Here is a 57671-nt window from a genome sequence, read left to right as displayed (position 1 = left end):
GACGCGTGTATTCCGATACCTCGCCCTTTATCCAGCAATACCTGTTGGAGCACTATGCGCCGGTGTACGGCCGCTTCTTCGATGCCTTCGCGCGCGCCATTCCGGCGCTGCCGCGGCATGAGCTGGGCTGGCGCCTGCAGTTCGCGCTCAAGGCGCTGGCCGGCGTGCTCGCCGGCGAGGAACTGGCCAGCCTGCTGCCCGCGTTCACGCAGGGCCGCCAGATGAGCGATGCGCACGTGCTGGCGCAGCTCACCGCGATGGTCGAGGCCGTGCTGAACGTGGCTCAGCCCGGCGCGGACCAACTCTCGGCGCTGCAGTCGGTGTTCGAGCTGGGCGAAGAGCAGCAGCACGCGGGGCAGCACAGCGAGCAGCGCGCCAGCGGCCCCGCCAATGATCCGGATGCCAGTGTGGCCGCGATCGCGGCCACCATGGACGAGGCGGCCAGCCATGCCGCCGCCGCCCTCGGCAAGGCCCGCACCAGCGCACGCATCGTGCGCAATGCGGGCACCAAGCGTGCCGCCGTGACCAGCGTGCCGGTGCGCGCGCGCGAGCACACCGCGAGCTTTCCCAGCAACCCGCTGGATGACTGGATGCGAATGCGCACCAGGACTTAGCGGCACGCGCCGCCGCCGGTTACCGCCGGCACGGCGCCGCCGCGCTCGCACAACCTGAACCGACGATCCACCCAGCGGGGCCGCGCCGCGGCCCCGTGGACCCGTGCGCCCGCCAGCGCTGCGGTGACCCTGTTCGCTTTGCCCGTCTTGAGGAGGAAGCTGCCGTGTCCATCCATCCGCCGACCCAACCATCCAATCGATCATCGATCAAACTGCGCCGCCTTGCCGCCATCACCGGCGCCGTCATCGGCCTGCTGGCTGCGCCGCTGGCGTATCCGCCCGTGGCCATGGCCCAGCCTGCCAGCGCTGCCGCCGCTGCCGCCATAACCGGCACGGCCTATGACGGCCTGCCCTCGGCCCAGCAGGCCGCGCTATTTTCGCGCCAGGTCGCCAGCGGCGAGCTCGCGCGTCTGTCCGATGCGCAGGTGCTGGCCGTGTTCCAGGCACTGCAGCCCGATGCGCTGCTGAAATGGGCACGCGCCGAGATGAACCGCTATCCCGAATACGAATACTGGATGTCGCGCCAGGAGCGGCTCAACGGCCAGTGGCAGGAGCAGCCGGCGAAGATGCAGATCCGCTACCGCCATGCGCCGCGCCAGCTCTATGCGAAGTGGCTGCCGGGCGGCGCGCAGGCGGGCCAGGAGATCCTCTACGACGAGACCCGCCGCAAGGACGAGATGTACGGCCACCTGGGGGGCGTGCTGGGCTTTACCTCGATGTGGATCGCGCTGGACGGCTCGCTGGCGCGCTCCCAATCGAACCATACCGTGCGCGACCTGGGCTTCCAGTACGTGCTGTCGATGCTGGAGCGCGACGCGAAATCGCTGCGCGCCGCCGGCCTGTCCGAGAAATACGGCAAGGCCGAGATCGTGCAGGAGCAGGGCGTACGCATGGTGGCGCTGACATGGGACCTGCCGGCCGGCGCGCCGCAGTACTACGCCAAGCGGGTGCAGCTGATGCTGGACCTGAAGCATCCGTATATCCGCGTGGAAACCGCGTGGGATGCCGACGGCAACATGGTCGAGAAGATCGTGTTCGACAAGCTGGTGCGCAAGACCTTCGAGGCCTCGGCGTTCGACCCGGCCAATCCCGAGTATCGCTTCTGAGGCGGCACACGTCGCGCGCGGCCGCGCCCGTTTGGAACGGCCGCTCTATTGACGCTGAAACCCGCGCGCGGCGACAGTCGCCGCACACGACAGGATCCGGACGCAGAGCCGGACGACCGATCCGGCAACAGGGGTCGCCAACAAAACAGGAGACAGGCAATGACCATGTCGAGGCTTTGGCGCAGGACTTTGGTAGTGACAGGGGTGAGTGTTGCCGCGGCGCTGGCCGGCTGCGGTGGCGGCGGCGGCGATGAGGACGCGCCGCGCGCCGGCACGCAGGCGCCGCCGCAATGCGCGGACACCGGCACGTGCCCGGCGCAAGGGCCGGTCACCATCGGCGGCCCGCCCGGATCGCTGTGCCCGGCGGCGCTGGACTACGGCACCACCTTCACCGGCGGCTCCGGCGCGGGCGAGCTGGTGAAGCTGCGTTTCGATACCGCGGCGCGCACCTACCAGCTGGAGATCATCGAGTCGCCGGTGCCGAAGCAGCCCGGCAGCGTCAGCCCGACGCGCGCGGGCGTGACCTTCACCGGCACCTTCGCCAACCTGACCTCGCTGCCCACCGCCGAGCAGAACCGCTGCGCGGTGGCGCTGCAGACAGCCACGGCATCGGACGGCGTCTCGCAGGCGAAGATCGACAGCGCCAAACCACCTGTGATCTTTCTCGGCAACGGCGTCGCCGGCGGCGGCATCCCCGGCGCCACCATCTCCTATCCGGGCGTGCTCGGGCTGGGCGCGATCCCGGCCACCACGTTCCCGTTCTACCCGGTGCTGGCGTTCGCGCAGACCGAGACCGACTTCACCAAAGTGGCCGGCAGCTACAACCTGCTGGGCTACCACCAGGTGCCGTCCGGCGGCACGCTGACCGCCTCGAGCCACTTCACGCCCGCCACCGCGCAGACCACCGAAACGCTCCACGCCGACGGCAGCTGCACCACGGCGAGCGGCAGCTGCCTCAGCACCGGCAACAACTGGAAGCTGCGCAGCGCCGACGGCGCGTTCGAAAGCGGCAATGCCGACGGCAGCCGCCGCTATCCGTCGTTCCACAGCCAGGCCATCACCGCTAACAACGCCAGCCGCGCCAAGGGCCTGATGGTGGTGGGCAAGCTCAACGGCGCGCTGGTGCCGCTGCTGGTGCGCACCGGCTATGCGCAGATCTCGCTGCTGCCGCTGACGGTCAATGTCGACGATGAATCCGGGCTGGCACTGATGGCGCCGGCCACGACCGTTGCCAGCGGCCAGCTCGACGGCGGCTATATCGGCTCGGGCAGCGACTTCGTCTACACCGCGTCGCTGGTCAAGGGCGCGCGCGTCGACCTGCTCGACCCGATGACGATGAACCAGACCGGCGGCTTCCAGCTCGACTTCACCCAGGCCGCGGCGGGATTGGTGACCACTACCGACAACAGCGGCACCACCGGTGCGCTGATTGCGAGTGGCCGTGTGTTCAGCCACTTGTCAGGCACCAGCGGCAGCAGCCCGACCTTCCGTGTCGGCGTGCTCGCGGCACCCTGATCGCAGCCCAGACAAAAGCAACGAGGAGACAACCATGCAGCCCCAACGAAACAACCTGCCGCGGGCGCCGCGCCCAGCGACCGTGCCGGCGCGCGCATTGGCCGCGGCCGCCACCGCCATGCTTGCCGCCTGCGGCGGTGGCGGCGGCGGCGACGACGCCCCCGCCACGCCGACGGCCGCGCAGACGCGCCTGTGCCCCGCATCGCTGGACTACAACACCACCTTCACCGGCGGCACCGGCTCCGGCGAACTGGTCAAGGTGCAGATCGACACCACCCGCATGACCTGGCAGGTGACTTTCCTCGATTCGTCGGTGCCGCGCCAGACCGGCACCGTGCAGCCCACGCGCAGCGATCCCACCAATGGCCTGAACGTGATGCGCGGCACGCTGAAGGCCGAGACCGGGCTGCCCACCGAAAAGCTGAACCAGTGCGCGTTCGAGCTGAGCGGCGCCAGCCTCGATCCGAACCGGCCGGCCAAGCTCTTCGTCGGCGAAGGCGTGGCGGGCGGCACCATCCCCGGCGCGCGGATCCAGTTCAACGGTGTGCTCGGGGCCGGGGCGGTGCCCGATACCACCTTCCCGTATTTCCAGTTCATCGGCTTCGCGCAGACCGAGACCGACCTGTCGAAGATCGCCGGGCAATACAACGGCACGGGCTTCCACGAGGTGCCGTCCAAGCAATTCCAGACGATCGCGCAGGACTACCGCATGGCGCTCGCCGCCGACGGCTCGTTCACGGTCTGCGACAACGCCACCAACACCTGCGAGCGCAAGGGCAACAACTTCGTGCCGCAGCCCAGCGGCGCGCTGCTGTCGACCAACTACAAGGCCGAGAGCCAGCCGCCCACGCTGGGCAGCACGCTGGGCAAGGCCTACCTGATCGTCGGCAAGCTGCGCGGCCAGCTGGTGCCGATCATGATCCGCGTGGGCTATGCCAACGACTCGCTCGCCAACGGGCCGCTGGGCGCCGACGACGAGATCGGCATCGGCATGATGGCGCCCGCGGTGGCGGTCACCGAGGGCACGGTCAATGGCGAGTACGTCGGCGTCGACAGCAACTTCAACTACCGCGTGACAGCACTGGTGGGCGCCGCCGCGACCATGATGGATCCGTTCCGGCCGTCCGATGCGTCGCTGGCGATCCCGTACCGGCTGGACTTCGCGCAGCAGGTGCCGGGCGTGGTCCGCACCTCGCGCCGCGAGGCGCCGGCGGGCTCGGCGCCGACCGGCAAGCTGATGTTCACCGGCGGCGTGTTCGGCTTCCTGGAGCAGCGCGACAACGGCCCGTACTTCACCGTCGGCGCGTTCGTGCAGTAAGCCGGCCCAGGCCCGGGGCCATCGCAGCCCCGGCGCTTTTACCCATGCATCTACCAGTGACTTCACTGACCGGGGACACAACATGAAGACCTTGCACCTGACGCTTGCGCTGGTGCTGGCCGCGCTGGCCAGCACCGCCGTGCCTGCCCACGCCCAGAAGAAGGGCGACAACGTGGTCTCGGCCGGCTGGTTCCATATCCGGACCCACGGCCAGAGCGATCCGCTCACCACCTCGCTGCTGGACGTGCCGATCAACTACCCACTCGGGCTGCCGTCGAGCTTCACCGCTCCCGGCAGCAGCATCTCGTCGTCAAACGCCAATACGCTGGGGCTGACCTTCAGCCACTTCGTCACAGACCATATCGCCATCACCGCGGTGGGCGGCATCCCGCCCGAGTTCAAGCTCTATGGCCACGGCGAGCTGATCCCGCCCGGCCCGGCCGGCGCGCTCGGCCGCCAGAGCCTGGGCGACCCGTCGCTGAACCCGATCATCACCAAGGCGCGCCAGTGGAGCCCCGCGGCGATGGTGCAGTACCACTTCCTCGAGCCGGGCACGCGCTTCCGGCCGTTCCTGGGGCTCGGGGTCTCGTACAACTTCTTTACCAACATCGAAGTCAATCCGGCCTTCGCCAACTCGGTCAACAACAACCTCGGCGCCATCCTCGCCGCGGGCGCGGGCATTCCGGGGCCGACCTCGGTCAGCGCCGATGCCTCGTCGTCGTGGGCGCCGGTGTTCAACATCGGCGGCACCTACAACTTCGACGAGCATTGGGGGCTGACCGCGGCGGTGACCTACATCCCGCTGAAGACCACCTCGACGATGACGATCAAGGCAGCCAACGGCACGGTGCTGTCGACCTCGAAGACCAAGCTGGAGCCGAATCCGCTGGTGTTTTTTGTGGCGGCTTCGTATAAGTTCTGAGGACTTCAAATCCCGACGGTGTACTCCCTCTCCCGCTTGCGGGAGAGGGTTGGGGAGAGGGCGGGAGCCTCTACGAAGTCCAGGCGGTCGCAATTGCCAGCGCCGGCCCTCTCCCCCGGCCCCTCTCCCGCAAGCGGGAGAGGGGAGCAAACCCGCAAATAAAAACGACGCGCCAGGGCGCGTCGTTTTTCGTTACGGCAGCAGTGGCGCCACCTTACTGCGTCACCGTCCCCTGCTGCGCCGGCGCCTGCTGCGCCACCGCACTGCTCTCCTGCAACCCACCCCCCAGCGACCGGTACAAATCGATCGCATTGTTCAGCCGCAGCTGCCGCGCCTGCACCAGTGCCTGCTCGGCCGTGAACAACTGGCGCTGCGCATCGAGCTCGTCCAGGTAGCTGGCCACGCCGCTGCGGAAGCGCAGCCGCGACAGCTCGTAGCGCGCGGCTTCGGCGTTGCGCACCGCTTCCTGGCCGGAAACCTGGTCTTCCAGCGTGCCGCGTGCCACCAGCGCGTCCGCCACTTCCGCGAAGGCCGTCTGGATGGTCTTCTCGTAGTTGGCGACCTGGATGTTCTTGCGCACGTTGGCCAGGTCCAGGTTGGAGATATTGCGGCCGAAGTCGAAGATCGGCAGCACCAGCTGCGGCGCGAACGTCCACGCGTGCGTGCCGGCATCGAACAGACCCGAGAAGCTGGGGCTGATGGTGCCGGCGCTGCTGGTCAGCGTGATGCGCGGAAAGAACGCCGCGCGCGCCGCGCCGATATTGGCGTTGGCCGAGCGCAGCTGCTGCTCGGCCTGGCGGATATCAGGACGCTGCTCGAGCAGGTCCGACGGCAGCCCGGGCGGGATATCGCTGATGATGCGCTCGTCCGACAGGCGCATCGGCTCGGGCAGGTTCTCGATGCTGCCGATGGGCTTGCCCACCAGCACTTCGAGCGCGTTGTGCGCCTGCGCGCGCTGGCGCGCCAGTTGAGCCGCGGCGACGCGGGCCTGCGCCACCAGCGACTCGTTGTCGCGCAGGTCCAGCGCCGATGTGGCGCCCGCCTCGAAACGCTGCCTGGCCAGGCCATAGGTGCTTTCGCGCGCCTTCAGCGTGTCGCGGGCGATCTCGTACTGCTCGGCGTAGGAACGTTCGGCCAGGTAGGCCTTGGCCACTTCCGACACCAGCGAAATCTGCGCCGAGCGGCGGGCCTCTTCGGTGGCGAAGTACTGCGCCAGCGCGGCATTGGAGAGGCTGCGCACGCGGCCGAAGAAATCGAGCTCGTAGGCGCTGATGCCGACGCCGGCCTGGTAGCTGCTGCCGGTGAAGTCCGTGCCGGTGATCGATTGCGATGCCGGCGTACGGCCGCGCGTGAACGCGGCGGTGCCGTTCACCGTAGGCAGCAGGTCGGCGCGCTGCACCTGGTACAGCGCCCGTGCTTCCTCGATGCGCAGCGCCGCGGTGCGCAGGTCGCGGTTGTTTTCGAGCGAGGTCGCGATCAGCGCCTGCAGGCGCGGGTCGCGGAAGAACTCGCGCCAGCCGATGTCGGCGGCGCGGCGGGTTTCGCCGCTCTTCACCTCGGCCGTGGCATAGCCTTCGGGCGCGGTCGGGAAGCTGTCTGCCACCGGCGGGGCAGGGCGGTCATAGTGGGGTGCCAGCGTGCACCCCGTCAGAACGCCGGCCACCAGCAGCAGTGTGGTCAGAGTCTTGGTCATGTTCAGATTTCCTCTTGGGGGTCGTGCCACTTCTGGTCCAGCATGCGCTGGCGGGCACTGCCCTTGAAGCGCTTGCGCACCACCACGAAGAACACCGGCACCAGGAAGATCGCCAGCACCGTGGCCGTGATCATCCCGCCCATCACGCCGGTACCGATGGCGCGCTGGCTGCCCGAGCCAGCGCCGGTGGCGATCGCCAGCGGCAGCACGCCCAGGATGAACGCCATCGACGTCATCAGGATCGGGCGGAAACGCAGGTGCACCGCTTCCAGCGTGGCTTCGATCAGGCCCTTGCCCTGCGCCTGCAGGTCCTTGGCGAATTCCACGATCAGGATGGCGTTCTTCGCCGACAGGCCGATGGTGGCGATCAGGCCCACCTTGAAGTACACGTCGTTGGGCATGCCGCGCAGCGTCACGCCCAGCAGCGCGCCGAGCACGCCCAGCGGCACCACCAGCAGCACCGAGAACGGGATCGACCAGCTTTCATACAGCGCGGCCAGGCACAGGAACACGATGATCAGCGACAGCGTGTACAGGATCGGTTCCTGCGAGCCGGCCAGGCGTTCTTCGTACGACTGGCCGGACCACTCGAAGCCGAAGCCCGGCGGCAGCTTGGCGAAGTTCTCCTCCATCACGCGCATGGCTTCGCCGGTACTGCGGCCCGGCGCGGCCTGCCCCGCCAGCTTCACCGCCGGCATGCCGTTGTAGCGCTCCAGGCGCGGCGAGCCCATCACCCACTTGGAGGTCGCGAACGCCGCGAACGCCACCATGTCGCCATTGCTGTTGCGCACGCGCAGCTTGGTCAGGTCGTCCGGCAGCCGGCGGTCGGCGCCCTCGGCCTGCACGATCACCTTGCGCACCCGGCCTTCGTAGATGAAGTCGTTGACGTAGTTGGAGCCGAAGGCGATCGACAGCGTCGAGTTGATGCTCGCCACCGTGACGCCGAGCGCCTTGGCCTTCTCGCGGTCGATGTCGATCTGCAGCTGCGGCGCGTCTTCCTGGCCTTCCGGGCGCACGCCCATCAGCACCGGGCTCTGCGCGGCCATGCCGAGCATCATGTTGCGCGCTTCCATCAGCTTGGCGTGGCCCTGGCCGGTGCGGTCCTGCAGGCGGAAGTCAAAGCCCGAGGAGTTGCCCAGCTCGGAAATCGCCGGCGGATTGAGCGGGAAGATGATCGCGTCCTTGATGAACGAGAGCGCGCCGAAGGCACGGCCGACCAGGTCCTGCGCGGTCTCGCCGTCGCCGGTGCGCTCCTTCCAGTCCTTCAGGCGCACGAACGCGATACCGCCGTTCTGGCCGCGGCCGAAGAACGAGAAGCCCGCCACCGTGATCATCTGGTCCACCACCTTGCTTTCCTTCTGCAGATAGTAGTCCTCGATCTGCTTGAGCACGCCGATGGTACGGTCCTGGGTGGCGCCGTTGGGCAGCTGCACCACGGTGATCATGTAGCCCTGGTCTTCGTCGGGCAGGAACGACGACGGCAGGCGCTGGAACAGCACCACCACGCCGGCGATGATGACCGCGTAGATGATCAGGTAGCGGCCGGTGCGCTTGAGGATGCGCGCCACCACGCTCTGGTAGCCGGTCGAGGCCGTGGCAAAGGTGCGGTTGAACCAGCCGAAGAAGCCCTTCTTCTCATGGTGATGGCCCGCTTCCACCGGCTTGAGCATGGTCGCGCACAGCGCCGGGGTCAGCGTCAGCGCCAGCAGCGCCGAGAACGCCATCGAGGCGATCAGCGACAGCGAGAACTGGCGGTAGATGTTGCCCACCGAGCCCGAGAAGAACGCCATCGGGATAAACACCGCGGTCAGCACCAGCGTGATGCCGACGATGGCGCCGGTGATCTGGCCCATGGCCTTGCGCGTCGCTTCGCGCGGCGACAGGCCTTCCTCGCTCATGATCCGCTCGACGTTCTCGACCACCACGATGGCATCGTCCACCAGGATACCGATGGCCAGCACCATGCCGAACATGGTCAGCACGTTGATCGAGAAGCCAAATGCCAGCAGCGCGCCGAAGGTGCCCAGCAGCGCGATCGGCACCACCAGCGTCGGGATGATGGTGGCGCGGAAGTTCTGCAGGAACAGGAACATCACCAGGAACACCAGCACCACGGCTTCGAGCAGGGTCTTGATCACTTCTTCGATCGAGATCTTGACGAAGGCCGAGGTGTCGTACGGCACCGAGTACTCGTAGTCCGCCGGGAAGTTCTTCGACAGCTCTTCCATCTTGGCGCGCACCGCGGTGGCGGTGGCGAGCGCGTTGCCGGTCGGGGCCAGCTTGATAGCGATGGCCGCCGACGGCTTGCCGTTGGTGCGGGCCTGGGTCGAGTAGTCGGCGCCGCCCAGTTCCACGCGGCCGACGTCCTTGATGCGCACCGACGACCCGTCCGGGTTGGTGCGCAGCAGGATGTTGCCGAACTGTTCCGGCGTGGTCAGCCGGCTTTCGGTGGTGACGGTGGCGTTGAGCTCGGTGCCCTTGGGCGAGGGCGTGCCGCCCAGCTCGCCCACGGCGACCTGGATGTTCTGCTCGCCCACCGCGGCGGTGACGTCGGTCGGGGTCAGGTTGAAGCCGGTCAGCTTGGCCGGGTCCAGCCAGATCCGCATGGCGTACTCGGTGCCGAACAGGTCGGCCTGGCCCACGCCGGGCACGCGGCGGATCGAGTCGATCACCTGCGCCGAGACGTAGTTGCCGAGCTGGATCGCGCTGGCCGTGCCGGACTTGGACGACACGGTCAGGAACATCATGTAGTTGTTCCCGGCCTTGTCGACGCGCACGCCCTGCTGGCGCACTTCGGCCGGCAGGCGCGCTTCCACGCGCTTGAGTCGGTTCTGCACCTCGACCGAGTTCAGGTCGACGTTCGAACCCGGGGCAAAGGCGATGGTGATGCTGGCCAGGCCGGACGACTCGCTGGTGGAGCTGTAGTAGAGCAGGTTGGGGGCGCCGTTAAGCTCCTGCTCGATCACCGAAGTGACGGAATCCTCCAGCGTCTTGGCCGACGCACCCGGATAGGTGGCGGTGACCGAGATCGTCGGCGGGGCGATGTTCGGATATTGCGCGATCGGCAGCTGCAGGATCGACAATATGCCGCCCAGCACGATGATCAGCGCGAGCACCCACGCGAACACCGGCCGGTCGATAAAAAACTTGGCCATAAGACTGGCTCCCTCTTTGTCTAGCCCTGTGGGCCGCGGCGGCTGGCGTCAGCTGCCGTGGCCCGGCGGTGTTCAGCCTTGCTTGCCCTCGGCCTTCGCTTCCTGCTTCGCTTCGGCCTTGGGCGCCGAGGCGGGAGCGGCGGAAGCCGCGGTCGGGGTCGCGGCCGGTGCCGAGGCGCCGGCCTGAACGAACGGCACGGCCTTGGCGGGCGCGCCCACCTTGACCTTCTGCAGGCCCTCGACGATCACCTTCTCGCCGCCCTTGAGGCCTTCGGTCACGATCCAGCGGTCACCGATCGCCTGCGGCGCCTTGACCGGCACCGCCGCGACGTTGCCGTCGGCCCCCACCACCATCACGCTGGCGCCCTGGGCGCCGCGGATCAGCGCGCGCTGCGGCACGGTCAGCGCGTTCTCATCCACGCCCTGCTCGATCTTCACGCGCACGAAGGTGCCCGACAGCAGTTCGCGGTTCGGGTTGGGGAACTGCGCGCGCAGCGTGATCGCGCCGGTGGTCGGGTCGACCGTCATATCGGAGAACAGCAGCTTGCCGGTCTGGGCATACTCGCGCCCGTCCTCGACGAACAGGTGCACGCGGGCGCCGCCGTTCATGCCCTTGACCGCGCCGGACTCGATCGCGCGGCGCAGCCGCGTGACTTCCGAGGCCGGCTGGGTGAAGGTGACCCACATCGGGTCGACCTGCTCCACCAGCGCCAGCTTGGTTGCCTCGCCCTTGCCGACCAGCGCGCCTTCGGTCACCAGCGCGCGGCCGGCGCGGCCGCTGATCGGCGCGGTCACGGTGGTGTAGCCCAGGTTGATCTGGGCGGTGCGCACCGCCGCCTTGGCCGAGGCCACGTCGGCATTGGCCTGGCCGGCGGCGGCGACGGCGTCGTCGTACTCCTGCTTGCTGACCGCGTTGACCGCCACCAGCGGCTTGTAGCGGTCGGCCTTCAGGCGCGCCGACACGGCGTTGGCTTCGGCCCGCTGCAGCGCGGCCTGGGCCGAGGCCAGTTCGGCCTGGTAGGGCGCGGGGTCGATGCGGAACATGACCTGGCCGGCCTTCACTTCGCCGCCTTCGGTGTAGTTGCGCGAGAGCACGATGCCTTCGACGCGCGCGCGCACTTCGGCCGTGCGCACGCCTTCCAGGCGGCCCGGCAGTTCATTGACGACGGCGACCGGCGACGGCGTCACGGTGACCACGCCCACTTCAGGCGGCGGCGGGGCGCCGCCCTCGGCCTTCTTGTCGCCGCAGGCGGACAGCGCCACGGCCGACAGGGCCGCTAGTGCACAGGCTGCAACGCGACTGATACGTTGGGACTTCCTCATCGATAACCCCATGATGGCAATTTGAGATCCGCCGTGGCGCCCCGGCCTGTCATCGGACAAGCGGGAACGACATGGCGCGCCGCAAGGCTTTGCGGCGGGCAAAAGCGTGATGCTAGCCACAAATCGCGGCGTCGCGGTGACGATTGCGACGAACGGTGGCTTTTATGTAACGACTGGATAAATTGACCGGCTGGACTGCGGCAGGAGTGCCCGCCGTGCTGGGTAGGTCACAGAGGGCGGCTGGCCGAATGCCGGGCAAGGGCGTATTATATATACATTCAAGCATGTATGTTAAGTTGATGTTGCGGAAGGGCCTTTCGGCGCACAACCTGCGCGAAAAGGCACGGCAAGACGCAAGACCATGCCGCTCCATTGATCGGATCGGTACGAAATGCGTCCAATCCGCCCCGGATCACGGCGCAAACCGCCGGCTCGGGTTAGGATGCGCGCCGTCGTGTCGGCTCGCAAGCTTGGCAACGCCCATCATGTGATGACAACGACCCGCCGGAGCCCACGCTACCGGCATGTGCGGCTGCCATGGCAGCCGCATCAGGGAGAGAACCAACCAGGCCCGGCCATGCGCGCCAGATCGCCACCGATCGCGCCATGCCGCCGGCACCAGAGACAATCATGGTCAGACGCACCAAGGAAGAGGCGCTCGAGACGCGCCACCGGATACTCGACGCGGCCGAAGCCGTGTTCCACGCCCGCGGCGTGGCACGCCCCTCGCTGGCCGACATTGCCGAGGCCGCGGGGGTGACCCGCGGCGCGATCTACTGGCATTTCAAGAACAAGAGCGATGTATTCGCCGCCATGTGTGACCGCGTCCATTTGCCGGTGGAAGCGCTGATCGAGCCGGAGCGGCTCGCGCGCCAGGAAGACCCGCTCGGCGGCATCCGCGACATCTGCGCCTATGTGATGCGCCAGACCGTGATCAACCCACGCTGGCGCCGGGTCTTCGAGATCATCTTCCACAAGTGCGAGATGGTGCAGGACAACGGCGCCATCTTCGAGCGCCAGCGCCAGTCGCACCAGGAGGGTCTGGTCAAGATGCGCGAACACCTGCGCCTGGCGCTGGAGCGCGGCCAGTTGCCCGCCGACCTGGACCTGGACCTGGCCGTCAACGCCTTCCATGCCGCGGTGGGAGGGGTGCTGGCGCACTGGCTGTTCTCGCCGCAGGACTTCGACCTCGACCTCAATGCCGAGCGCCTGTCCGACGCCTTCATCGATACCCTGAAGTTTTCCCCGGCGCTGCGCCACGGCTACGTGCCGCGCCCGATGGCCGAGCTGGACCAGGAACTGTCCACGCTGTGCCGGCAGGCCTGTGGCAGCGCGCAGGACGGCGGCCTCGATGCCCCCGACCTGGTGCCCTGAGCCCCCGCCGCGGAGGTTCGCGGCGGCAGCGCTAGCCGCGCATCGCCTCGCGCCAGCGCGCCAGGAACGCGCGCTTGCGCATGGTGTCCTGCGCCGCCAGCAGGCCCGGGCCGACGCTGATCGGCTTGAGCGCGTAGCCTAGCCGCTCGGACAACGCCGCGGCCGTGTGCACGCTGTCGGTATCAGTGCGGATCGTATAGAGCTGCGAGGTCGACTTGGCCAGCACCGCCTGGCCCTCGCGCGACAGCAGGTAGTCCAGCCACAGCCGCGCCGCATTCGGCCGCGGCGCACGCCGCGCGATAAAGGCCACACGCGACATCACCAGCGTGTAGTCGCTCGGCGCGATCACGTCGATCGCCGCGCCGCGCTGCATCAGCGACAGCGCATAGGAACCCAGCAGGTTGTAGCCCATCACCAGCTCGCCGCTTGCGATGCGCTCGATCATCTCCGCGGTCGACGCCGACAGCTGCACCCCAGCCCGCCCGAGCGCCTGCGCCAGGTACCAGAACTCGCTGCCCATGCGCGCGTCCTGCTGCGCCAGCAGGTAGCCCACCCCCGAGCGCTCCACGTCATAAGTCACCACCTTGCCGTGCCAGCGCGGCGCGTGCTCCTGCAGCAGCCGCGCCAGCCCGCTGCGGCTGCGCGGCGGACGCATGCCGGCCAGGTGATGGCGGTTGTAGACGATCACCGCGGGCTCGAAGGTGGTGCCCCAGGCCTCGTCGCGCCACACCGCCCAGCCCGGCAGGCCGGCGCGCTCGGGCGAGGCGTAGCGCTGCGCATGGCCATCGTTGACCAGCTTGATCTGCAGGTCCATGGCGGTGCTCCACAGCACATCAGCAAAGATGGCGCGCGGCTCCGGCGGCCGGCCGGACAGCGCCGCGGTCTCGGCCAGGAAGCGCTGGTTGAGCTCGACCGTGTTGAGATCCTGGTAATGCACGCGGATGCCGGGGTAGCGCGACTCGAACGCGGTGATCAGCGGCTGCGCCACCTTCAGGTCGGTCGACGCGTACACCGTGACCATGCCTTCGCGGAGCGCGCCGGCAATGGTGGCGTCGTACCCCGACGGATAACCCGGCGGCGCTGCCGGCGGCCGGGACTGGGCATGAAGGGGCCAGGCGGCGCCACCCAGCAGCGCGGCGCCCAGCAGGCGGCGGCGCTGCCCCGAAGCGGGCGAAGCGCAGTCGGTCAGGCACGGCTGGGAAAGTTGGGACGGCTGGGACGAACGCGGCGACACGGTGCTCGGGACGGAGGGACTGCCGATGCCGCCGGTGACGCGGCAAGCGCGCCGGGAGCGGCGGGGCGAGGGTATTATAGGCGCCCGCGGCGAGCGCGCTCCATCGGTGCTGCTCCCGGTTTTGCGGACGCTTTCCAGGCCTTGTTCACGCGTGTGCGCGCCGCAACTAACATAGAACCAACCGGCACAGGAGGAGACCGGCATGCGCATCCTGCTGGTGGAGGATGAAGTCGAACTGGCACGCTGGGTCGCCCGCGCGCTGGAGCAGGGCGGCTTTGTGATCGAGCACGTCGCCGACGGCCTGCAGGCCGAGGCGCGCCTGCAGGCCGAGGAATACGACGCCGTGCTGCTCGACCTGCGTCTGCCCGGCAAGGATGGGCTGGCCGTGCTCAAGTCCATGCGCGGGCGCGACGACCGCACCCCGGTACTGATCCTGACCGCGCAGGACACCCTGGACGAGCGCGTGCGCGGCCTGAACCTGGGCGCCGACGACTACCTGCCCAAGCCCTTCGCCATTGCCGAGCTGGAAGCGCGGCTGCTGGCGCTGATCCGCCGCAGCCGCGGGCGCGCCCATCCGCGCCTGCAGTGCGGCACGCTGGTGTTCGACGGCGAGACCCGCAGCTTCACGCTGGGCGGCGCGCCGCTGGCGCTGACGCCGCGCGAATCGACCCTGCTGGGCGCGCTGCTGGCGCGCAGCGGCCAGCCGCTGACCAAGGCGCAGCTGCTCGACAAGGTGTTCTCGCTCGACGCCGACGTCTCCCCCGATGCGATCGAGGTGCTGGTCTACCGGCTGCGCAAGAAGCTGGCCGGACACGGGGTCACCATCGTCACGCTGCGCGGCTTCGGCTACCTGCTGGAGCCGGAGGCGAAGGGCTGAGATGCGGCACCCGGTGCTGCTGTGGCGCCGCGGCAGCCTGCGCCGGCAACTGCTGTTGCTGCTGCTGCCGGCGCTGGCGGCGATGATGGCGCTCGACACCTGGCTCACCTACGGCACCCTGCGCGACGCCGCCAACACTGCCTACGACCGCTCGCTCTACGGCTCGATCCGCGCCATCGACAATGCCATCGGCATGGCCGGCGACAACGTCCAGCTGACGCTGCCCGACGCCGCCATGGAGATCTTCGAGACCGCGGCGCAGACCCATGTGTTCTACCGCGTCTCGACCGAGCGCGCCGGCCAGGTCGAGACCGTGACCGGCTACAGCGACCTGCCGCTGCCGCGCGGCCCGCTGATCAACAACCAGCCGCGCTTCTACGACGCCGAATACCTGGGCGAGGCCGTGCGCATTGCCGCGATGGCGCGCCCGGTGTACCGGCCCGACGCGCGCATGCGGGTGATCATCCAGGTGGCCGAGACCGCCGAGCCGCGCAGCGCGCTGATCGGCGCGGTGTGGCGCAGCGCGCTGGCGCGCGACCTGCTGCTGATCCTGCTCAGCGCCGCGATCCTGGTGGGCGGCGTCACCTACGTGCTGCGCCCGCTGGCGCGCGTGCGCGACGACGTCGAGGCGCGCTCGCCCGAGGACCTGACCCCGCTCGCGTTCGAGCGCGTGCCCGCCGAGGTGCGGCCGCTGGTCGATGCGGTCAACCTGCACGTGTCGCGCTCGGCCGCGATGGCGCAGTCGCAGGCGCAGTTCATCGCCGATGCCGCGCACCAGTTGCGCACCCCGCTGGCCATCCTCAAGACCCAGGCCGAGTACGCCCAGCGCCAGCTCAACGCGCCCGACCCCGAGGCCGCGCGCGCCGCCGCCGGCGAAGCGGTGGGCGGCATCGTCACGCAACTTGAACAGGCCGCGCGGCTGACCAACCAGCTGCTGGCGCTGGCGCGGGTACGCCAGCATCGCGCCGACGCCGCGCAAGCTGGCCAGGGCAGCGAGGGCGGCGAAGGCATCGACATCATCGATGCCGTCACCGTGGCCGAGCAGGTCGCGCTGGACTACCTGCCGCTGGCGCGCGGCAAGCAGCAGGACTTCGGCTGGGAGCCGGTGCCGGGACTGGCACTGCCGGTGCGCGCCGACCCCGCGCTGCTCCGCGAGGCGCTGGCCAACCTGGTCCACAACGCCATCCAGTACTCGCCGCGCGGCAGCCGCATTACGCTGTCGGCGACGCGTGTGGGCGATCACGCCTGCCTGGTGGTAGAGGACGATGGGCCCGGCATCCCGGCCGAGGAACGCGAGAAGGTGTTCGCGCGGTTCTATCGGCGGGTGGGGAATGCGGAGCCGGGCTCGGGGCTTGGGCTGGCGATCTCGCGCGAGATGGCGGCGCGGTTTGGCGGGACGGTGGAACTGGGCGAAGGCGGGCAGGGTACCGGGGTGCGGGCGGTGTTGAGGTTGCCGGTGGAGGCTGGCTAGGTTTACGACGGGTCCGGACGTGCGCGGATTTGGGCATCCGACTTCGTCGATGCGCCGGCCCTCTCCCCCGCCCCTCTCCCGCGAGCGGGAGAGGGGAGAAAACAAGCGGGTGTGGATACGCGCCGTTAGCCGAACAATTCCTCCGCCACCGTAGGATGCACCTGCACCGTACTCTGCAGATGCGACTCCCTCACCCCAAGCCTTAACGCCACTGCCAGCGCCTGCACGATCTCCGGCGCCGCGTTGTCCATCAGATGCACGCCCAGCACGCGCCCGCTACGCGCGTTGAGCACCAGCTTGAACACCGACTGATGCGGCGTCCCGGCAAAGCGATGCTCCAGCGAGACAAAGCGCTTGACCACGGTACGGATGCGCTCGGGCTTGCCGGCGGCCTCGATGGCCTGTGCTTCGGTCAGGCCCACCGCGCCGATGGCGGGCTCGCAGAACACCGCGGTCGGCACGATATCGAAATCCGCCCGTTCGCCGCGCCGTCCGAACAGCCGGTCGGCCAGCCAGCGCCCTTGCGCGGTGGCCACCGGCGTCAGGTGCAGGCCGTCGATGGCATCGCCCAGCGCATAGACGCTGCGCACGCTGCTGCGGAACTGGCGGTCGACGCGGATGCCGCCGCGCTCGCCGAAGGCCACGCCCAGCGCTTCCAGCCCCAGGCCCTGCACATTGGAAACGCGCCCGATCGCCGCCAGCGCGGCCTGCGCCCGCACGGCTTCGGTCTGGCCCGCGCGGCTCGGATCGTTGGTAGGCTGGTAGCAGACTTCAACCGCGCCGTTGGCCTGGCTCAGCAGGTGCACGCGCGCATTCAGGTGCAGCCGCACGCCGCGCGCGGTCAGCGCGTCGGCCAGCGCCGCGCCGATGTCGTGGTCGAAATGCGGCAGCAGCCGGTCGCCGGCGACGACCAGGTCGACCTTGACGCCGTAGCGCGACAGGATCGAGGCCTGTTCCACGCCGATATAGCCGCCGCCGACGACGGCGACCGAGGCGGGCAGGCTTTGCCAGGTGAAGACATCGTCGGAGCTCGCGGCCAGGTCGCCGCCCGGCACGTCGAGCGTGCGCGGGCGCGCGCCGGTGGCGATCAGGATGCGGCGCGCATGGATGGTCTCGTCGCCGACGCAGACTTCCTCCGGGCCGGTGACGCGCGCCTCGCCGCGCAGCACTTCCACGCCGGACTCGGTCAGGCGCTGGGTGTAGCCCACGTTCAGGCGCGCGACCTCGGCGTTGACGCGCACGATGGCATCGCGCCAGTCTTCGTGCCCGCCGGTGTGCGACAGGCAGCCCGACAGGATCGCCGACCACGAGGCGCCGTAGGACAGCATCTTCTTCGGCACGCAGCCGCGGTTGACGCAAGTGCCGCCGATGGCATCGCGCTCGACCAGGATCACGCGCGCGCCGTGCGCCGCCGCGCGCCGCGCGCAGGCCACGCCGGCCGAGCCGCCGCCGATCACCACCAGGTCGGCCGCGCGCGCCTTGTCGTTGCGCCGCGAGCGGCCGCTGCGCGCGCGCGGCACCTGCTGCACCGGTGGCGCCGCGCTGACCTCGCGGGCGCGCCGCGGCGCGCTGGTGGACTGCACGATGGAAAGCGGTGTCTGGCGTTTGGTCATCCAAGCCTCCTGTCGCGGCACGCGGGCCGCATCGACAATCATCAGGCCAGCGCCGGCAACACGGAAACTAGGCAGCGGGCCGCAGTTCGGTATTCAGGATCGACGGCCACTCGCGCAGGAAAGTTTCCCCGTCGCGGCGGCCCAGTTCATAGGCGTGCGTCATGGCATCGGGCCGGGTGTAGTCCCAGCTCGAGATCGGCACGCGCTGCGAAGGCTGCAGGTACAGGCGGCGCTGGCCGCCTTGCTCCAGCACGAAACGGCGTGGGCGCGGGTACAGCCGCGTCACCAGCACCAGCACATTGCCGGGCGCGGCATCGAGCGCGTCGACCGGCACGTTGTCGACCAGCCCGCCGTCCAGCACCGGGCGCCCGTCGCGGCGCAGCACCGGCGTGAACGGCGGCGTCGACGCCGACTGCAGCAGCAGGTCGGCCAGTTGCTCGGGCGACGCGCAGTCCTGCGCGCGCACGAATTCGGGACGGAAGCCGAGCTTGCGCCCCAGCCGCGGGTGCAGCGTCTTGAGCACGTGCTTGTCGATGTTGTAGGCCAGCAGCCCGGCGGCCACCGCCAGGCGCGGACCGCTCCAGCGCGGGATATGTGCCACGCCGATGCGGATCTCCGGCGCCTGCTGCAAATGCGCCAGGCGCCCGTCGGCAAAAATGGTCAGCAGCGCGGTGCGGTAGATGCCGTAATGCGGGAACACGCGTTCGTTGCGCAGCAGGTTGCCCCAGTAGGCGTTGCGCCGGTTGCTGGCCAGCACCGCGCGGTAGTAGTCCATGGTCTGGTGCGAGTCGTGCGCATAGACCATGCAGGCGGTGGCCGCACCGGCCGAGATCGCGGCGATCACGCGCGGGCGCAGCTGCAGCTCCGGCGCGACCGTGTCCCACCAGCCCGCCTGCCACCAGCAGCGGTTGCCGCCGCCGGCAAAGACGACCTGGTCAAAGGGATTGGCGTCGCCGCTAATCATGGGAGATCCGGAGCGCCTCAGAGCAAGGCGTAGGTGGTGGTGGCCTGCACCGCCAGCTTGCCGTCGGTGCCAGTCAACTCGATCTCGCCGAACACCACGGTCTTGCCGAGGCGCAGCACGTTGGCGCGCACCAGCACGTCGCCATCGATCACCGGGCGCATGAAGTTGGTGGTCAGCGACACCGTGGTCATCGGCCGGAACGCGCCCAGCGCGCTGGCCACGGCGACGATCATGGCGGTATCGGCCGCAGACATCAGCACCTGGCCGCAGACCACGCCGCCCGCATGGCGGAACGATTCGCTGAACGGCAGGCGCAGCGTCACGCCCTGGGCGTCGACGGCTTCGGCGCGCAGGCCGAGCTGGCGTACCCACGGCGCCAGCACGCGTTCGAGCGTGGCGTCGATATCGGCAAGGGTCAGGGCTTCGGGCATGGTGCTCCTTGTTCTGGCTGGCCGCACCATGGCGGTCCTGCGGACCGCTATTCCGTCTCCTCGGGCGCGACGCGATGTTTGAGGCAATGATACAGGGGCCCCGTGGCCAGCACCACGAACGCCATCCGGATCACGTGGAAGGCCGTTACCAGCGGCACCCCGACCTCCAGCACCTTGGCGGTGATGCACATCTCGGCGATGCCGCCCGGGGTGGTGCCCAGGATCACCGTGGCCGGGTGCGCGCCCGACAGCGCCGACAGCCCCCAGCCGAACAGCGCCGACACCACCAGCGCCAGCACGGTGTACAGCGCCACGCCCGACAGGAAGCGCGGCGCGGTATGCAGGAACTCGCGCGAGAAGCGCACGCCCAGCGACACGCCGATCAGCAGCTGGCCGGCGCGGCTCATCCAGGTGGGGATGGCCGACAGTTCGATGCCGCAAGCGGTCAGCACCGCCGCCGCGAGCAGCGTGCCGATCACGAACGGGTTCGGCATGTTCAGCCGCTTCACCAGCAGCGCCACGCCCAGCGTGATCGCCACCAGCGCCACCAGCCCTGGCGCGCTGACCACGCGCGGGCCTGGAATATACGGGTCGAGCCCGTGGATGCCGCCGTACTGGAAGATCGCCGGAACCGTCACCACCACCATCAGCACCCGCAGCGAATGCGCCGCCGCCACCTGGTCGATGCGCGCGCCGTTGCGCTCGGCCAGGTTGGCCATCTCCGAGGCGCCGCCGATGGCCGTCGAGAAGAACGCGGTCTTGAAGGCAACGCCGGTGGTCCGCCGCAGCAGCAGCGCACCGCCCGCGCCCAGCGCCAGCGCGAACAGCGAGCCAGCGACGATGTACGGCAGGTACTCCACCAGCCGTGCCACCACGTCCGGCGTGAAATACAGCCCGAGCGAGGCGCCGATGACCCATTGGCCGGCATTGCGCGCCTGCGCCGGCGCGCGCAGGTCGGCACCGGCCATGCGCGCGGCGGCGACCGCCAGCAGCGGCCCGATCATCCACGGCAGCGGCGTATGCAGGAGAGTGCAGAGCAGGGCGGCGGCCAGCCCGAGCGCCAGCGTGGGCAGCGCGGACAGCCAGCGGTTGGAGAGAAGAGACATGTCGCAGCGGCCTGACGCGGCGGCGCCGGCGGCTTGTTGTTCTGGAACAGGAAACGCCAAAGGCAAGAGGCCCGCACACCACCGGCGTGCGGGCCCCGCAAAGCTTACCGCAAGATCGCGCGCATCAGGCGGCGTTGTCCGCCTGCGCGTGCGCCGAGCCGCGCCCGGCGTGCCAGCGCAGCAGGCGCGGGATCACCACCACTGCCACCGTCAGCGCAAGGATCGAGGCCGAGATCGGCTGGCGCAGGAACAGGCTCCAGTCGCCCTGGCCGATCGACAGCGCATTGCGCAGCTGCTTCTCCGCCATCGGCCCGAGGATCATGCCGACGATCACCGGCGCGGTCGGGAAGTCGAAGCGGCGCATCACCATGCCGAGCAGGCCGATCACGAACAGCAGCAGCAGGTCGAACCACGACTGGCGGATGCCGTACGCGCCCAGCCCCGCGAAGATCAGGATGCCGCCGTACAGCAGCGGCGTCGGCACGCGCAGCATGCGCACCCACAGGCCGATCGCCGGCAGGTTCAGCACCAGCAGCATCACGTTGCCGATATACAGCGACGCCAGCAGGCCCCACACCAGGTCGCCCGAGGTCTGGAACAGCATCGGGCCCGGCTGCAGGTTGTAGTTCTGGAACGCCGCCAGCAGGATTGCGGTGGTGTTGGAGGTGGGAATGCCCAGCGTCAGCAGCGGCGCCAGGGTCGCGGTCACGGCCGAGTTGTTGGCGGCCTCGGGGCCGGCCACGCCTTCGATCGCGCCGACCTTGCCGAACTCTTCCTTGTGGTCCGACAGCTTCTTCTCGGTCGCGTACGACAGGAAGGTGGGGATCTCGGCGCCGCCCGCCGGGATCAGGCCGAACGGGAAGCCGATGAAGGTGCCGCGGATCCATGCCGGCAGCGAGCGCTTCCAGTCCGACCGGTTCATGTGGGTCGAGCTGAGCTTGTTGTAGGTGCTGGGCGGCTGCGGGAAGAACGCGTTGAACAGCGCCTCGCCCACCGCGAACAGGCCGACGGCGACCACCACGATGTCGATGCCGTCGTACAGCTCCTGCACGTTCATCGAATAGCGGGTCTGCCCCGACAACGAATCCATGCCGATCAGGCCGATGCCCAGGCCCAGGAACAGCGCGGTCATGCCGCGCAGCAGCGACGAGCCCAGCACTGCCGAGACCGTGGTGAAGGCCAGCAGCATGATCATGAAGTACTCGCCCGGGCCGAACTGCAGCGCCACGTCGGCCGCCACCGGCGCGAACAGCGACAGCATCACGGTGGCGATGGTGCCGGCCACGAACGAGCCTATCGCCGCGGTCGCCAGCGCCGGGCCGGCGCGCCCGTTCTTGGCCATCAGGTTGCCTTCCATGGCGGTGACCATGGTGGAAGACTCGCCCGGGGTGTTCATCAGGATCGACGTGGTCGAGCCGCCGTACATCGCGCCGTAGTAGATGCCGGCAAACATGATCAGCGCCGCGGTGGGTTCCACCTTGGCGGTCAGCGGCAGCAGCATCGCCACCGTCAGCGCCGGGCCGATGCCCGGCAGCACGCCGATGGCGGTGCCGAGGAAGCAGCCGACCAGGGCCCACATCAGGTTGATCGGCGTGATCGCGACGGCAAAGCCGTGCATCAGCTGGTTCAGGGTATCCATGCGAAGACTCCTTGCGGGACGGGCGGGCTCAGAAGCCGGCGATGGGCAGCAGCGGCAGGTTGATGCCGAGCAGGGACTCGAACAGCGCCCACATCGGCACCGTGATGCACAGCCCGACGATGGCGTCGCGCACGAGGCGGCGGCTGCCGTAGCCGCGCGCCACGCAGACCATCAGCAGCGTCGACGACAGCACGAAGCCCAGCGTGCCGATCAGCGCCATGTTCAGCACCAGGCCCGCGGCGACCCAGACGAAACCGCCGAAGTTGTGCGGCGCGTTGGGCAGCTCGGCGTCCTCTTCCGGCATATTGCGGAAACCGCCGCGCACGCCCTGCCAGGTCAGCAGCGCGCCGCACACCGCCAGGCCGATCGCCACCAGTGTGGGCACGAAGCGCGGCGACAGGCCCGCATAGCCCTCGTCGCCGGTAATGCCGGACAGCCCGAGGAAGAAGAACAGCGAGATCGCCAGCACGGCGATGCCGATGGCGAGGTGCGAGGGTTTCATGGAGACTCCTTGGCCATGGTCGCCAGCCGCGGAGGCTGGCATGCGCGACGCTGGCGGATGCTGCCCGCGCGGCGGCGGGGCCCGGTGACAAATGTTGTTGTCTTCGGTATCGCAGGTGGACACCGGGCCCCGCGCCGTGTTTCCCGGCCGCCGGGATCACCGGCGGCGTCGGCAGGCACGACAGGTAAAGCGAGAGCGATGCGTTGAGACGGTATGGCGCGGGCGCAAGCCGCGCGCCGGGCAGTGTTACTTGGCCACGCCCAGTTCACGCAGCGTCGCGCCCAGGCGGGTCGATTCGCTGTCGACGAACTTGCCGAACTCGTCGCCGGTCAGCAGGAACGGGGTCCAGTCGTTCTTCTGCAGCGTGTCCTTCCAGGCCTTGCTCTCGGTGGCCTTGACCACCGCGTCGATCATGGCCTTGCGCTGCTCCGGCGTGGTGCCAGGCGCGCCGTACACGCCGCGCCAGTTGTAGATCTCGACATTGACGCCTTGCTCCTTCAGCGTCGGGATATCGGCAACGCGGTCCTTGGACGTGACCGCCAGCGCGCGCATCTTGCCGCTCTTGATAAAGGGCAGGAACTCCGACACGCCGGCGATGCCGACCGTCACGTGCCCGCCCATGATCGAGGCTGAGGCTTCGCCGCCGCCCTGGAACGGCACGTAGTTGACCTTCTTCGGGTCGACGCCGCTTTCCTTGGCGACCAGCCCGGCCAGGATATGGTCGATCGAGCCCTTGGAGCCGCCGCCCCAGCTGACGCTGCCCGGGTTGGCCTTCAGTTGCGTGGTCAGGTCCTTGATCGACTTGATCGGCGAGCTGGCCGGCACGGTGATGACCATGGTGTCGGCGAACAGGCGTGCGATCGGCGTGGCGTTCTTCAGCGTGACCGGCGGCTTGTTGGTCTCGATCGCGCCGACCATCACCGCGCCCACCACCATCAGCGCATTGGGGTTGCCCTTGTCGGTGTTGACGAACTGGGTCAGCGCGATGGTGCCGCCGGCGCCGCCCTTGTTGTCGTACGAAGCGGCCTTGGCCTGGCCCGCGGCAATCATCGCCGCGCCCAGCGAGCGGCCGGTCTGGTCGAAACCGCCGCCGGGATTGGCGCCGATCATGACCTTGACGTTGTCCATCGCGAAGGCGGGCGCGGCCACGGCAGCGGCGGCCAGCGTGGCGGATGCCATCACGGCATGGGCGAAGCGGAAATAGGTACGGCGCATGGCGGTCTCCTTGGTAATACCGGTGATCGCTTGCCAGTCGATGGCGGCCGCGATCCGACCCGGGGGTTCCGGCGGCCATGGCGTTACGGGACGGGATGCGGTCCGGGGGCGTGCGCAGCGGCGCGGCACCGGGCTTGTCTCCTGTCCGGCGCGGCGGGGGCTGGCCGGGACTGTTCTTGGATGTTGGTGAACGTCAGGCCGGAACTTCCGGCCTTGGGGCGGATTCTAGGCGGGGGAAACTGTCAAAAGGCTGTCAAAGCGGGGGAGTTTGGGTTGGGGTTTACGTGGGGGGAGGGGGTGGGCAGTTGGAAGGGCGGCACTTCGTGGAGACTCCGTCCCCTGAAAACACCACCTCACCCCGCCGGCTTCGCCTGCAAGCAAGGATCCTTGCGCTCGACCGCCGGCACCACCACCGCCATGTCGAACTCCCCCTTCTCCGGCGCGTTTTCCACATAGCCGATGCTGAGCGCCTGCCCGGCGTCGCCGCCCAGCCAGCGCGGCACCCCCACATCGCGCCGCACATGCCCATTGCCCGCGATCAGCACGGCGCCGCGACCGGCATAAGGCCGCAACGCCTGCGCCATCACCGCGTCGCGCGCGGCCTGTGCCGCCAGCATGCCGGGCAGCATCGCCTTGGGGAAATTGCCGCAGTGCCCGCGGTCGAGCACCGCGGTCTGAGCCGCCACCAGGTCCGGCGGCAACGCGCCGGTCAGTCCCAGTTGGTGCCGCTCGGCCGCGGAAAACAGCCCGTCGAGCCCGCCGCGCACGATCTTGCCCGCGTCTGCGCGCGACAGGTTGGCGGCGACCAGCGGCAGATCGTATTGCAGCGCCAGCGCCACCACGGGCTTGTACAGCGGCCACTGCCACGCGCCGCCACCGGCCTGCGCGATCAGGTGGTCGGCATCGCGCGGGCGCTCGCGCCGGGCCCGGTCGATATCGGCCTGGCGCTCGCGGTCGAACTGCTCCATGGCGATGGCCGGGCGCCAGCCTTGCTCGAGCGCGCGCGTCAGCGCGGCCAGCCGCTGCTGCTGGCCGGCGGCGTTGTCGTGCACCTCGCCCAGCAGCACGTAGGGCTTGCCGGCGAAGGCGGCGCTGACCGTCGATGGAGCCGGCCCCGACGTCGCACAGCCGGCGCCCAGCACGGCAACGGCCGCGGCCAGCGTGGCGGCCGCGCACAAGCGGACAAACAAGCGGAATGAGATCACGCGCTTTCCCTTATCTCGTTTCAGTGACCGGCGCCGACGCCTGCGGCGCGGCCTGCTCCGGCACGTACACCATCGATCCGTCCTGCATCCGGTACGCCACGCCGGCCTTGATGCCGTCGCCGCTGCCGACCTGGCCGCTGGCCTGGTAGCGCACCACCTTCTCGCCCTGGCGCGACACGATCTCCATGTCCGGCTTGCCGGGATTCCTGATGATGGTCACGTCATCATGGGTGAACGGATTGGCCGGGTTCTGCGCGATCGCCACCAGCAGCGCGGCGATCACCACCAGGAACACGTCGATCAGGTTCACCACCGACAGGATCGGGTCGTCGGCCTCGCTCTCTTCCAGGAACTTCATGCGTCAACCTCCCACTGCGGCCGCGACTGCGCCAGCCACACCAGTTCCTCGGCCAGCCAGCGCCGGCGCACGTTGACCACCCAGAAGGTGATGCTGGCCGCGATCAGCGCCAGGATCACCGCGGAGAAGGCGATGGTGAGATTCTCGCCCACATTGGCCAGGTTGCCACCGGACAGCCCCTTCAGCGCCGGCCCCATCGGGATCATGGTCGCCACCAGCCCCAGCATCGGCGCCACGCGCGTGGCGATGCGCGGGCGCTCCAGCAGGCGGTGCGCGGCGACGTCGAGGGCGTCGGCATCGGCCACCCTGTGCTGGCGCGCCCAGGCCACCAGCACGTAGCCGCGCCCGCTGGCGATGGGGTGGCGCCCGCGCAGCCAGGCCTGCATGGCGAACTCGCCGAGCGCCCAGAAGGCGTAGAGAAACAGCAGCGCGATCAGCGCCAGCGTCGGGATCAGGAACAGCTGGCCGACGTCGTACATCAGGGTTTCGAGCAGGGTGGGTGTCATGGGGTCTCAGTCGTCTGGGAATACACAAATCAAATTACTCGTCGTCCCCGCGAAGGCGGGGACCCAGTGACTTTTCAAGACGCTGGATTCCCGCCTTCGCGGGAATGACAAAACGAAACTCAGCGGTGCGGCAGCCATGCCTCTGACTTGCTGGCAGCGAAGCGCCGCCGCGCGCTGAGCGCGCCGCCCGCGATCGCGGCCGCCAGCGCGATGCCGCCGGCCAGGCACGACAGCACCGGCACGATCTCGGCCGCGGGCGGCTTGCGCTCCACCAGCTCCATGCCTTGCACGGGCTGCATGGGATTCGGTGCGGGTGCGGGCGCTGGCGCAGGGGCCGGCGCGGCAGCCTGCGGCGGCGCTGGCGCCGGACGCGGCGCCGCAGCGCGCGGCTGCAAGCCATAGCCCGGCGCGGCAGCACGGGCCTGCTGCGCGCGATACTGGTTGAACGCGCGGTTGTGACTGACGATATCGTGCCGCTGCGCCAGGTCCTGATAGCGCTGCGCCAGTGTCTGCAACAGCTTGCTGTCGGCCTTCCAGTAGCCCTTGCGCGCGGCTTCGAGCATGCGTTCGATCACCTGCGCCTGGGCCTGCGGCGCGTTCTTTTCGAACCACTCGTTGAGGCCGAGTTGGTGCTTGTCGTTGACATAGACCTCGGCAAATTCTGTCCACTGGTCGTCGCGCACGATCTCGGGCGAGACCGCGGTCCAGCCCCAGAAGTTGTTGACGGTGTCGAGCACGTTCAGCGCGCCGCTGTAGCCCTCGGCCTTCATGCCCTCGATCCAGCCGGGATGGAAGTAGCGCGTGCGCAGCTCGCTGGCCAGGAAGCCGGCGGCGGTCTCGGTGCGCGCCTGGCTGGCATCGCGCAGGTTGGAGATCAGCAGTTCCGGCGCCTTGCCGGTCAGGTGGCGTACCGCCAGGCCAATGCCGCCGAGGTACTGGAATGGATCGTCGGTGGTCAGCATGCCGTACAGGTTGGAACTGCGCGCCAGCAGCGCGGCGTCGACGCCCTTGAGGTTCTCGGCATACAGGTTGGCCTGCGGCAGCGCCTCGCCCCAGTGCTGCTCGTCCGGGCCGTAGGCGTACTGCATGCGCGCCAGATACAGCCTGGCCAGCTTGGCGTCGGCCTGCCGGCCGCTGCCGAAGGTATCAGTCGCCAGCGCCGCATCGTTCAGGCCGGTGCCGTAGTTGCCTGATTCGCTGGCAAAGATGCGCGTCACCGCGAGCGCGTCGAGGCGCTCGGCGGGGACATTGAGCTTGCTCAGCCGTTCACGGACGGCGCGGATATTCGCCGCGACGACGTTGCCGGCTTCCGGTTGCGCGGCGGCGAGCTTCACCGCCTCGGCCAGCCACTTCATCAGGTTGGGGAAGTGATCGCGATACAGACCGGTGGCCGACAGCACCACGTCCACGCGCGGACGCCCGAGTTCCGCGGCGGCAATCGGCTCGATCCCGACCACGCGGCCGCCGTCGTCCCACTTGGGCCGCACGCCCAGCGCCGCCATCGCCTGCGCTTCGAGCATGCCCTGGTGGCGCATGGTCTCGACGCTCCACAGAGAGAACGCGAGCTTGTCGGGATAGCGGCCATGGCGCTTGCGCCAGTCGGCGATCATCGCCTCGGCGGCGGCCTGGCCCGCCTGCCACGCTTCGCGGCTGGGCACCTTGGAGGGATCGAAGCCGTACAGGTTGCGGCCGGTCGGCAAGGTGTCGGGGTTGCGCACCGGGTCGCCGCCGGTGCCCGGGTGCAGGTGGCGGCCGGCCAGCGCGGTCAGCAGCCCCGCGTTTTCGGGGGATGCGTCGAGGCTGGCATAGAGCTGCCGCGCGCGCTCCATGTCTTCACGCTGGCGCGCATCGGCCAGTTCGTCCAGCGAGGCGCACTCGGCCACGTAGCGCCGCACCATCGCATAGGGCGGCGTCTGCGCGAGCTGCGCGTAGTCGACCGCGAACAGCTCTTCCGGATCGTCGGGGAACACGCGCCTGAGCCAGTCCTTGCCGAGCATTGCCATGGTCGTGTAAAGCCGCAGCCCCGGGTCCTGCGACTGGCCGAAGGTGTGCAGGCCATAGGGCTGCAGCGCGCCGCCGAGTTCATGCAGGTGGATATGCAGCGCATCGAGATAGCCGCTGAAATCCGCGCGCGCCCGTGCCGCGCTCCAGCCCATGTCCTCGAACAGATGCATCGATGCGCTGCGCGCCAGGATCTGCTGGCGGATGGTGTCCTTGACCGCGCCTTCATCCTGCTGCAGGTACGCGTGCAACTGGTCGTGCAGCGCCACCAGGTCGGTATGCAGCCCGGCCGGGCGGAACGGCGGCGTCTGGTGGCTGACGATCACGGCGCGGCCGCGGCGCTTGGCCTGGATCGCTTCGCCGACGTCGTCGACGATATACGGATAGATCACCGGCACGTTGCCCAGCACCAGGTAGGGCTGGTCGGTGACCGACAGGCCGCGCTCCTTGCCCGGGGTCCATTCCTGCGTGCCGTGGGTGCCGTAGTGGACCAGCGCCTCGCGATCCTGGCGCGCCCACAGGTAGGCGGCCATGTAGAAGTGGTTCAGCGGCGTGGAGGTGGAGTGGTACAGCGCCTTCTCGTCCGATTCATTGCGCTCGCCGCGCGGCGGCACCGGCATCAGCGCGACGTTGCCGAGCTGCAGCCGCGGGATCACGAAGCCGGGCTCGCCGCCGCGCGTGGTCGCCATCGCCGATTGCTCCGGACTGCCCCAGCGCTGCGCGACCGCGGCGCGGAACGGCGCGGGCTGCGCGTCGTACCAGCGGCGGTACTGCGACATCGGCATCCACACCGCGAGGCCGGCATCGAGCAAGGGCTCGAGCCTGCCGCTGCGGTAGAAGGGTGCGAGCAGCGTGCCCAGGTCGCGCTGCAGCCGCGCTTGGTCGGCGGCCTCGGTGGTGTAGCCCGCCGCGCGCAGCGCCGCCAGCGTGCTGGCCAGGCTCTTCGGCAGGTTCAGGAACGACGCCGACAGGTTCTTCTCGCCGGCGGGATAGTTGTAGTACAGGATCGCCACGCGCTTGTCGGCGTTGGGCAGGTGCCGCAGCCGCGCCAGCGCCAGCGCCTTGTCGGCCACCGCATCGAGTTGCGCCGGCAGGCCGACGATGGCGCCGTCGCCCTTGGCGGTGGCGGCGACCAGGATCGGATCGATCACGCCGGCCAGTTCGGGCTGCACCAGGTAGAACGGGGTATCGATCAGGCTGATGCCGTGCGGGTCGTCCTGCCACGCCTGCGCGTCGCCCTTGCGATAGGGCATGACCTGCAGCACCGGCACGTCGAGCTGCTCGAACTCGGCCTTGCGGCCATGCGGGTTCAGCATGATCTGGCCGTTGAGCAGCACGTCGACCAGGCGCTTGCCCTCGGGCATCGCCATGCGCGTGATGCCATCGGCGTCCATCACCGGGCCGTAGAACGTCAGCACGCGCGCGTGGCGCGCTTCCAGGCGCGCGATCAGGTCGTCGATAAAGGCGCTGTCGAGGCCCGACACATAGGCCTGGTGGATGGCGATGCCGATCACCGGGCCGCTGCTGCCGGAGGCGGCCAGCGCTTGCTGCGGCGAGGTGGTGATCACGCCGGCGAGCTTCGGGTGGTAGTAGGCGGCCTTCGGGAACACCACGGGCGCGGGGATGCCATCGTCGCTGCGCAGGTGGAACTGCTGCGCCGCGAGCATGCGCATCATCGCGCCGAAGTTGCCGCGGCCGCCGTTGACGTAGTACGCCTGCAGCTGGGCGGCGAGCTTGTCGTCGACACCGTGCGCTTCATGGCGGTCGGTGGCGATCAGCACGCGCGGCACGCGCGCCTCGCTCCACAGCGGGCCGAGGCGCTGCAGCATCGCGGTCACGATATGGTCGCGCGGCGCATCGACGATCAGCAGGTCGGCGTTGTGGATAAACGGCGCGACCTCCTGCGCCGGCATGCGCTCCAGGTACTGCGCCTCCAGCGTCATGCCTTGGGCCTGCGCCAGTTCGCGCAGCGCGCCGAACTTGCCCGCCGGCACCGGCGAGCTGGTGAGGATGGCGATGCGCGGCGCGGCCTGCGCCGCGCCGATGCAGAGCAGCAGGCACAGCAGCGCCCAGAGCCAGCGGCAGTTTAGGTTTTGCGGGGACATGCGAAGCTCCTTGCTGCCGCTCAGAACGACAGCTTCAGGCTGGCGGCGAAGGTGCGGCCCGGCTGCGTGTAGAAATCCACGCCGGGCTCGGTCGCCGAGACGCCGGTCTGGCGCACGTCGCCCCACAGCCAGTACTTCTTGTCGAACAGGTTGTTGACCGACAGCGCCAGGCTGACATGGCGATTGAAGCGCCACCACGCCTGCAGGTCGACCACGCCGTAGCCGGCGGGCTTGAAGTAGGTGAACGACGAATCGTCGGTCCGCGTCACCGGCCGCGCGCCGCGCCAGCGGATCGCGGCGCCTTGTCCTTGCACACGCTCCCACGTCAGCCCGGCGCTGGCGCGCAGCGGCGACACGCTGTTCAGCGGCTGGCCGGTCTGCTCGTTGTTGCCATGCGCGTACGCCACCGCGCCATCGACGCGCCATTGCGGCAGGAAACGCCACGCGCCGCGCCACTCGGCGCCGTAGATGCGCACGCTGGTCTGGTTGCGATACTGGTAGGTCGCGCGCAGGCCGGGCAGGCAGGCGGGGTCCGACGGGCAGGTGAGCTGCACCTGTTCGATGAAGTCGCGGTAGCGGTTATCGAACAGCGCCACGCTGGTCTGCACGTTGTCGCTGGTATAGCGCGCGCCGACCTCGAACGAGCGGCTCTTCTCCGGGTCCAGGTCGGCGTTAGGAGCGGCACCGTAGCCCTGCACCGGGTTGCGGAAGCTGCCGTTGACTTCCTGGTAGTTGGGCGCGCGGTAGCCGAACACGTATTGCGCCCACAGGTTGACACGATCGGTGGCCTGCCACAGCGCCGACAGCTTGGGCGACAGGTGCGAATCGCTCTTGCTCACCGCGGGGCGGCCGCCGGCATTGTTGTAGACCAGGTCATCGCCGTCGGGCGACAACGAGTAATGGTCGAAGCGCAGGCCGGGCGTCAGCGTGAAGCGGCCATCGAACAAGCGCATTTCATCCTGCGCGAACAGGCCGGTCTGGCGCGTCTCGCCGGTGGGGAAGTCGTGGATCGGGAAATTCTCGCCGGCCAGCGTCCTGGTGGTGGTGCCGGTGGTCAGGTTGCGCACCGTGCCGTCGCGCGATTCCGACGAGCGCACGCGCATGAAATCGACGCCGCCGATCAGCCGGTGTTCGACGCCGCCGGTGGCGAACGACTTGTCGCCCTGCAGGTTGAAGCCGGTCTGCTCCTGCTTGAAGGCAAAGCCCAGCGAGACGTTGCACAGGCTGGTGCCGCGCGTGGTGGCCGAGCAGCCGGTGCTGGTGTTGCTGCGTACCTGGCTGGTCAGCGTGGTGGTCTCGGACTCCTGGTAGTAGACCTGCGCGGTGAGGCGGTCCAGCACGCCGCCGGCCGGCTTCCACTCGTAGTCCAGGCTGACGCGGTCGCGGCTCAGGTCTTCATTGCCATTGGCGGCGGTGACACGCGGCAAGGCTGTGGACAGGCGCAGCAGGTCGGTGTCGGTGTTGCCGTCACGATGCTCGTAGGTGAACCTGAACTTGTGCGCAGGGCTGGCGTTGAGCAGGATCTTGCCAAGCCACGCCTGCGTGCGCACGTCCTGCGGGTTGGGCCGGGTGCGGTTGACTGAGTTGGAATCGTCGCTGCCCATGTTCTTCATCTCATGAGCGTTGCGGTTCGCGTACATGAACAGGCCCTGAAGGGTGTCGCTGCCGCCGGCCACGCCCGCGGTCTGGCCGAAGCCGTTGTCGATGCCATTCCAGTTCAGCCCCAGCTCGCCGCCGACCTTGCGACCCTGCATCAGGTCCGACGGATCCTTGGTCGCGTACGCCACCACGCCGCCGATCGCGTCCGACCCATACAGGCTCGACGCCGGCCCGCGCAGCACTTCGACCCGCTTCAGGAACGAGAACTCCGGCGCGTCGCGGGTCGAGCTGGAGATGTTCGACGGCCCGCCGCCGTTGAAGAAATCCGGCAGCCGCACGCCGTCGACCATCTGCAGCACGCGGTTGTCCTCGATGCCGCGGATATTGATGCTGCCGGCACCGAAGCGGCGGCGGTCGCGCGGCACGTCGATGTCCGGCTCGTCGGCGAACAGGCCGGCTTCGTCGACCGGCTGCGCGCGCTCGACCTGCCGCACATCGCGCGTGGTGATGGTCGACGCCACCGCATCGGCGCGCTCTTCGGTGCGGGTAGCGGTGACTACCACCTCGTTCAGCGCGGCCAGTGTGGTGGTGCCAGCGCCGTCCGCGGCGAAGGCTGGCGAGCCCAGCGCCGCGCACACGGCGGCAATAGGCGTGACCCGAACAGGCGTGACCCGGACAGAGGCGCACAGGCGCGCCAGACAGCGACGTTTCATGGATTCTCCCCAGAAGAAAACGAACGCTGGCTGGCGGAAATCCGTAACGGGTGGCTGGCTCGCGTGCAGGCGCTGCCCGGCTGGCTAGGCCGCGGGTGACGCCGTTTTAGTTAACGAGAATTATTATCATTTACACGAGATAGGTAAATGATTTAGCTGAAGGGACGTGGCGCGCCTGCCACATGTATGCAATGTTGGCTACTCATGGCTGCAAACTTTGTTTGCCATCCTGTTTGCTAATACACGAGATACTGCTGATGCTGAACATCCAGTTCATTGAACGCGACGGCCGCCGCGAATACGCAGTAGTTCCCATCGAAGTATGGGAGCGCGTCAAGCATCTCATCGAGGATGCCGGCGATGTCGCCCTGTTCGACGCGGCCAAGGCCGGCGACGATGGCTTCCGCGTGCCGGCGGCGGTGGTCGACGCCGAACTGGCCGGCGATCATCCGGTCAAGGCGTGGCGCAACTATCGCCGGCTGACGCAGGATGCCCTTGCCCGGGCCGCAGGCATTAGCAAGCCGTATCTCAGCCAGATCGAAAACCGCTCGCGCGCTGGCAGTGCCGAAGCGCTGCGCCGGCTGGCGCAAGCCCTGGACGTACCCGGCGACATTCTCATGGAGGCGGGCGCATAGCTGTAATGCCGTTCAGTGAACCACCGTCGTTCCCGCGCCAGGCGGGAACCCAGTGACTTTAAAAGACGCTGGATTCCCGCCTGCGCGGGAATGACGGTAATGTTTGATACCTTCTGAACGGCATTGGGCGCATAGCTGGTTTTCCACCGATCGTCCTCAGTGCTGCTGCACCGCCTCCCCGGTCACCTTGTCAGGCAGCCGGTTGCCGTCCGCATCGATCTGCAGCGGCCCGGTGCCGGAGAACCGGTCCAGTGCCAGGTAGATCACCGGCGTGATGAACAGCGTGATCACCTGCGAGAACAGCAGCCCGCCCACCACCGCCAGGCCCAGCGGCTGGCGCAGTTCGGCGCCGGCGCCCAGGCCCAGTGCCAGCGGCAGCGCGCCCATCACCGCGGCGAAGGTGGTCATCATGATCGGCCGGAAGCGCAGCAGGCAGGCCTGCCGGATCGCCCTGGCCGGGGTCATGCCCTGCTCGCGCTGCGCCGCCAGCGCGAAGTCGATCATCATGATCGCGTTCTTCTTGACGATGCCGATCAGCATCAGCACGCCGATCACTGCGATCAGCGACAGTTCGACGTTGAAGATAAACAGCGTCAGCAACGCCCCCACCGCCGCCGACGGCAGGCCCGCCAGGATGGTCAGCGGGTGGATGTAGCTTTCGTACAGTACGCCCAGCAGTGTGTAGATCACCGCGATCGCCGCCACCAGCAGCACGATCTGCGTCGCCTGCGACGACTGGAACACCGCCGCGTCGCCGCCCCAGCTGGTGAAGATCGAGGTCGGCATCGCGATCTCCTGCTTGTAGCGGTCGATGCGCGCGGAAGCATCGCCCAGCGCCGCGCCGGGGGCCAGGTTGAACGACACCGTCACCGACGGCAGCTGCCCCTGGTGGTTGACCGCGATCGGCCCGACCCGGCGCTCGGTGGTGGCGAAGGCCGACACCGGCACCATCTGCCCGGTCTTGCTGCGCACGTAGAGCTTGGAGAACGCGCTTTCATCGGTGCGGTCGACATCGGCCGCCTGCAGGATCACGTAGTAGTTGTCGATCGGCGTGTAGATGGTCGACACCTGCCGCTCGCCAAAGGCCGAGTACAGCGCGGTGCGCACGTCCTGCATCTGCACGCCCAGCGCATTGGCCTTGTCGCGGTCGATGGTCAGGTGCGCCTCGAGGCCGGACTGCTGCGAGTCGCTGGTGACGTCGCGGAACAGGCTGTCGGCGTGCATCTTCGCCATCAGCTGGTCGGAGACGTCCTGCAGCTGCCCGGCCTTCACGCTCTGCAGCGTGTACTGGTAGCGGCTCTTGCTCTGGCGCCCGCCCAGCTGCAGGTTCTGCACCGGCGCGAAATACACCGCCAGGCCCGGCACGCCGGACACATCGCGCCGCAATGACTCGATCACCTTCGGCATCGCGTCGCGCTCGCCGCGCGGCTTCAGTTCGACGAACATGCGCCCGGTATTGATGGCCGGCGACGGACCGCCGCCGATGGCCACCACGATGCTCTTGACCGCCGGGTTGGCGCGCATGCGCTCGGCCGCGTCGCGCAGGCGCTCGGACATGGCGTCGAACGAAATATCCTGCGGCCCTTCGGCGTTGACGCGGATCTGGCCGATATCCTCTTCAGGGAAGAAGCCCTTGGGAATGGCGACGAACAGCACCGCGGTCAGCACGAAGGTCAGGCCCGCCGCCACCAGCACGGTGCGCCGGTGCGCCAGGCACCAGTCCAGCCCGCGCGCATAGCGGTGCAGCGTGAACTCGAACAGGTTCTCGAACCACTGCGTGGAACGCATGCCCAGGGTTGGCTTCTGCGCCACGGCTGGCTGCGCCACCGGGTGGTCGCCATACGCGTGGTGCGATTCGTCCACCGGCACGTTCTCGGCGGACAGGAAGCGCGCGCACAGCATCGGGATCAGCGTCAACGACACCAGCGCCGACACCAGGATCGACAGCGACACCACCGCGGCGAATTCGTGGAACAGCAGCCCGATCACGCCCGGCATGAAGAAGATCGGGATGAACACCGCCACCAGCGAGATCGAGATCGACAGGATGGTGAAGCCCATCTCGCGCGAGCCCACCAGCGCAGCCTTCAGCGGCGCCACGCCGTTCTCGATATGGCGCACGATGTTCTCGAGCATGACGATGGCATCGTCCACCACCAGCCCCACCGCCAGCGTGATCGCCAGCAGCGAGACGTTGTCCAGGCTGTAGCCAAACGCCTTCATCAGCGCCACCGTGCCGATCAGCGAGATCGGCAGCGACACGGTCGGAATCAGCGTGGCCGCGGCGCGGCGCAGGAACAGGAAGATCACCATCACCACCAGCGCCACCGTCAGCGCCAGCGTGAACTGCACGTCGTGAATCGATTCGCGGATCGAGCGCGAGCGGTCGTTGACCACCGACACGTTGATCGAGCCCGGCATCTGCTGGATCAGGCGGGGCAGGGCGGCATGGATCGCGTCGACCACGGCCACGGTGTTGGCGTCGGGCTGCCGCAGCACGGCCAGCACGATCGAGCGCTCGTTGTTGAGCCAGCTGCCGGTCTTGATGGTCTCGACGCTGTCCTCGACCTCGGCCACGTCGGACAAGCGCACCAGCGCGCCGTTGGGCTGGCTGGCGACGATGATATTGCGGAAGGCGTCGGCGCTGGTCAGTTGCCGGTTGGCCTGGATCGTCAGGGTCTGGCGCGCGCTGTCGAGCGTGCCCACCGGCGTATTGGCATTGGCGCGGTTCAGCGCGGTGGCCAGCTCGTCCAGCGTCAGCCCGCGCGCGGCCAGCGCATCGGGGTGGGCGCGCACGCGCACGGCAAAGCGCTTCTGCCCGAAGATCTGCACCTGCGCCACGCCCGGCAGCGTCGCCAGCGTCGGCGAGATCAGGTTGTCGCCGAAGGCATTCAGGTCGGCCAGGCTCATCGCCGGCGAGTTGATCGCCAGCAGCAGCACCGGCGCGTCGGCCGGGTTGACCTTGCGGTATGACGGCGGCGTCGTCATCTCGATCGGCAGCGAGCGCTGCGCGCGGAACAGCGCCGCCTGCACGTCGACGGCCGCATCGTCGATATCGCGGTCGCTGTTGAACTCGATGGTGATGCTGGAGTTGCCGAGCGTGTTCGACGAGCTGATCACCGACACGCCCGGAATCGTCGCGAACTGCTTCTCCAGCTGCGTGGCCACTGACGCGGCCATGGTCTCGGGGCTGGCGCCGGGCAGCGTCGCGGTGACCTGGATCACCGGCGAGTTGAAGCTGGGCAGCGCCGCAATGGGAATGGTCGGATACAGCACGATGCCGGTGACCACCACGGCCAGGCACAGCAGCACCGTCATCACCGGACGGCGGATGCAGAGTTCCGAGAGCGTCATGGCTCAGTGCCCCGCGCTGGCAGGGCGGGCGGCAGCGGCACCTGAAGCGCCGCGCGCCGCCGCCTCGCGCACCAGCGCGCCGGGGCGCAGGCTCTGCGTGCCTTCCACCACCACCCGGGCGCCGGGCTGCACGCCCTCGACCACGGCCGCGGCGGCGGTGGTGGTCATCACCCGCACCGGCACGCGCGCGACCTTGCTGTCGGGCTGCACCACATAGACGAAACGGCCCTCCGGCCCGGTCACCACCGCCTGCGGCGGCACCGACAGCGCATCCTTCAGCGTCTGCACCACGGCGCTGACGGTGGCATAGGTGCCCGGCCACAGCCGCTGTTCTTCATTGTCGAACTGCGCCTTGACGCGGATGGTGCCGTACTGCGGATCGACCGTGTTATCCACAAAGCTGATGCGGCCGGTCACCGGCGCCGGGTTGCCGTCGTTGGGCTGCGCGGTGACCTGCACCGGGCCAGCGCGCAGCGCCTCGCGCAGGGCCGCGAGCTGGCGTTCGGGCAGGCTGAAGGTGACCGCGATCGGCTGCACCTGGGCGATGGTGACCATCGGCTGGCCGCTGTTGGGCAGCACCAGCGAGCCGGGGAAGGCGTTGATCACGCCGGTGCGCCCACTGATGGTGGCGCGGATGGCGCCATAGCTGACCGCCACGCGGCTGGCCTCGATCGCGGCCTGGTCGGCGCGCACGGTGGCGGCGAAGCCATCGACTTTGGCCTGAGCGGTATCGACCGCGCTCTTCGAGATGAAATTGCGCTGCAGCAGCTCCTGGCTGCGCGCCAGCGTGCGGCGGGCATCGGCCAGGTCGGCCTGGTCGCGCAGCAGCTGCGCCTGGGCCTTGGCCAGGTTCGCCTCGTCCATGCGGGTATCGAGCGAGAACAGCAGGTCGCCGGGCTTGACGGTCTGGCCTTCCTTGATATGGACGGTGCGCACGGTGCTGGACACCTGCGGCCGCACCTCCACCGTGGACAGCGCCGTGACATTGCCGTTGGCCGAGACCTGCAGCGGCACGTCGCCCTGCTGCACCGGCGCGGTCGACACCACCGCCGCCGCGGGCGGCTTGGGCGCTGGCTTCGGCGCCAGCCACGTGCGCCACGCGAACCAGCCCAGGCCGGCGATGGCCAGCACGATCACCACCGTCAGCCACGGCGACACGCGGCCACGCCCGGTCCCGGCGGCCGCCCTCCAGTTGCTGTCGACGAAGCCCTTGGGCTGGTCGATCCTGTCAGATTTCATGTTGTGTGGACCCTCTGCCCCGCGTCTTCAGCGCCACTCCCCGTGTACCGCCCGGCATGTTGTACGCAGATGTTGCCGGTGCGTGTCGCGCAAAGACTCTACTAGTACCGCGCTTCGCCCGCCGGAGCCAGCGCCGCGTATTACAGTCCGTTACAGGGGTGCAAGGGTCTGGTAATGCCCGGCGCCGGCAAACGCCGCCCGGGCCACAGGGGAGGCCGGTGATGTGTTTAGCGGGGCGCTTGTATGGTTAGACAAACATTATCAGAAAAGCTGCCGCCGGCCATCGCGGCGCCACTGATTTACGCTGTCGACCGACAATTCCCGTGGTCCGGCCTGCACAATCACGGCATCGCCGGCGCGCACTTCGCCCTTCAGCACCACGCTGAGATAGACCCCGGAGTAGCCGCTCTGCACCATGTCGCGCACCGCGTGGCGGTAGCCCAGCGCGGCGTTGAACTTGTAGCAGGGCTGGCGCGGAGCCTCCACGCGCAGCAGGGCGGTGCCGACCCGCACCAGGTCGCCGATCCATAGCGCGGACTCCAGCAAACCCTCCAGCGTCAGGTTTTCCCCCATCGCGCCGTAGGGCAGCGGCGGCCCGGAGTCAGGCTGGGCGCAGGCGCGGCGGCGGGCATTCCACCAGGCGTAGTGCTCCGAGGGGTAGGCGTAGACCGCCTTGTCGAGCCCGCCGTGCACAGTCAGGTCGCCCTGCTCGTCGCCGGCCAAGCCCAGTTGCTGCACCTGGACCCGCAGCGGATGCAGCAGCGTACTGACCGGATGCTTGCGAATGCCCGACAGCACCACCGCCTCGGTGCCCGCACCCGCCACCACCAGCGGGATGGCCTTGCCCAGGCTGACCGCCAGCACGCGTGCAAGGCCCGGCCAAGGTCTCGAATCGCTCACGTGCGCCCCCGCTTCGTGGTTGTGGAAAGGGATGTGGATAAGCTGCGGATATCCCTGAGGATAACGGGGCGGATAAGGCTGTGGACAAGTGCTTGGTGCGGTTCCTCACAAGGCGCCGCCGGGGCGATCGCGGCGCGTGTTTCAGACCGGAATCAGAGCTGCCGGGCCGCTTGCGCAGGCTGCCAGCGGCAGCCTAGCAGGCGCGCGCGCTGCGACACCGCCAGCGCCGCCAGCATCAGCGCCGCCGCGCCCCAGTGCAGGGTATCGGGACCCGCCAGGGTATAGATCGCCGCGCCGGCCATGGCGCCGGCGGCCTGGCCAAGGTAGATCGAAGAGGAATTCAGCGAGATCGACACCGAGGCCCGCTCCGGCGCCAGCAGCACCAGCCGCGCCTGCTGGGCGCTGTTGGTGGCAAACCCGCCCACGCCCCACAGCATGAACAGCGCAACCAGCGCCACGCTGCCCAGCCCGGCCAGCGGCCACAACACCATCGCCGTGATCGACGTCAGCAAGGTCACCTGCACGATCCGGCTGGGCGTGACCCGGTCCATGCGCGACGCCGCCATGGCGTTGCCGAACACGCCGCAGGCACCGTAGGCGAGGAACATCAGGCTGAGCGCGCCGCCGCTGATGCCATAGACGTCGCGCATCAGCGGCGCGATATACGTAAACAGCGTGAACATGCCCGCCGACGAGATCATGGTAGTCAGCACCACCAGCATCACCGGCTTGTGGCGCAGCACCGCGCCCCAGGCCTCGCGCCCGGCCGGCGGCACCATCAGCCCGCGCGGCAGCGCGCGCCACACCGCCGCCGCCACCAGCAGCGCCATCATCCCCACCAGCGCCATGCTGACGCGCCAGCCCAGCGTGCTGGAAATCCACGTCCCCAGCGGCACGCCCACCACGCTGGCGATGCTCCAGCCCAGGAACACAAAGCTGATGGCGCGCCCACGGGTCTGCGCATTGACCAGCAGCGGCAGCGTGGCCGCGGTCTGCGGCGTATAGATGGCCGCCCCGATCGCAGTCAGGAAGCGGATCGCCATCAGCGCCGCAAAACTCGGCGCCAGCGCCGCGGCCACGTGCATCACCCCATAGACCAGCAGCGAACCCGCCAGCAGCAGCCGGCGATCGATGCGCGATCCCAGCGTGGCGAACAGCGGCGCGCCCACGCAGGTGGCCAGCGCGAACACCGAAATCAGCTGGCCGGCACTGGCCGCGCCCAGCCCGAAGTCGCCCGCAATGTCGTTCAACATGCCGGTCACGATCATCGCACCGGTGCCGATGACGAAATTGCCGACGCAGAGCGTCACGAGCCTGGGGTCCATGCCGGCCAAGGAAGAGGAGTAGAGCGATTGGGGGAGTCGTCTGCGACCCGGCGTATACCTTTCAGGCCAGGCGCGGCGCCCAGTGTAGCGGTTTTGTCCGATTCGGGTTGGCGGCCGGCCAGCTTGCCGGGCAAATGCCTGCGCACGGGCGCTGACTTGCTCCATTTCATGCCAGTAAGGTAGCCTATCGGGCTCCCTTTGACCGGATCGCCGGTTCCATTGCCTGATATGTCCGAAAATCGCCAGCCCACGGTGGCTGTCATCGTTCCCTGCTACAACGAAGCCGCGACCATTGCCGATGTCGTGCTGGCATTCCGTAGCCATTTGCCTGGCGCGACTGTATACGTATTCGATAACAACTCGGTGGATGCGACGGCCGCACGCGCGCGCGCTGCCGGCGCCGTGGTGCGGGCCGTGCCGCTGCAGGGCAAGGGCAACGTCGTGCGCCGGATGTTCGCCGACGTCGAGGCGGACATCTACGTGATGGTCGACGGAGACGGCACCTACGATGCCAGCGCCGCGCCGGCCCTGGTACGCCGGCTCTGCGAGGAAGGCCTCGACATGCTGGTGGGCGCGCGCGTCAGCGAAGAGCAGGCCGCCTACCGCTTTGGGCACCGCTTTGGCAACGTGCTGCTGACCAGCTTTGCCGCTGCCCTGTTTGGCCGCACCTTCACCGATATGCTGTCCGGCTACCGCGTGTTTTCGCGGCGGTACGCCAAATCCTTTCCCGCGCACTCGTCCGGGTTCGAAATCGAAACCGAACTTGCGGTGCACGCGCTGGAGCAGCGCATGCCTGTGGGAGAACAGCAAACAACGTATCTTTCGCGACCCACCGGTTCGGAGAGCAAGCTGAACACGTACCGGGACGGCTGGCGCATCCTGATGACGATCCTGAAGCTGTTCAAGTCGGAAAAGCCACTGGCGTTCTTTTCCAGCGGCTTCTTCGCCTGTTCCCTGCTGTCGCTGCTGCTGGCGTTCCCGCTGTTGACGACCTACCTCGACACCGGCCTGGTGCCGCGCCTGCCGACAGCGCTGCTGTGTGTGGCGCTGGCCCTGCTCGGGATGATCCTGCTGACCTGCGGCATCGTGCTCGATACCGTCACGCAGGGGCGGCTGGAAATGAAGCGCCTGGCCTATCTGCGCGAGCCGGCACCACCGCCGTCCTGGAACGAACCCGCGGACCGTGCGGCGCTGTCGCGCGCCAGCATGACCGCGGCGCCAGCCGGCGCTGCCGTGCACTCGTGATCCGCCGGCAACTGATAGGGTTTCTGATCGCCGGCGCCATCGGTTTCGGCGTCGACGCCGGTGTCCTGTATGCCAGCCTCGCGCTTGGCGCCGGCTACTACACCGGCCGCCTGCTGTCCTTCCTTGCCGCCGCCTTTGTCACCTGGCGCATCAACCGGCGTTTCACCTTTCCCACGCGGAATGCCGAGCCGCCGTGGCGAGAGTGGCTGCGCTACCTGTCGGCCATGTCCGCCGGCGGTGCCATCAACTTGCTGGTCTACAGCATCGCCGTCAACCACCTGGCGCCAGCGCCCTGGCGCCCGTTGCTGGCGGTGGCGCTGGGCACCGGGTGCGGGCTGGTGTTCAACTTCCTGTCTGCCAAGCTGTGGGTGTTCCGTCACCGCCCGTGAGCGCGCGCACCGCCGCCGGCAGACCAATATCCTTGCCAATGCGTTTGCTTGCTGCCACCTTGCCCCGCCTTGCCGCCCTGGTCGCCAGGCTGAGCGCACCCAACGCCCCGAAGTGGGCGTGCCTGCTGGTACCGTTCGGATTCGGCCTCTATGCCCTGAAACTAGGCCAGGACCGGAACTGGGACCTGCTGAATTACCACCTGTACAACCCCTACGCGCTGCTCAGCGGCCGGGTCGGGCTCGATCTGGCGCCCGCCCAGCTGCAAAGCTATTTCAATCCGCTGCTGGACGTGCCGTACTTCCTGATGACGAAGTACTGGCCGGCGCCGCTGGCGGGGTTCGCCATGGGCATGCTGCACGGTGCAGCCTTTGTGCTGGTGTACGGGATCGCCTCGGCATTGCTGGTCTCGGCGCAGCAGGATTTTGCCCAGCAAGCGCGGCAGCGGCTGACCGCCATGCTGCTGGCCTTGGCCGGCTGCCTGGGCCCGGCGTATCTTTCCGAGGTCGGCAACACTATGGGCGACAACGCGACGGCGTTGTTCGTGCTGGCGGGATTCCTGGTACTGGTGCGCAAGCGCGATGCGCTGGCCGGGCCAGGACGCGCTGGCTGGCTCTATGCGGCGGCAGCGGGCATGCTGGTGGGCGCGGCTGCGGGTCTCAAGCTGACCAATGCGCTGTATGCGGTCGCGATGTGCCTGGCTTGCCTGTTCCTGGCGCGACACTGGCTGCGGCGGTTGAGCCTGGCGTGGTGGTTCGGCGTGGGCGTGCTGGCCGGCATCGCGGTGACTTCCGGGTATTGGTTCGCCATGCTCTGGGAAACGTTCCGCAACCCGCTGTTTCCGCAATTCAACGGTTTGTTCGGCAACCCGCTGGCGGCACCGATCAGCGTTGCCGATACCCGCTGGCTGCCCCGCAGTGTGTCGGAAGCATTGCTCTTTCCCTTCGTCATGGTACTGAAGGCCCAGCGCGTCGGCGAGCTGCCGACCCGGCCCTTTGTCTGGCCCGTGCTCTATCTGCTGGCGGGGGCATGGCTGGTTCAGCGGGCGTGCCGCGCTGCCGGCGCTGGGTCGCGACAGGCGGCCTCCGGCCGGTCACCGTTTCCGCCAGCGGCGGGCGCCTTGCTGATCTTCCTGGCAGCCAGTTACGTGGTTTGGCTTGGCCTGTTCAGCATCTACCGATACTGCGTGGCGATGGAACTGCTCGCGCCATTGGCGGCATGGATCGTGATGCAGCAACTGCTACCGCCGAAGTCAGCCGGACGCGCCGGCGCGATCGTGCTGCTGGTCGCGACGCTCGCCAGCGTGGCGACATCGCACACCTGGGAACATGCGTCCTGGGCACGGCAGGCTTTTCGTGTCACGCTGCCCGCCACGCCGCTCGATGCCGGTACCAGCGTGTTTTTCGTTGGCGGCAGGGTACCGCAGGCCTGGATGGCACCGTATTTCCCCCCGACCGTAGCATTCGGTGCGCTCAGCTCTAACTTTCCCGAGGGCCAGGGCTTCCAGGCCAGCCTCGACCGGATGCTTGCCGGACGCGGCGGCGCCGCCTATGCCGTGATACCGGCGATGGTGAACCCGCGCGAGCGCATGGTGGCGCGCTGGAACACCATGCTGGCCGGCACCGGCATGCGTGCGGGGACATCCTGGTGCTCGACCCTGGAGTCGATTGCACAGAAGGTGCGCCTGCGGGCACGCGTCGCACAGGAGCTTGTGGCCGGCCAGCCTTGCACGCTCGAATTGCTGCCACGGGACAGGCGCGACCTCGCCGCGGAAAACCTTGCCGAAGCGAGAACCCACGCCGCGAACCTGGTGCGCTACGGCCTGACGCTCGAGCCTGGCGCGTGCCGGACCTACGAAGCCTTCATCGGCGACCAGCCCGTGCCGTACCAGTTTTGCCCGTTGTCGGCACCGAACGCGCACCGAACCGCGGACTGAACCTTCAGCGCGTCAGCACGGGCGCCAGCGCCTTCGGGTTGACGATGCAGTCATGCTTGCCGTCCAGCACGTCCAGGATGTTCTGGAATGCTGTGCGGAAATACAGCTCGTAGCTGTCGCGTTCCACGTAGCCCAGGTGCGGCGTGCAGATGCAGTTTTCCATGCGCAGCAGGGCGTGGCCCTGCAGGATCGGCTCGGACTCGAAGACGTCGATCGCCGCCATGCCCGGACGGCCGCGGTTCAGCGCGGTGACCAGGGCGTTCTCTTCCAGCAGTTCGGCGCGGCTGGTGTTGACGAACAGCGCGGTCGGCTTCATCGCGGTCAGGTCGGCCTGCTTGACGATGCCGCGGGTGTCGTCGTTCAGCCGCAGGTGCAGCGACAGCACATCGCTGTCGGCGAACAGTTGTTCCTTGGATGTCGCCACGTCCAGGCCATCGGCGCGCGCGGCTTGCTGTGACGCCTCGCGGCCCCAGACCAGCACCTTCATGCCGAAGGCGCGGCCGTAGCCGGCCAGCAGCCGGCCGATCTTGCCATAGCCCCAGATCCCCAGGGTCTGGCCGCGCAGCACCTGGCCCAGGCCGAAATTGGGCGGCATCGTGGTCGATTTCAGCCCCGACTGCTGCCACGCGCCGTGCTTCAGGCTGGCCACGTACTGCGGAATGCGGCGCTGGGCGGCCATGATCAGGGCCCAGGTCAGCTCGGCCGGCGCCACCGGCGAGCCCACGCCTTCCAGCACCGCCACGCCGCGGTCAGTGGCGGCATCCAGGTCGATGTGGCTGCCGGGCCCCGCGCCGACCCGGCCGGTCTGGCTGATCAGCTTCAGCTTTGGCAGTTTTTCCAGCAGTTGGCGCGTGATGCGGGTGCGTTCGCGGATCAGCACCACAGCTTCCACGTCCGACAGGCGCGCCGCGAGCTGGCCCACGCCCTTGACGGTGTTGTTGAACACCTTGACGTCGTGCCCCTCCAGCAGGCTGAAGCAAGGCAGCTTGCGCACGGCATCCTGGTAATCGTCGAGTACGGCAATCTTCATCGGCAACCCTGGTTATCTTCGGGACGTTGTGCCAGTTGGTGCGCGCGCCCACCGAGGCGCGCGCCGGCCAACAGTATTGTTGTGAAACGTTTGCGAACCTGCACCGGCGCGCCGCGACCCTGGTGCCGCGCGGTCAAATACCGCGCCGGCCGACGCCGGCAATTGTTGCGAAGCAAAAAACAGGGGGGTGCGCCAGTGGTATCCTTGCCCGCTCCGGTGCCGCCGCGGGTTGTCGGTCGAGCGTTGCTCCCGTCACGCGGCTGCCACGGACAAAGCCCGGCCGGCATTTGCAGGCCGCTCTGCGCGGGCGAAGCGCCACTGTAGCGCAGCCGCCGTGACCGCCGCGACCTTTTGCGCAAACCGGGCCGCCGCGGAGTTGTAACGGGATGTGACGCTACCGATGCGTCCCCCTGCGGGAATACTGCAGGAACGCGGCGGCAGTGACGGTTCCGCCCCCGGCATGCATGACATGCGCCGGCCAGGCTTTGCAAGGATTCCTTCCCTTCCTTCCCTTTACAAACCTGGAGTTTGCAGTATGAACCACCCCACGATGCAAGGTACGGCAGCCGTCAATGCGCCGGCCTGGGTCAAGCACCCCAAGCTGATCGCCTGGGTCGCGGAAATCGCCGCGCTGACCAAGCCCGACAATATCTACTGGTGCGACGGCTCGCAGGAAGAATATGACCGCCTGTGCGAGCAGATGGTCGCCGCCGGCACCATGAAGCGGCTGAACCCGGCCAAGCGCAAGAACTCCTTCCTGGCCCTGTCGGACCCGTCGGACGTGGCCCGCGTCGAAGACCGTACCTTCATCTGTTCCGAGAAGCAGGAAGATGCCGGCCCGACCAACAACTGGACCCCGCCGGCCGAGATGCGCCAGACCCTGGCCGGCCTGTTCGACGGCTGCATGCGTGGCCGCACCCTGTATGTGGTGCCGTTCTCGATGGGGCCGCTGGGTTCGCCGATCGCCCATATCGGCGTGGAACTGTCGGATTCGCCGTACGTGGCCGTCAACATGCGCATCATGACCCGCATGGGCAAGGCCGTGTACGAGGTGCTGGGCACTGACGGCGCCTTCGTGCCGTGCGTGCACACCGTGGGCAAGCCGCTCGCCGCCGGCGAGCAAGACGTGGCGTGGCCGTGCAATCCGACCAAGTACATCGTCCATTTCCCGGAAACGCGCGAGATCTGGTCGTTCGGCTCGGGCTACGGCGGCAATGCGCTGCTGGGCAAGAAGTGCTTCGCGCTGCGGATCGCCTCGACCATGGGCCGCGACGAAGGCTGGCTCGCCGAACATATGCTGATCCTCGGCGTGACCTCGCCCGAGGGCAAGAAATACCATGTCGCCGCCGCCTTCCCGTCGGCCTGCGGCAAGACCAACTTCGCCATGCTGATCCCGCCCAAGGGCTTCGAGGGCTGGAAGGTGACCACCATCGGCGACGACATCGCCTGGATCAAGCCGGGCCAGGACGGCCGCCTGTACGCGATCAACCCGGAAGCCGGCTACTTCGGCGTGGCGCCGGGCACCAGCGAGAAGACCAACTACAACGCGATGGCGACGCTCAAGGAAAACGTCATCTTCACCAACGTGGCGCTGACCGACGACGGCGACGTGTGGTGGGAAGGCATGACCAAGGAAGCGCCCGCGCACCTGATCGACTGGCAGGGCAAGGAATGGACTCCGGAGATTGCCAAGGCCACCGGCGCTAAGGCCGCGCACCCGAACGCACGTTTCACCGCGCCCGCGTCGCAGTGCCCGTCGATCGACGACAACTGGGACAACCCGGCCGGCGTACCCATCGATGCGTTCATCTTCGGCGGCCGCCGCTCGACCACTGTGCCGCTGGTGACCGAGGCGCGCAACTGGACCGAAGGCGTCTACATGGCCGCCACCATGGGCTCGGAAACCACCGCCGCGGCGGCCGGCCAGCAGGGCGTGGTGCGCCGCGACCCGTTCGCCATGCTGCCGTTCTGCGGCTACAACATGAGCGACTACTTCGGCCACTGGCTCGAACTGGGCAACAAGCTCGAAGCCGCGGGCGCGAAGCTGCCGAAGATCTACTGCGTCAACTGGTTCCGCAAGGACGCGGATGGCAACTTCGTGTGGCCGGGCTTTGGCGAGAACATGCGCGTGCTGTCGTGGATGATCGACCGCGTGGAAGGCAAGGGGCAAGGCGCCGAGCACGTGTTCGGCACCTCGCCGCGCTACCAGGACCTGAACTGGAACGGCCTGGAATTCTCGCCGGCGCAGTTCGAGCAGGTCACCTCGATCGACCGCGATGCCTGGCAGAAGGAACTGGCGCTGCATGACGAGCTGTTCACGCAGCTGAAGCACCACCTGCCGCAGGCGCTGGCGCAAACGCGCGCCGCCCTCGGCAAGCGGCTGGACGGCTAAGCGCATAAGGCCCTGAGCCGTCGACGCCCGCCTTGTCCAAGGCGGGCGTTTTTTTATCCGCCTTCGCTTTCCCCCAGCGTCTCCACCGCATATTTCACCAGCCCGGCCCGCCCCTCGATCCCCAGCTTGCGCTTCAGGTTGAGCCGATGGGTCTCGACGGTGCGCACCGACACGCCCAGCTGCGCCGCGATCTCCTTGTTGGCCAGGCCGCGGCCGATGCCGCGCAGGATATCGCGCTCGCGCGGCGTGAGCGCATCGAGCGGGCCGGCCGCCGGGCTTTGCTCGGCGATGCCGCGCGCGATGCGGGCGCTGTAGAACACGCGCCCGGCCAGCACCGAGCGGATCGCCGCGATCAGTTCGTCGGCCGGGGCATCCTTGAGCACATAGCCGCGCGCGCCGGCACGCACGGCCTGGCGCACGTATTCGAGGTTGTCGTGCATCGACACGATCAGCACCGCGAGTTCGGGATAGCGGTCGTGCAGCGCCGCTGCCAGCGCAATGCCGCCCATGCCGCGCATGCCGATATCGGTGATCACCAGGTCCGGCATGTCGCCCGCGCCGGCGCGGTCCAGCCACGCCAGCGCGGCTTCGCCGTCGTCGGCTTCGCCCACCACGCGCAGCCCCGGCTGCAGCGCCAGGTGCATGCGCATGCCGTCGCGGACCAGCGCGTGGTCGTCGATCAGCAGCACGCGCGCGGGCGCTTCGTTGTCTTCGCGATCTTCGGCAAGAAACTGGATCATGACTGCGAGGGTCCTGCGGTAATGGCATCGCGCGCGGCGGCCGCGGGTCTGGCCAGCGGCAGCGAGGCGATGATCTGGGTGCCGCCCGGGCCGGAAAGGATATCGAACTGCCCGCACAGCGCGGCGATGCGCTCGCGCAGGTTGCGCAGGCCGATGCCGCGCTGCGGGTCGGCCTGCATGCGCGCGACGTCGAAGCCGTGGCCGTCGTCGCGCACGGCCAGCCGCGTGGCATCGGCATCGAAGCCGAGCGACACGCTCACGAGCCGGGCTCCGGCGTGGCGCTCCACGTTGGTCAGCGCCTCCTGCGCAATGCGGAACAGCGCCGTGGCCTGCTCGTCGGGTAGTTCGCGCGGGGTGCCGCTCTGCGTCACCACGATCTTGAGGCCGCTGCCGCCCTGCATCTCGCGCGCCAGGTGCTGGAGCGCGGCGAACAGACCCAGGTCATCGAGAAGAGCCGGGCGCAGGTTGCGCGCCACGCGCCGCACTTCATTGAAGACGGTGTCGAGCCGGTTCAGCGCCATGCCCAGCACCGGTGCCACCGCCGCGCCTTCGGACGGGGCCAGGCGCAGCCGGTTGGCGGCTGTTTCCAGCACCAGCTTGACCGACACCAGCAGCTGGCTGATGCCGTCGTGCAACTCGCGCGACAGCCGCGCGCGCTCTTCCTCCTGCGATTGCACCACGCGCTGCGCCAGCTGGCGCAGCTTGGCATCCGCCTCGCGGTGTTCGCTGATGTTCAGCGCCAGGCCGCTGGCCGCCACCAGCAGGATGCTGATGCCGGCGATCACGCCGATCCACGCCATGGTTTCGCGGATATCGGTCTCGGCGCGCGCGTCGAGCTGGCGCAGCGTGCTTTCGACGTCATCCAGGTAGATGCCGGTGCCGAGCATCCAGCCCCATTCGGGCACCGCCACCACGTAGCCGAGCTTGGGCGCGAGCTGCTGCGACGACGGCTTGCGCCACTGGTAGCGCACCGCGCCGCCACCGCCCCTGGCCGCGGCGATCAGCTGCTGGATGGTGGGCGCGCCCTGCGGGTCGCGCAGCGCCCACAGGTCCTGGCCGACCAGTTCCGGCTGGCGCGGATGCATCAGGTTGCGGCCCTGCAGGTCGTACAAAAAGAAGTAGCCGTCGGGGCCGTAGTCGAGCCGCGCCAGTGCTTCCATCGCCGCCTGGCGCGTGGCGGCGTCGTTGCGGCCGGAGCGCACCAGCGGCGCGATCGCGCTCTGCGCGAGTTCCACGTAGTGGCGCAGCTCGGTTTCCTTGCTCTGCAGGTAGGCGGCCTCGACCAGCGCGCGTTCATGCTGCGCCAGCTGGGTGGCCTGGAAGCGCACCGCCAGCGCGATGCCGAGCATCGCCACCGCAAGCGGCGCCACGGCGAGCAACAGGATTTTCTGGCGGAGTTTCATACAAGACCGGGGGAGCGGGGGTAAACACCGATGCCGCGCAGGCGGCATACCACCGTCGACTTGCGTAGTACTACGCAGAAGTGCTGCGTAGTTACGCGCTTGTGCCGGGTTTGGCGGCTGTCAATACTACACGCCGGACGCGCAAGCCGCCCCAACATGCGGCGCGGGTCCACGCAGTTGGTGCACCGCCTACCCGGTTGGTGCATCGCCTGCCTGCAAGACGAGATCCGGAAACGACACGAACCGGGCGCGCAGCAACCTCAATTCCAGCAGCCCAGGAGACCCCTCACCGCCGGATTGCCCTCGCTGCCCGTCCCAGGCGCGCCCAACGCCGACCCGCCCGTTGCCAGTTGCCAGTCCTTCGCCGCCGCAGGCTTTCCAAATCCCGGTCTGAGGAGACCCTTCACTATGAATCGCATCGGAGAACACCTGGTGTGGCTGGCCGTCGCCATCCTTGGCGCGTTTGCCTTCGGCACCGTCGCGCTCGCGCGCGGCGAAGCCGTCAGCGCGCTGTGGATCGTGGTTGCCGCGCTCTGCATCTACCTGATCGCCTATCGGTACTACAGCCGCTTTATCGCCGACAAGGTGATGCAGCTCGATCCCAAGCGCATGACGCCCGCGTGGCGCCATAACGATGGCCTGGACTACGTGCCGACCAACAAGGCGGTGCTGTTCGGCCACCACTTCGCCGCGATTGCCGGCGCCGGCCCGCTGGTGGGCCCGGTGCTGGCCGCGCAGATGGGCTATATGCCCGGCATGCTGTGGCTGCTGGCCGGCGTGGTGTTCGCCGGCGCGGTGCAGGACTTCATGGTGCTGTTCATCTCGACGCGCCGCGACGGCCGCTCGCTGGGCGACCTGGTCAAGTCCGAGATGGGCACGGTGCCGGGCATGATCGCGCTGTTCGGCTGCTTCATGATCATGATCATCATCCTGGCGGTGCTGGCGCTGATCGTGGTGAAGGCGCTGGCGGACTCGCCGTGGGGCACCTTTACCGTGGCGGTGACCATCCCCATCGCCATCTTCATGGGCATCTATACCCGCTACATCCGCCCCGGCCGTATCGGCGAGGTCTCGGTGATCGGCTTCGTGCTGCTGATGCTGGCCATCATCGGCGGCCAGTACGTACATGAAAGCGCGACCCTGGCGCCGCTGTTCACCTACGACGGCAAGGCGCTGACCTGGATGCTGATCATCTACGGCTTTGTCGCCGCCGTGTTGCCGGTGTGGCTGCTGCTGGCCCCGCGCGACTACCTGTCGACCTTCCTGAAGATCGGCACCATCATCGCGCTGGCGGTGGGCATCCTGATCGTCGCGCCGGAACTGAAGATGCCGGCCTTCACGCAGTTCGCCGCAGGCGGCGGGCCGGTGTGGTCAGGCAACCTGTTCCCGTTCCTGTTCATCACCATCGCCTGCGGCGCGGTGTCGGGCTTTCACGCGCTGATCTCTTCGGGCACCACGCCGAAGCTGCTCGAAAACGAAACCCACGCGCGCTTCATTGGCTACGGCGCGATGCTGGCCGAATCCTTCGTCGCCATCATGGCGCTGGTCGCCGCCGCGGTGATCGAGCCCGGCGTGTACTTCGCCATGAACAGCCCGGCCGCCGTGATCGGCACCACGCCCGAGGCGGTGGCGCAGGCGGTGTCAACCTGGGGCTTCGTGATCACGCCCGACGTGCTGGTGCAGACTGCCAAGGACGTCGGCGAAAACACCATCATTTCGCGCGCCGGCGGCGCACCGACGCTGGCCGTGGGCATCGCCCACATCCTGCACCAGGTGGTCGGCGGCCAGGCCATGATGGCGTTCTGGTACCACTTCGCCATCCTGTTCGAGGCACTGTTCATCCTGACCGCCGTCGACGCGGGCACCCGCGCCGGCCGATTCATGCTGCAGGACCTGCTGGGCAGCTTCGTGCCGTCGATGAAGCGCACCGACTCGCTGCCGGCCAACCTGATCGCGACCGCGCTGACGGTTGCGGCCTGGGGCTACTTCCTGTACCAGGGCGTGGTCGATCCGCTCGGCGGCATCAACACGCTGTGGCCGCTGTTCGGCATCTCCAACCAGATGCTGGCCGCGGTGGCGCTGGTGCTGGGCACCTGCGTGCTGGTCAAGATGAAGCGCGGCCAGTACGCCTGGGTCACGCTGGTACCGACGGTCTGGCTGCTGATCTGCACGCTGACCGCCGGCTGGCAGAAGCTGTTCCATGCCGACCCTAAGGTCAGCTTCCTGACCCACGCGTCCAAGTTCAGCGCCGCCATCGCCGAAGGCAAGGTGCTGGCGCCGGCCAAGTCGATGGAGCAGATGCACCGCATCGTCTTCAACGACTACCTTGACGCCGGCCTGTGCGCGCTGTTCATGGTGGTGGTGCTGTCGATCGTGTGCTACGGCTTAAAAACCGCGATGCAGGCGCGCGCCGTGAACCGGCCGACCGACAAGGAAACGCCGTTCGAGCCGCTGCCAGGCGCCGCTTCGGCCCAGTCCTGATCCACATCGACAAGGAGCCGCCATGCTGGAACAACTTGGCACCATGGGCCGGTACCTCGGGCAGTCGCTGCGGCTGATGGTTGGCCTGCCCGACTACCAGACCTATGTGGCGCATATGGAAAGCACGCATCCTGACCGTGCGCCGATGAGCTACGAGGAGTTTTTCCGCGAGCGCCAGGAAGCGCGCTACGGCGGCGGGCAGGGCAAGTGCTGCTAAGGGCATGCTGAGCATCGCCGCCGAACCTGGCTCGGCGGCAGACAATGCAGACAGGCGATCACATGGTCGCCTGTCTTTTTATTAAGTGTTGTATTTTCACCGCGCCTTTGTAATGGCCTGATACCGTTTCTGCAGGGGGTTACAGGGCTTTACAGGTGGTTACAGCAAGGCTGCGGCACCTTATCTACACTTGCGACACATCATGGCAATTCGAGGAAAAAAACATATGACTCGCCATCCCGTTCGCAACCTGACCGTTGCCCTTGCCCTGGCGGCCTGCGCGCTGCCGGCCGTCGCGGGCGACATGAACAATGCCCTCGGCGGCGCGCTCGGCGGTGTCGCCGGTGCCGCGGTCGGCGGCGCGCTGGGCGGCAGCACCGGCGCCGTCATCGGCGGTGCGGTCGGCGGCGGCGCCGGCGGCGCGGTCACGTCCAACCGCCGCGAGCGCACCGGCGCCATCATCGGCGGCGCGCTGGGCGGTGGTGCCGGCACCGCGGCTGGCAACGCCATGGGCGGGCGCACCGGCGGCCTGATCGGCGCCGGCCTGGGTGGCGGCGCGGGCGCGGCGCTGGGCGGCAATATCTCGCGCAACAACTCGTACGACGACGATCGCCGCTACTACAACAAGAGCCATTACAAGCGCAAGAAGCACAAGCACCATCATCGCCACCACTACGACGATTAAGTCGCAGCGGGGTCAGCAAAAACGGGCCGTCATGGCCCGTTTTTCTTTTGGCGCCGCCACCGCCGGGGTATTCACCAGACCTTGTTGCGTTGCGGCGTCTGGCATAATCGACCACAGTCCGGGCCGGATCTGCCGGCGCCAGAAACAAAGAAGCCCGCACCGGGGCCGGTGCGGGCTTCTTCTCCGATAAAGCGGGAGAGACGCGGGGCGCTCTCCTAAAGACCTGTGGAGACCAGGTTCAAGCGGTGGACCGTGCCGGCTCAGAGCGGCGCACGATCGGTCGTGGTGTCGTACTTCGCGCCTTCCGAGAAGGTGTCGAACTTGCCGGTGCGGGCGCCGTCGGTGAAGGCGTCGAACTTGCCGGCCTTGGCACCGTCCGTGTACGGGTCGAACTTGCCGGCCCGGGCGCCGTCGGCATAGACATCGAAGCTCGCTACCTTGGCGCCGTCGGTGTAGACGTCGAACTTGCCGTTCTTGGCAAAGGCGGGCGCGGCCGAGAGGGCAGCAGCGACGGTGGCGACAGCGATGAGGGCGTAACGGTTGGTTTTCATGATTCAGGCCTTTCCTATAGCGTGGATGCCTGATCCGGCACCTTCAGGAGAAGGGCATGTTGCATTGCGGCATCCGATGGCTAGATATTAGGCATTTCCCTCATATCAATAAATATCAGGATCCACAATGATTAATTTTGTTTCGGACAATAAAATAAGCTGATTGCGTAAGAATTCAGCAAAGAAACGGGAGACTATGTCATGGATCGCCTGCAGTCGATGCGTGTGTTTTCCAAAGTGGTGGAGCTCGGCAGCTTCGCGCGTGCAGCGCAGCAGTTGGAAATGTCCAACGCGGTGGTCACGCGCTACGTGGCCGACCTGGAAAGCCACCTCGGCACGCGCCTGCTCAACCGGACCACGCGCAGCCTGTCACTGACCGATGCCGGCGAGACCTACCTGCAGCGCTGCCAGCAGATCCTGGAAGACGTGGAGGAAGCGGAAAGCGTGGTCACGGCCCGCAGCCAGTCGCTGTCCGGCACGCTCCGCCTGGTGACGCCGGTGATGTTCGGCCTGCACCTGCTGCCCGAGCTGCTGTCACGCTTCCAGCAGCTTTACCCTGACGTGGTGTTCGACGTGATCCTGTCGGACCGCAATGTCGATATCGTCGAGGAAGGCCGCGACGTGGCGGTGATGCTGTCGGACCTGGGGCTGGGCTCGCACCTGGTGGCGCGCCCGCTGCTGTCGGCCGAGGTGATCCTGTGCGCTTCGCCCGGCTATGTCGCCGCGCATGCGCCGATCCGCCATGCCCATGAGCTCAGCCACCATCGCTGCATCGCCATGCGCCTGCCCAGCGCCGAGCACGAATGGACGCTGCTCGGGCCCGAAGGCGAGGTGACCGTGCCGATCCGCCCGGGGCTGCTGTGCAGCAACGCCGAGCTGGCGCACCAGGCCGCGCTGGCCGACATGGGCGTGGCCATGCTGTCGTCCTACCTGGCGCGGCCCAACATCGAATCGGGCCGGCTGGTGCACGTCCTGCCGCAGTACCAGCTGCCGCGGCGCGATGTCAGCGTGGTCTATCCCAGCCGCAAGTTCCTGCCGACCAAGGTGCGCGCCTTTATCGACTTCCTGCTGGAAGAAGGGCAGATGCGAGGCAAGGAAGAACAGCCCGCCGTCAGCCTGGGCACCCACGCCTTGCGTACCTGAACCAGCGCACGGCTTGCGTCCCGCGGAAAGCAAAGCGCCCGGCAATGCCGGGCGTTTTGCATGGGGCGATCGCGCTTACTCGCCGGCCGCTGCCGCACGCGTCTTCTTTGCCGCCGCAGTCTTGGCGGGTGCCTTCTTGGCCGCGGCCTTTTTCGCCGGCGCCTTGGCGGCGGTCTTGGTCGCGGTCTTGGCGGCGGTTTTGGTTGCCGGCGCCGCTTCAGCTTCGGCCGTGCCGCGCGATGCCGCCTTGGCCGGGGCCTTGGCAGCGGTCTTGGCGCCCGCCTTGGGCTCGCGCACCTCGAATTCGAAGCCAATCTTGCCGTCCGGCTGCTTGACCAGGAAGGCCTTGAAGTTGCGGCCGGTGCGCGACGACTTGAAGCCGGTCAGCAGGTCGGTCTTGCCTTCGTTGAGCAGCTTGCCGATCTGCTCGCGGCTGATCTCCTGCTGCAGGATGATCTTGCCGGTGGTGAAGTCGCAGCTCTTCGGGCTGGTGGTGCTGTTCTCGCAGACGTACTTCATGCCGTGCTCGAACACCGAGCCGCCGCACTTCGGGCACGTTCCTACCGGCTGCTGGCCGCTGAAGTCGACCGGCTCGCCGTCGTTGTCGTCGTCGTTCTGGCCGAAGTCGAACTCCATCTTGTAATGGCCCTCGTCGTCCTTGCCCAGCTTGAGGATGGCGGCGAACGGGCGGCCCATCTTGCTGCGGAAACCCTGCAGCGGACCGATCTCCTTCTTCAGCAGCAGCTCTTCGACTTCCTCGATCTCGAACTGGCGGCCACCCGGAATCTTGCTGATCGAGAATTCGCAGGCGGTGCAGGCAAAGCGGCGGTAGTTCTCCTTGACCTGGCCGCCGCACTGCGGGCACGGCGTGTCCAGCGTGGCGTAGTCCCCGGGGATGGTGTCGCTGTCGTATTCCTTGGCGCGCTTGACGATCTGCTGCGTCATCTGCGCGATCTCGCGCATGAATTCGTCGCGCTTGAGGCGGCCGCGCTCGATCTGCGACAGCTTGTGCTCCCACTCGCCGGTCAGTTCCGCCTGGGTCAGTTCCTGCACGCCCAGGCCGCGCAGCAGCGTCATCAGCTGGAACGCCTTGGCGGTGGGGATCAGCTCGCGGCCTTCGCGCACCAGGTATTTCTCGGTCAGCAGCCCTTCGATGATCGCCGCGCGCGTCGCCGGCGTGCCCAGGCCCTTGCCGGCCATGGCTTCGCGCAGCGCGTCGTCGTCGACCAGCTTGCCGGCGCCTTCCATCGCCGACAGCAGCGTGGCTTCGTTGTAGCGCGCGGGCGGCTTGGTAGTCAGGCCAACGCCCTCGACCTTGTCGGTCTTGACCTTTTCATCCTTGGCCACCGGCACCAGGTTGGCGGCATCTTTGTCGCCTTGCGCTTCACGGCCGTAGATCACCAGCCAGCCCGGGTTGACCAGCACCTTGCCTTCGGTCTTGAAGTGGTGGCCGGCGACTTCGGTAATGCGCGTGGTGACCTGGAACTCGGCCGCCGGGAAGAACACCGCCAGGAAGCGGCGCACCACCAGGTCGTACAGCTTCTGCTCCGGCTCCGACAGGTTCTTGGGCGCCTGCAGCGTCGGGATGATGGCGAAGTGGTCGCTGATCTTGCTGTTGTCGAAGATCCGCTTGTTCGGCTTGACCCAGCCCTGCGCCAGGATCTTCTTGGCGTGCGGCAGGTAGTTGGGCGAGCTGTCGGCGAGCATGTCCATGGTCTGCTTGACCGTGTCCAGGTAGTCCTCGGGCAGCGCACGCGCGTCGGTACGCGGGTAGGTCAGAACCTTGTGCTTTTCATACAGGGCCTGCGCCAGGCCGAGCGTGTTCTTGGCCGAGAAGCCGAAGCGCGAGTTGGCCTCGCGCTGCAGCGTGGTCAGGTCGAACAGCGCCGGCGACTGCTGCGTCGACGGCTTGGATTCCTCGGTGACGGTGCCGGGCTTGTCGCGGCACGCGGCAACGATGCTCTTGGCCTCGGCCTCGCTCCACAGCCGCGAATCGCGCGCCTCGGGGTCGAACTCGTTCTTCTTGAACTTGGGGTCGAACCAGCGGCCTTCATACAGGCCGGCGGCAGCGATGAACTCGGCGCGCACTTCCCAGTAGTCGCGCGGCACGAAGTGCTTGATCTTCTCTTCGCGCTCCACCACGATCGACAGCGTCGGCGTCTGCACGCGGCCCACGGTGGTCAGGAAGAAGCCGCCGCCCTTGCTGTTGAACGCGGTCATGGCACGCGTGCCGTTGATGCCGACCAGCCAGTCGGCCTCGGAGCGGCAGCGCGCCGCATCGGCCAGCGGCAGCATGTCTTCATCTTCGCGCAGGGCGGCAAAGCCGTCGCGGATCGCCTGTTGCGTCATCGATTGCAGCCACAGCCGGCGCACCGGCTGTTTGGCCTTGGCCTGCTGCGCGATCAGGCGAAAGATCAGTTCTCCTTCGCGCCCCGCGTCGCAGGCGTTGATCAGCGCGGTCACGTCCTTGCGCTTGATCAGCCGGTTCAGCACCTTCAGGCGCGACTCGGTCTTGGGGATCGGGCGCAGGTCGAAGTGCGGCGGAATCACCGGCAGGTTGGCGAAGCTCCACTTGCCGCGCTTGACCTCGTATTCGTCCGGCGCGGCGATCTCGACCAGGTGGCCGACGGCGGAGGACAGCACGTAGTCGTCGCTCTCGAAATACTCGTCGTGCTTGGTAAACCCCCCGAGGGCACGGGCGATATCCGCCGCGACCGACGGCTTTTCCGCGATGATGAGGGCTTTTGACATGGGAAGGGTCCTTGCGAGCTGCATCCGGCAACCCGCTAATTGCACTGCAAACGTAGTAATCAGAACGCCGGGGGGCTATGAGGCGCCAATAATAAGCGCGGTTTCGACGGCGGTGCAAGCCAGCCTCATGGCGGCTCGCCTGCCATCGTACGCGCCGCCTAGGCGCCGCCGCGCCCCCCAGCAAGCAACCAGTCCAGCACCTCCGGCACGTCTTCCGCTGGCGCCGGCATGGCCGCGCCACGCGTGAGCATGCGTTCGAGCACCTCGATATGCGGCAGCAGGGTGCCATAAAACTGCGGCGTGCCACCCGCTGCCCGCTGCACCAGCACCGTCGGGAAATTCTCGATATCGATATCGCCGAGCGCATCCGCATGGGTTTCGATATCGATCCAGACAAAGCAATCGTCCGGATGGCGCGCGGCCAGCGCCGTCAGCGCCACCAGGTAATCCCGGCACGTACCGCACCACTGCGCGCACAGGCACGCGACCAGGCGGCCCTGCGGCCGCGCCGCCAGGCAGTCGGCGATGGCGCCGGCGTCACGTTCAGGAAAGTAAACGGTCATGGCATCGGAAACATGAGGTGCCCGCGACACACGGACAGCCGGCGATTGTATCGGTATTGCGCGCGCCGCCCAGGCGCGGCCGTCACGCAAGGCGCCGGAACAGGTTTCCCGGTAGACGCTCGGCATGCCCGGCCA

Annotated in this window: 44 protein-coding genes (2 of these 44 cut by a window edge); 17 read left to right on the top strand and 27 right to left on the bottom strand. The window is 68.2% G+C overall.

The features are described from left to right. The 5 genes from ACEI37_RS27405 to ACEI37_RS27385 all read left to right on the top strand — a co-directional run. A protein-coding gene (locus ACEI37_RS27405) for a TetR/AcrR family transcriptional regulator (protein WP_373378897.1) crosses the window boundary here: on the top strand, nucleotides 1-614 show its 3' portion. Its footprint begins 361 nt before the window's first position; only the last 614 of its 975 coding nucleotides appear in the window; the start codon falls outside the window, past its left edge; the stop codon is at nucleotides 612-614. 206 nt (nucleotides 615-820) lie between these two features. Continuing rightward, entirely contained in the window at nucleotides 821-1720 is a 900-nt protein-coding gene (locus tag ACEI37_RS27400) for a DUF1571 domain-containing protein (protein WP_373380327.1), read from the top strand. A 159-nt stretch (nucleotides 1721-1879) separates the two neighbouring features. Then, nucleotides 1880-3235, top strand: a complete 1356-nt coding sequence (locus ACEI37_RS27395) for a DUF2957 domain-containing protein (RefSeq protein ID WP_373378896.1) — start codon at nucleotides 1880-1882, stop codon at nucleotides 3233-3235. Nucleotides 3236-3269: 34 nt separating this feature from the next. Beyond that, the gene (locus ACEI37_RS27390; protein WP_373378895.1) at nucleotides 3270-4553 is read left to right on the top strand and encodes a DUF2957 domain-containing protein; all 1284 of its coding nucleotides are present in this window, start codon (nucleotides 3270-3272) and stop codon (nucleotides 4551-4553) included. Nucleotides 4554-4635: 82 nt separating this feature from the next. Then, a complete protein-coding gene (locus ACEI37_RS27385; RefSeq protein WP_373378894.1) occupies nucleotides 4636-5475 on the top strand; it encodes an OmpW family protein in 840 nt (279 codons plus the stop codon). Nucleotides 5476-5689: 214 nt separating this feature from the next. Here ACEI37_RS27385 and ACEI37_RS27380 read toward each other — a convergent pair whose 3' ends face one another. The 3 genes from ACEI37_RS27380 to ACEI37_RS27370 form a co-directional block, all read right to left on the bottom strand. Continuing rightward, on the bottom strand, nucleotides 5690-7168 hold the full coding sequence (locus ACEI37_RS27380) for an efflux transporter outer membrane subunit (RefSeq protein ID WP_373378893.1): 1479 nt from the start codon (nucleotides 7166-7168) through the stop codon (nucleotides 5690-5692). Nucleotides 7169-7170: 2 nt separating this feature from the next. Then, nucleotides 7171-10323, bottom strand: coding sequence for an efflux RND transporter permease subunit (locus ACEI37_RS27375; protein ID WP_373378892.1), 3153 nt, complete (start codon nucleotides 10321-10323; stop codon nucleotides 7171-7173). Nucleotides 10324-10395: 72 nt separating this feature from the next. Next, nucleotides 10396-11646 carry an efflux RND transporter periplasmic adaptor subunit gene (locus ACEI37_RS27370; protein ID WP_373378891.1) on the bottom strand — a complete coding sequence of 417 codons (1251 nt, stop codon included), beginning with the start codon at nucleotides 11644-11646 and terminating at the stop codon, nucleotides 10396-10398. Between the two features lie 630 nt (nucleotides 11647-12276). On the opposite strand from ACEI37_RS27370, the gene ACEI37_RS27365 reads away from it, so the two are divergent. After that, nucleotides 12277-13020 carry a TetR family transcriptional regulator gene (locus ACEI37_RS27365; protein WP_373378890.1) on the top strand — a complete coding sequence of 248 codons (744 nt, stop codon included), beginning with the start codon at nucleotides 12277-12279 and terminating at the stop codon, nucleotides 13018-13020. A gap of 31 nt (nucleotides 13021-13051) precedes the next feature. Here ACEI37_RS27365 and ACEI37_RS27360 read toward each other — a convergent pair whose 3' ends face one another. Then, on the bottom strand, nucleotides 13052-14254 hold the full coding sequence (locus tag ACEI37_RS27360) for an ABC transporter substrate-binding protein (protein ID WP_373378889.1): 1203 nt from the start codon (nucleotides 14252-14254) through the stop codon (nucleotides 13052-13054). Nucleotides 14255-14456: 202 nt separating this feature from the next. On the opposite strand from ACEI37_RS27360, the gene ACEI37_RS27355 reads away from it, so the two are divergent. Together ACEI37_RS27355 and ACEI37_RS27350 are read left to right on the top strand one after the other, a co-directional pair. Then, nucleotides 14457-15131 carry a response regulator gene (locus tag ACEI37_RS27355; RefSeq protein ID WP_012354366.1) on the top strand — a complete coding sequence of 225 codons (675 nt, stop codon included), beginning with the start codon at nucleotides 14457-14459 and terminating at the stop codon, nucleotides 15129-15131. A gap of 1 nt (nucleotide 15132) precedes the next feature. After that, nucleotides 15133-16602, top strand: a complete 1470-nt coding sequence (locus tag ACEI37_RS27350) for a sensor histidine kinase (RefSeq protein WP_373378888.1) — start codon at nucleotides 15133-15135, stop codon at nucleotides 16600-16602. A gap of 125 nt (nucleotides 16603-16727) precedes the next feature. On the opposite strand, the gene ACEI37_RS27345 is transcribed toward ACEI37_RS27350, so the two are convergent. The 12 genes from ACEI37_RS27345 to ACEI37_RS27290 form a co-directional block, all read right to left on the bottom strand. Next, nucleotides 16728-18215, bottom strand: a complete 1488-nt coding sequence (locus ACEI37_RS27345; protein WP_373378887.1) for an NAD(P)/FAD-dependent oxidoreductase — start codon at nucleotides 18213-18215, stop codon at nucleotides 16728-16730. Nucleotides 18216-18282: 67 nt separating this feature from the next. Further along, the gene (locus ACEI37_RS27340) at nucleotides 18283-19179 is read right to left on the bottom strand and encodes a patatin-like phospholipase family protein (protein ID WP_373378886.1); all 897 of its coding nucleotides are present in this window, start codon (nucleotides 19177-19179) and stop codon (nucleotides 18283-18285) included. A 17-nt stretch (nucleotides 19180-19196) separates the two neighbouring features. Then, nucleotides 19197-19610 carry a PaaI family thioesterase gene (locus tag ACEI37_RS27335; protein WP_092315439.1) on the bottom strand — a complete coding sequence of 138 codons (414 nt, stop codon included), beginning with the start codon at nucleotides 19608-19610 and terminating at the stop codon, nucleotides 19197-19199. A gap of 47 nt (nucleotides 19611-19657) precedes the next feature. Continuing rightward, entirely contained in the window at nucleotides 19658-20716 is a 1059-nt protein-coding gene (locus ACEI37_RS27330) for an AbrB family transcriptional regulator (RefSeq protein WP_373378885.1), read from the bottom strand. A 124-nt stretch (nucleotides 20717-20840) separates the two neighbouring features. After that, nucleotides 20841-22355 (bottom strand): tripartite tricarboxylate transporter permease, encoded by a 1515-nt coding sequence (locus ACEI37_RS27325; protein ID WP_115678992.1) that lies wholly within the window; start codon nucleotides 22353-22355, stop codon nucleotides 20841-20843. Nucleotides 22356-22383: 28 nt separating this feature from the next. Next, nucleotides 22384-22857: a tripartite tricarboxylate transporter TctB family protein gene (locus ACEI37_RS27320; RefSeq protein WP_373378884.1), complete on the bottom strand. Its 474-nt coding sequence runs from the start codon at nucleotides 22855-22857 to the stop codon at nucleotides 22384-22386. A gap of 246 nt (nucleotides 22858-23103) precedes the next feature. Then, nucleotides 23104-24072: a tripartite tricarboxylate transporter substrate binding protein gene (locus tag ACEI37_RS27315; RefSeq protein ID WP_062795973.1), complete on the bottom strand. Its 969-nt coding sequence runs from the start codon at nucleotides 24070-24072 to the stop codon at nucleotides 23104-23106. A gap of 353 nt (nucleotides 24073-24425) precedes the next feature. Continuing rightward, nucleotides 24426-25277: a ChaN family lipoprotein gene (locus ACEI37_RS27310; protein WP_373378883.1), complete on the bottom strand. Its 852-nt coding sequence runs from the start codon at nucleotides 25275-25277 to the stop codon at nucleotides 24426-24428. A gap of 10 nt (nucleotides 25278-25287) precedes the next feature. Next, the gene (locus ACEI37_RS27305; protein ID WP_373378882.1) at nucleotides 25288-25635 is read right to left on the bottom strand and encodes a DUF2149 domain-containing protein; all 348 of its coding nucleotides are present in this window, start codon (nucleotides 25633-25635) and stop codon (nucleotides 25288-25290) included. Further along, entirely contained in the window at nucleotides 25632-26141 is a 510-nt protein-coding gene (locus ACEI37_RS27300) for a MotA/TolQ/ExbB proton channel family protein (RefSeq protein ID WP_373378881.1), read from the bottom strand. The genes ACEI37_RS27305 and ACEI37_RS27300 overlap by 4 nt, the downstream gene beginning before the upstream one ends. Before the next feature lie 119 nt (nucleotides 26142-26260). Beyond that, nucleotides 26261-30247, bottom strand: a complete 3987-nt coding sequence (gene cobN, locus ACEI37_RS27295) for a cobaltochelatase subunit CobN (RefSeq protein ID WP_373378880.1) — start codon at nucleotides 30245-30247, stop codon at nucleotides 26261-26263. 20 nt (nucleotides 30248-30267) lie between these two features. Then, entirely contained in the window at nucleotides 30268-32559 is a 2292-nt protein-coding gene (locus ACEI37_RS27290) for a TonB-dependent hemoglobin/transferrin/lactoferrin family receptor (RefSeq protein WP_373378879.1), read from the bottom strand. A gap of 257 nt (nucleotides 32560-32816) precedes the next feature. Between ACEI37_RS27290 and ACEI37_RS27285 the strand changes: the two genes are divergently transcribed. Further along, a complete protein-coding gene (locus ACEI37_RS27285; RefSeq protein ID WP_373378878.1) occupies nucleotides 32817-33194 on the top strand; it encodes a helix-turn-helix domain-containing protein in 378 nt (125 codons plus the stop codon). Nucleotides 33195-33350: 156 nt separating this feature from the next. Here ACEI37_RS27285 and ACEI37_RS27280 read toward each other — a convergent pair whose 3' ends face one another. The 4 genes from ACEI37_RS27280 to ACEI37_RS27265 all read right to left on the bottom strand — a co-directional run bounded on the left by ACEI37_RS27280 (nucleotide 33351) and on the right by ACEI37_RS27265 (nucleotide 40012). Continuing rightward, the gene (locus ACEI37_RS27280) at nucleotides 33351-36548 is read right to left on the bottom strand and encodes an efflux RND transporter permease subunit (RefSeq protein ID WP_373378877.1); all 3198 of its coding nucleotides are present in this window, start codon (nucleotides 36546-36548) and stop codon (nucleotides 33351-33353) included. Nucleotides 36549-36551: 3 nt separating this feature from the next. Beyond that, nucleotides 36552-37787, bottom strand: a complete 1236-nt coding sequence (locus ACEI37_RS27275) for an efflux RND transporter periplasmic adaptor subunit (RefSeq protein ID WP_373378876.1) — start codon at nucleotides 37785-37787, stop codon at nucleotides 36552-36554. A 261-nt stretch (nucleotides 37788-38048) separates the two neighbouring features. Continuing rightward, nucleotides 38049-38687, bottom strand: coding sequence for an MOSC domain-containing protein (locus tag ACEI37_RS27270; protein ID WP_018004991.1), 639 nt, complete (start codon nucleotides 38685-38687; stop codon nucleotides 38049-38051). Between the two features lie 152 nt (nucleotides 38688-38839). Beyond that, a complete protein-coding gene (locus ACEI37_RS27265; protein ID WP_373378875.1) occupies nucleotides 38840-40012 on the bottom strand; it encodes an MFS transporter in 1173 nt (390 codons plus the stop codon). Between the two features lie 228 nt (nucleotides 40013-40240). Between ACEI37_RS27265 and ACEI37_RS27260 the strand changes: the two genes are divergently transcribed. From ACEI37_RS27260 to ACEI37_RS27250, 3 genes are read left to right on the top strand one after another with little or no spacing between them, the layout of a single operon-like run. Next, complete coding sequence (locus ACEI37_RS27260; protein WP_373380326.1) at nucleotides 40241-41257, top strand: glycosyltransferase; 1017 nt, start codon at nucleotides 40241-40243, stop codon at nucleotides 41255-41257. Beyond that, a complete protein-coding gene (locus tag ACEI37_RS27255; protein ID WP_373378874.1) occupies nucleotides 41254-41646 on the top strand; it encodes a GtrA family protein in 393 nt (130 codons plus the stop codon). The genes ACEI37_RS27260 and ACEI37_RS27255 overlap by 4 nt, the downstream gene beginning before the upstream one ends. After that, complete coding sequence (locus ACEI37_RS27250; protein WP_373378873.1) at nucleotides 41643-43580, top strand: hypothetical protein; 1938 nt, start codon at nucleotides 41643-41645, stop codon at nucleotides 43578-43580. Before ACEI37_RS27255 ends, ACEI37_RS27250 begins: the two co-directional genes overlap by 4 nt. A gap of 4 nt (nucleotides 43581-43584) precedes the next feature. Here ACEI37_RS27250 and ACEI37_RS27245 read toward each other — a convergent pair whose 3' ends face one another. Further along, nucleotides 43585-44610 carry a D-2-hydroxyacid dehydrogenase family protein gene (locus tag ACEI37_RS27245; RefSeq protein ID WP_373378872.1) on the bottom strand — a complete coding sequence of 342 codons (1026 nt, stop codon included), beginning with the start codon at nucleotides 44608-44610 and terminating at the stop codon, nucleotides 43585-43587. A 535-nt stretch (nucleotides 44611-45145) separates the two neighbouring features. Here ACEI37_RS27245 and ACEI37_RS27240 point away from each other — a divergent pair. After that, nucleotides 45146-47002 carry a phosphoenolpyruvate carboxykinase (GTP) gene (locus tag ACEI37_RS27240; protein ID WP_373378871.1) on the top strand — a complete coding sequence of 619 codons (1857 nt, stop codon included), beginning with the start codon at nucleotides 45146-45148 and terminating at the stop codon, nucleotides 47000-47002. 53 nt (nucleotides 47003-47055) lie between these two features. On the opposite strand, the gene ACEI37_RS27235 is transcribed toward ACEI37_RS27240, so the two are convergent. Beyond that, complete coding sequence (locus ACEI37_RS27235; protein ID WP_373378870.1) at nucleotides 47056-47742, bottom strand: response regulator; 687 nt, start codon at nucleotides 47740-47742, stop codon at nucleotides 47056-47058. After that, entirely contained in the window at nucleotides 47739-49145 is a 1407-nt protein-coding gene (locus ACEI37_RS27230; protein WP_373378869.1) for a cache domain-containing protein, read from the bottom strand. The genes ACEI37_RS27235 and ACEI37_RS27230 overlap by 4 nt, the downstream gene beginning before the upstream one ends. A 408-nt stretch (nucleotides 49146-49553) precedes the next feature. Between ACEI37_RS27230 and ACEI37_RS27225 the strand changes: the two genes are divergently transcribed. The 3 genes from ACEI37_RS27225 (at nucleotide 49554) to ACEI37_RS27215 (ending at nucleotide 52528) form a co-directional block, all read left to right on the top strand. After that, nucleotides 49554-51626: a carbon starvation CstA family protein gene (locus ACEI37_RS27225; RefSeq protein ID WP_373378868.1), complete on the top strand. Its 2073-nt coding sequence runs from the start codon at nucleotides 49554-49556 to the stop codon at nucleotides 51624-51626. Nucleotides 51627-51648: 22 nt separating this feature from the next. Continuing rightward, the gene (locus ACEI37_RS27220; RefSeq protein WP_012354346.1) at nucleotides 51649-51843 is read left to right on the top strand and encodes a YbdD/YjiX family protein; all 195 of its coding nucleotides are present in this window, start codon (nucleotides 51649-51651) and stop codon (nucleotides 51841-51843) included. A gap of 226 nt (nucleotides 51844-52069) precedes the next feature. Next, nucleotides 52070-52528, top strand: coding sequence for a hypothetical protein (locus tag ACEI37_RS27215; RefSeq protein ID WP_115678975.1), 459 nt, complete (start codon nucleotides 52070-52072; stop codon nucleotides 52526-52528). A 260-nt stretch (nucleotides 52529-52788) separates the two neighbouring features. On the opposite strand, the gene ACEI37_RS27210 is transcribed toward ACEI37_RS27215, so the two are convergent. After that, complete coding sequence (locus tag ACEI37_RS27210; protein ID WP_116308347.1) at nucleotides 52789-53079, bottom strand: hypothetical protein; 291 nt, start codon at nucleotides 53077-53079, stop codon at nucleotides 52789-52791. A 201-nt stretch (nucleotides 53080-53280) separates the two neighbouring features. Between ACEI37_RS27210 and ACEI37_RS27205 the strand changes: the two genes are divergently transcribed. Then, nucleotides 53281-54222, top strand: a complete 942-nt coding sequence (locus ACEI37_RS27205) for a LysR family transcriptional regulator (protein ID WP_373378867.1) — start codon at nucleotides 53281-53283, stop codon at nucleotides 54220-54222. Nucleotides 54223-54297: 75 nt separating this feature from the next. Here the strand turns inward: ACEI37_RS27205 and ACEI37_RS27200 are convergent, their stop codons facing one another. From ACEI37_RS27200 to dprA, 3 genes are all read right to left on the bottom strand, one after another. After that, on the bottom strand, nucleotides 54298-56973 hold the full coding sequence (locus ACEI37_RS27200) for a DNA topoisomerase III (RefSeq protein WP_373378866.1): 2676 nt from the start codon (nucleotides 56971-56973) through the stop codon (nucleotides 54298-54300). Between the two features lie 158 nt (nucleotides 56974-57131). Further along, on the bottom strand, nucleotides 57132-57536 hold the full coding sequence (locus tag ACEI37_RS27195) for a thioredoxin family protein (RefSeq protein WP_373380325.1): 405 nt from the start codon (nucleotides 57534-57536) through the stop codon (nucleotides 57132-57134). A gap of 82 nt (nucleotides 57537-57618) precedes the next feature. Further along, nucleotides 57619-57671, bottom strand: partial view of a DNA-processing protein DprA gene (gene dprA, locus ACEI37_RS27190; RefSeq protein WP_373378865.1) — the end only. Its footprint extends 1150 nt past the window's final position; the window shows 53 of its 1203 coding nt (coding positions 1151-1203); its start codon lies beyond the right edge, outside the window; the stop codon is at nucleotides 57619-57621.

This window comes from Cupriavidus nantongensis (assembly GCF_041726985.1).
GTDB lineage: Bacteria > Pseudomonadota > Gammaproteobacteria > Burkholderiales > Burkholderiaceae > Cupriavidus > Cupriavidus nantongensis_A.
The sequence above is the reverse complement of the archived record's forward strand: the minus strand, read 5'-3'. Positions and strand labels throughout refer to the sequence as shown.

Bases quoted from the DNA above. Each gene is read 5' to 3' on its own strand.
- ACEI37_RS27395 (WP_373378896.1), top strand. From the start codon at position 1,880: ATGACCATGTCGAGGCTTTGGCGCAGGACTTTGGTAGTGACAGGGGTG.
- ACEI37_RS27390 (WP_373378895.1), top strand. From the start codon at position 3,270: ATGCAGCCCCAACGAAACAACCTGCCGCGGGCGCCGCGCCCAGCGACC.
- ACEI37_RS27385 (WP_373378894.1), top strand. From the start codon at position 4,636: ATGAAGACCTTGCACCTGACGCTTGCGCTGGTGCTGGCCGCGCTGGCC.
- ACEI37_RS27380 (WP_373378893.1), bottom strand. From the start codon at position 7,168: ATGACCAAGACTCTGACCACACTGCTGCTGGTGGCCGGCGTTCTGACG.
- ACEI37_RS27375 (WP_373378892.1), bottom strand. From the start codon at position 10,323: ATGGCCAAGTTTTTTATCGACCGGCCGGTGTTCGCGTGGGTGCTCGCG.
- ACEI37_RS27370 (WP_373378891.1), bottom strand. From the start codon at position 11,646: ATGAGGAAGTCCCAACGTATCAGTCGCGTTGCAGCCTGTGCACTAGCG.
- ACEI37_RS27365 (WP_373378890.1), top strand. From the start codon at position 12,277: ATGGTCAGACGCACCAAGGAAGAGGCGCTCGAGACGCGCCACCGGATA.
- ACEI37_RS27355 (WP_012354366.1), top strand. From the start codon at position 14,457: ATGCGCATCCTGCTGGTGGAGGATGAAGTCGAACTGGCACGCTGGGTC.
- ACEI37_RS27350 (WP_373378888.1), top strand. From the start codon at position 15,133: ATGCGGCACCCGGTGCTGCTGTGGCGCCGCGGCAGCCTGCGCCGGCAA.
- ACEI37_RS27345 (WP_373378887.1), bottom strand. From the start codon at position 18,215: ATGACCAAACGCCAGACACCGCTTTCCATCGTGCAGTCCACCAGCGCG.
- ACEI37_RS27340 (WP_373378886.1), bottom strand. From the start codon at position 19,179: ATGATTAGCGGCGACGCCAATCCCTTTGACCAGGTCGTCTTTGCCGGC.
- ACEI37_RS27335 (WP_092315439.1), bottom strand. From the start codon at position 19,610: ATGCCCGAAGCCCTGACCCTTGCCGATATCGACGCCACGCTCGAACGC.
- ACEI37_RS27330 (WP_373378885.1), bottom strand. From the start codon at position 20,716: ATGTCTCTTCTCTCCAACCGCTGGCTGTCCGCGCTGCCCACGCTGGCG.
- ACEI37_RS27325 (WP_115678992.1), bottom strand. From the start codon at position 22,355: ATGGATACCCTGAACCAGCTGATGCACGGCTTTGCCGTCGCGATCACG.
- ACEI37_RS27320 (WP_373378884.1), bottom strand. From the start codon at position 22,857: ATGAAACCCTCGCACCTCGCCATCGGCATCGCCGTGCTGGCGATCTCG.
- ACEI37_RS27315 (WP_062795973.1), bottom strand. From the start codon at position 24,072: ATGCGCCGTACCTATTTCCGCTTCGCCCATGCCGTGATGGCATCCGCC.
- ACEI37_RS27305 (WP_373378882.1), bottom strand. From the start codon at position 25,635: ATGAAGTTCCTGGAAGAGAGCGAGGCCGACGACCCGATCCTGTCGGTG.
- ACEI37_RS27300 (WP_373378881.1), bottom strand. From the start codon at position 26,141: ATGACACCCACCCTGCTCGAAACCCTGATGTACGACGTCGGCCAGCTG.
- cobN (WP_373378880.1), bottom strand. From the start codon at position 30,247: ATGTCCCCGCAAAACCTAAACTGCCGCTGGCTCTGGGCGCTGCTGTGC.
- ACEI37_RS27290 (WP_373378879.1), bottom strand. From the start codon at position 32,559: ATGAAACGTCGCTGTCTGGCGCGCCTGTGCGCCTCTGTCCGGGTCACG.
- ACEI37_RS27285 (WP_373378878.1), top strand. From the start codon at position 32,817: ATGCTGAACATCCAGTTCATTGAACGCGACGGCCGCCGCGAATACGCA.
- ACEI37_RS27280 (WP_373378877.1), bottom strand. From the start codon at position 36,548: ATGACGCTCTCGGAACTCTGCATCCGCCGTCCGGTGATGACGGTGCTG.
- ACEI37_RS27275 (WP_373378876.1), bottom strand. From the start codon at position 37,787: ATGAAATCTGACAGGATCGACCAGCCCAAGGGCTTCGTCGACAGCAAC.
- ACEI37_RS27265 (WP_373378875.1), bottom strand. From the start codon at position 40,012: ATGGACCCCAGGCTCGTGACGCTCTGCGTCGGCAATTTCGTCATCGGC.
- ACEI37_RS27260 (WP_373380326.1), top strand. From the start codon at position 40,241: ATGTCCGAAAATCGCCAGCCCACGGTGGCTGTCATCGTTCCCTGCTAC.
- ACEI37_RS27245 (WP_373378872.1), bottom strand. From the start codon at position 44,610: ATGAAGATTGCCGTACTCGACGATTACCAGGATGCCGTGCGCAAGCTG.
- ACEI37_RS27240 (WP_373378871.1), top strand. From the start codon at position 45,146: ATGAACCACCCCACGATGCAAGGTACGGCAGCCGTCAATGCGCCGGCC.
- ACEI37_RS27235 (WP_373378870.1), bottom strand. From the start codon at position 47,742: ATGATCCAGTTTCTTGCCGAAGATCGCGAAGACAACGAAGCGCCCGCG.
- ACEI37_RS27230 (WP_373378869.1), bottom strand. From the start codon at position 49,145: ATGAAACTCCGCCAGAAAATCCTGTTGCTCGCCGTGGCGCCGCTTGCG.
- ACEI37_RS27225 (WP_373378868.1), top strand. From the start codon at position 49,554: ATGAATCGCATCGGAGAACACCTGGTGTGGCTGGCCGTCGCCATCCTT.
- ACEI37_RS27220 (WP_012354346.1), top strand. From the start codon at position 51,649: ATGCTGGAACAACTTGGCACCATGGGCCGGTACCTCGGGCAGTCGCTG.
- ACEI37_RS27215 (WP_115678975.1), top strand. From the start codon at position 52,070: ATGACTCGCCATCCCGTTCGCAACCTGACCGTTGCCCTTGCCCTGGCG.
- ACEI37_RS27210 (WP_116308347.1), bottom strand. From the start codon at position 53,079: ATGAAAACCAACCGTTACGCCCTCATCGCTGTCGCCACCGTCGCTGCT.
- ACEI37_RS27205 (WP_373378867.1), top strand. From the start codon at position 53,281: ATGGATCGCCTGCAGTCGATGCGTGTGTTTTCCAAAGTGGTGGAGCTC.
- ACEI37_RS27200 (WP_373378866.1), bottom strand. From the start codon at position 56,973: ATGTCAAAAGCCCTCATCATCGCGGAAAAGCCGTCGGTCGCGGCGGAT.
- ACEI37_RS27195 (WP_373380325.1), bottom strand. From the start codon at position 57,536: ATGACCGTTTACTTTCCTGAACGTGACGCCGGCGCCATCGCCGACTGC.